Source organism: Streptomyces sp. S07_1.15, from assembly GCF_020739505.1.
Classification (GTDB): domain Bacteria; phylum Actinomycetota; class Actinomycetes; order Streptomycetales; family Streptomycetaceae; genus Streptomyces; species Streptomyces xinghaiensis.
The window spans coordinates 1195034-1252704 of sequence record NZ_JAJBZK010000001.1; the positions used below are offsets into that span (position 1 = coordinate 1195034).

The 57671-nt window shown below is 70.6% G+C and carries 48 protein-coding genes and 1 tRNA gene (2 of these 49 running past the window's edge); 26 read left to right on the forward strand and 23 right to left on the reverse strand.

Annotated features, from left to right (window positions below):
- Positions 1-193, forward strand: the 3' portion of a protein-coding gene (locus tag LIX60_RS05125) for a TetR/AcrR family transcriptional regulator (RefSeq protein WP_227957393.1). The gene continues 392 nt to the left of window position 1, outside the view; 193 of the gene's 585 nt are visible here — the last part of the coding sequence; the start codon falls outside the window, past its left edge; the stop codon is at positions 191-193.
- A gap of 116 nt (positions 194-309) precedes the next feature.
- Here the strand turns inward: LIX60_RS05125 and LIX60_RS05130 are convergent, their stop codons facing one another.
- Entirely contained in the window at positions 310-645 is a 336-nt protein-coding gene (locus LIX60_RS05130; RefSeq protein WP_227957394.1) for a beta/gamma crystallin domain-containing protein, read from the reverse strand.
- A 255-nt stretch (positions 646-900) separates the two neighbouring features.
- Between LIX60_RS05130 and LIX60_RS05135 the strand changes: the two genes are divergently transcribed.
- Entirely contained in the window at positions 901-1005 is a 105-nt protein-coding gene (locus LIX60_RS05135; RefSeq protein ID WP_227962627.1) for a DUF397 domain-containing protein, read from the forward strand.
- Positions 1006-1127: 122 nt separating this feature from the next.
- On the opposite strand, the gene LIX60_RS05140 is transcribed toward LIX60_RS05135, so the two are convergent.
- The 4 genes from LIX60_RS05140 to LIX60_RS05155 all read right to left on the reverse strand — a co-directional run bounded on the left by LIX60_RS05140 (position 1128) and on the right by LIX60_RS05155 (position 7057).
- Positions 1128-1991 (reverse strand): immunity 49 family protein, encoded by an 864-nt coding sequence (locus tag LIX60_RS05140; RefSeq protein ID WP_227957395.1) that lies wholly within the window; start codon positions 1989-1991, stop codon positions 1128-1130.
- A 147-nt stretch (positions 1992-2138) separates the two neighbouring features.
- Entirely contained in the window at positions 2139-2861 is a 723-nt protein-coding gene (locus LIX60_RS05145; protein WP_227957396.1) for an immunity 49 family protein, read from the reverse strand.
- Positions 2862-3014: 153 nt separating this feature from the next.
- Positions 3015-5846, reverse strand: a complete 2832-nt coding sequence (locus LIX60_RS31395; protein WP_308101094.1) for a hypothetical protein — start codon at positions 5844-5846, stop codon at positions 3015-3017.
- A 404-nt stretch (positions 5847-6250) separates the two neighbouring features.
- Positions 6251-7057: a MerR family transcriptional regulator gene (locus LIX60_RS05155; RefSeq protein ID WP_227957397.1), complete on the reverse strand. Its 807-nt coding sequence runs from the start codon at positions 7055-7057 to the stop codon at positions 6251-6253.
- Between the two features lie 229 nt (positions 7058-7286).
- Here LIX60_RS05155 and LIX60_RS05160 point away from each other — a divergent pair, with 229 nt between their 5' ends.
- Positions 7287-7484, forward strand: coding sequence for a hypothetical protein (locus tag LIX60_RS05160; protein WP_227957398.1), 198 nt, complete (start codon positions 7287-7289; stop codon positions 7482-7484).
- Between the two features lie 72 nt (positions 7485-7556).
- On the opposite strand, the gene LIX60_RS05165 is transcribed toward LIX60_RS05160, so the two are convergent.
- Positions 7557-7727 (reverse strand): hypothetical protein, encoded by a 171-nt coding sequence (locus LIX60_RS05165; RefSeq protein ID WP_227957399.1) that lies wholly within the window; start codon positions 7725-7727, stop codon positions 7557-7559.
- 132 nt (positions 7728-7859) lie between these two features.
- Between LIX60_RS05165 and LIX60_RS05170 the strand changes: the two genes are divergently transcribed.
- The gene (locus LIX60_RS05170) at positions 7860-8294 is read left to right on the forward strand and encodes a hypothetical protein (protein ID WP_227957400.1); all 435 of its coding nucleotides are present in this window, start codon (positions 7860-7862) and stop codon (positions 8292-8294) included.
- A 144-nt stretch (positions 8295-8438) separates the two neighbouring features.
- Here LIX60_RS05170 and LIX60_RS05175 read toward each other — a convergent pair whose 3' ends face one another.
- Together LIX60_RS05175 and LIX60_RS05180 are read right to left on the reverse strand one after the other, a co-directional pair.
- Entirely contained in the window at positions 8439-10562 is a 2124-nt protein-coding gene (locus tag LIX60_RS05175) for a DUF1996 domain-containing protein (RefSeq protein ID WP_227957401.1), read from the reverse strand.
- 234 nt (positions 10563-10796) lie between these two features.
- Entirely contained in the window at positions 10797-11396 is a 600-nt protein-coding gene (locus LIX60_RS05180) for a YdcF family protein (RefSeq protein WP_227957402.1), read from the reverse strand.
- A 476-nt stretch (positions 11397-11872) separates the two neighbouring features.
- Here LIX60_RS05180 and LIX60_RS05185 point away from each other — a divergent pair, with 476 nt between their 5' ends.
- The gene (locus LIX60_RS05185) at positions 11873-12289 is read left to right on the forward strand and encodes a hypothetical protein (RefSeq protein WP_227957403.1); all 417 of its coding nucleotides are present in this window, start codon (positions 11873-11875) and stop codon (positions 12287-12289) included.
- Positions 12290-12558: 269 nt separating this feature from the next.
- Here the strand turns inward: LIX60_RS05185 and LIX60_RS05190 are convergent, their stop codons facing one another.
- Complete coding sequence (locus LIX60_RS05190) at positions 12559-12987, reverse strand: hypothetical protein (RefSeq protein WP_227957404.1); 429 nt, start codon at positions 12985-12987, stop codon at positions 12559-12561.
- Positions 12988-13250: 263 nt separating this feature from the next.
- Here LIX60_RS05190 and LIX60_RS05195 point away from each other — a divergent pair, with 263 nt between their 5' ends.
- A complete protein-coding gene (locus LIX60_RS05195; RefSeq protein WP_227957405.1) occupies positions 13251-13679 on the forward strand; it encodes a DUF6069 family protein in 429 nt (142 codons plus the stop codon).
- A gap of 63 nt (positions 13680-13742) precedes the next feature.
- On the opposite strand, the gene LIX60_RS05200 is transcribed toward LIX60_RS05195, so the two are convergent.
- Positions 13743-14495 carry a VOC family protein gene (locus LIX60_RS05200; RefSeq protein ID WP_227957406.1) on the reverse strand — a complete coding sequence of 251 codons (753 nt, stop codon included), beginning with the start codon at positions 14493-14495 and terminating at the stop codon, positions 13743-13745.
- A gap of 176 nt (positions 14496-14671) precedes the next feature.
- Here LIX60_RS05200 and LIX60_RS05205 point away from each other — a divergent pair, with 176 nt between their 5' ends.
- From LIX60_RS05205 to LIX60_RS05220, 4 genes are all read left to right on the forward strand, one after another.
- Complete coding sequence (locus LIX60_RS05205; protein WP_227957407.1) at positions 14672-15523, forward strand: phosphotransferase enzyme family protein; 852 nt, start codon at positions 14672-14674, stop codon at positions 15521-15523.
- A 319-nt stretch (positions 15524-15842) separates the two neighbouring features.
- Positions 15843-18089, forward strand: a complete 2247-nt coding sequence (locus tag LIX60_RS05210) for an MMPL family transporter (protein ID WP_227957408.1) — start codon at positions 15843-15845, stop codon at positions 18087-18089.
- Positions 18090-18095: 6 nt separating this feature from the next.
- Entirely contained in the window at positions 18096-19445 is a 1350-nt protein-coding gene (locus tag LIX60_RS05215; RefSeq protein ID WP_227957409.1) for a sensor histidine kinase, read from the forward strand.
- On the forward strand, positions 19442-20134 hold the full coding sequence (locus LIX60_RS05220) for a response regulator transcription factor (RefSeq protein WP_227957410.1): 693 nt from the start codon (positions 19442-19444) through the stop codon (positions 20132-20134). Before LIX60_RS05215 ends, LIX60_RS05220 begins: the two co-directional genes overlap by 4 nt.
- Before the next feature lie 36 nt (positions 20135-20170).
- Here the strand turns inward: LIX60_RS05220 and LIX60_RS05225 are convergent, their stop codons facing one another.
- From LIX60_RS05225 to LIX60_RS05240, 4 genes are all read right to left on the reverse strand, one after another.
- On the reverse strand, positions 20171-21400 hold the full coding sequence (locus LIX60_RS05225; protein ID WP_227962628.1) for an FAD-dependent monooxygenase: 1230 nt from the start codon (positions 21398-21400) through the stop codon (positions 20171-20173).
- A gap of 5 nt (positions 21401-21405) precedes the next feature.
- Positions 21406-22815: an MFS transporter gene (locus LIX60_RS05230; protein WP_227957411.1), complete on the reverse strand. Its 1410-nt coding sequence runs from the start codon at positions 22813-22815 to the stop codon at positions 21406-21408.
- A 226-nt stretch (positions 22816-23041) separates the two neighbouring features.
- Complete coding sequence (locus tag LIX60_RS05235; protein ID WP_227957412.1) at positions 23042-23698, reverse strand: response regulator transcription factor; 657 nt, start codon at positions 23696-23698, stop codon at positions 23042-23044.
- Positions 23695-24846, reverse strand: coding sequence for a sensor histidine kinase (locus LIX60_RS05240; protein ID WP_227957413.1), 1152 nt, complete (start codon positions 24844-24846; stop codon positions 23695-23697). The genes LIX60_RS05235 and LIX60_RS05240 overlap by 4 nt, the downstream gene beginning before the upstream one ends.
- A gap of 437 nt (positions 24847-25283) precedes the next feature.
- On the opposite strand from LIX60_RS05240, the gene LIX60_RS05245 reads away from it, so the two are divergent.
- Positions 25284-25592 (forward strand): hypothetical protein, encoded by a 309-nt coding sequence (locus tag LIX60_RS05245; protein WP_227957414.1) that lies wholly within the window; start codon positions 25284-25286, stop codon positions 25590-25592.
- A gap of 318 nt (positions 25593-25910) precedes the next feature.
- Here LIX60_RS05245 and LIX60_RS05250 read toward each other — a convergent pair whose 3' ends face one another.
- The gene (locus LIX60_RS05250; RefSeq protein ID WP_227957415.1) at positions 25911-27137 is read right to left on the reverse strand and encodes a hypothetical protein; all 1227 of its coding nucleotides are present in this window, start codon (positions 27135-27137) and stop codon (positions 25911-25913) included.
- 219 nt (positions 27138-27356) lie between these two features.
- Here LIX60_RS05250 and LIX60_RS05255 point away from each other — a divergent pair, with 219 nt between their 5' ends.
- From LIX60_RS05255 to LIX60_RS05270, 4 genes are all read left to right on the forward strand, one after another.
- A complete protein-coding gene (locus LIX60_RS05255; protein ID WP_227957416.1) occupies positions 27357-29696 on the forward strand; it encodes an N-6 DNA methylase in 2340 nt (779 codons plus the stop codon).
- A 119-nt stretch (positions 29697-29815) separates the two neighbouring features.
- Positions 29816-31804, forward strand: a complete 1989-nt coding sequence (locus tag LIX60_RS05260) for a class I SAM-dependent DNA methyltransferase (protein ID WP_227957417.1) — start codon at positions 29816-29818, stop codon at positions 31802-31804.
- Positions 31801-32985 carry a restriction endonuclease subunit S gene (locus LIX60_RS05265; protein ID WP_227957418.1) on the forward strand — a complete coding sequence of 395 codons (1185 nt, stop codon included), beginning with the start codon at positions 31801-31803 and terminating at the stop codon, positions 32983-32985. Before LIX60_RS05260 ends, LIX60_RS05265 begins: the two co-directional genes overlap by 4 nt.
- Complete coding sequence (locus LIX60_RS05270; protein WP_227957419.1) at positions 32982-36164, forward strand: type I restriction endonuclease subunit R; 3183 nt, start codon at positions 32982-32984, stop codon at positions 36162-36164. The genes LIX60_RS05265 and LIX60_RS05270 overlap by 4 nt, the downstream gene beginning before the upstream one ends.
- Positions 36165-36393: 229 nt before the next feature.
- Here LIX60_RS05270 and LIX60_RS05275 read toward each other — a convergent pair whose 3' ends face one another.
- Together LIX60_RS05275 and LIX60_RS05280 are read right to left on the reverse strand one after the other, a co-directional pair.
- A complete protein-coding gene (locus LIX60_RS05275) occupies positions 36394-36753 on the reverse strand; it encodes a hypothetical protein (RefSeq protein ID WP_227957420.1) in 360 nt (119 codons plus the stop codon).
- On the reverse strand, positions 36750-36965 hold the full coding sequence (locus LIX60_RS05280) for a hypothetical protein (RefSeq protein WP_227957421.1): 216 nt from the start codon (positions 36963-36965) through the stop codon (positions 36750-36752). The genes LIX60_RS05275 and LIX60_RS05280 overlap by 4 nt, the downstream gene beginning before the upstream one ends.
- 155 nt (positions 36966-37120) lie before the next feature.
- Here LIX60_RS05280 and LIX60_RS05285 point away from each other — a divergent pair, with 155 nt between their 5' ends.
- The 5 genes from LIX60_RS05285 to LIX60_RS05305 all read left to right on the forward strand — a co-directional run bounded on the left by LIX60_RS05285 (position 37121) and on the right by LIX60_RS05305 (position 40385).
- Entirely contained in the window at positions 37121-37357 is a 237-nt protein-coding gene (locus tag LIX60_RS05285) for a GntR family transcriptional regulator (protein WP_227957422.1), read from the forward strand.
- A 269-nt stretch (positions 37358-37626) separates the two neighbouring features.
- Positions 37627-38154 carry an NUDIX hydrolase gene (locus LIX60_RS05290; RefSeq protein ID WP_227957423.1) on the forward strand — a complete coding sequence of 176 codons (528 nt, stop codon included), beginning with the start codon at positions 37627-37629 and terminating at the stop codon, positions 38152-38154.
- A gap of 246 nt (positions 38155-38400) precedes the next feature.
- On the forward strand, positions 38401-38643 hold the full coding sequence (locus LIX60_RS05295; protein WP_374117799.1) for a DUF6087 family protein: 243 nt from the start codon (positions 38401-38403) through the stop codon (positions 38641-38643).
- Between the two features lie 305 nt (positions 38644-38948).
- Positions 38949-40094, forward strand: a complete 1146-nt coding sequence (locus tag LIX60_RS05300; RefSeq protein WP_227957425.1) for a methyltransferase domain-containing protein — start codon at positions 38949-38951, stop codon at positions 40092-40094.
- 117 nt (positions 40095-40211) lie between these two features.
- A complete protein-coding gene (locus LIX60_RS05305; RefSeq protein ID WP_227957426.1) occupies positions 40212-40385 on the forward strand; it encodes a DUF397 domain-containing protein in 174 nt (57 codons plus the stop codon).
- A gap of 82 nt (positions 40386-40467) precedes the next feature.
- On the opposite strand, the gene LIX60_RS05310 is transcribed toward LIX60_RS05305, so the two are convergent.
- The gene (locus LIX60_RS05310; protein ID WP_227957427.1) at positions 40468-43299 is read right to left on the reverse strand and encodes a DUF4157 domain-containing protein; all 2832 of its coding nucleotides are present in this window, start codon (positions 43297-43299) and stop codon (positions 40468-40470) included.
- Between the two features lie 396 nt (positions 43300-43695).
- On the opposite strand from LIX60_RS05310, the gene LIX60_RS05315 reads away from it, so the two are divergent.
- From LIX60_RS05315 to LIX60_RS05335, 5 genes are all read left to right on the forward strand, one after another.
- Positions 43696-45345, forward strand: a complete 1650-nt coding sequence (locus LIX60_RS05315; RefSeq protein WP_227957428.1) for a serine/threonine-protein kinase — start codon at positions 43696-43698, stop codon at positions 45343-45345.
- Between the two features lie 93 nt (positions 45346-45438).
- Positions 45439-47598, forward strand: a complete 2160-nt coding sequence (locus tag LIX60_RS05320; protein ID WP_227957429.1) for a DEAD/DEAH box helicase — start codon at positions 45439-45441, stop codon at positions 47596-47598.
- A gap of 247 nt (positions 47599-47845) precedes the next feature.
- On the forward strand, positions 47846-48166 hold the full coding sequence (locus LIX60_RS05325) for a hypothetical protein (RefSeq protein WP_227957430.1): 321 nt from the start codon (positions 47846-47848) through the stop codon (positions 48164-48166).
- 143 nt (positions 48167-48309) lie between these two features.
- A complete protein-coding gene (locus LIX60_RS05330; protein ID WP_227957431.1) occupies positions 48310-50562 on the forward strand; it encodes an AAA family ATPase in 2253 nt (750 codons plus the stop codon).
- A complete protein-coding gene (locus LIX60_RS05335; protein ID WP_227957432.1) occupies positions 50555-51835 on the forward strand; it encodes an McrC family protein in 1281 nt (426 codons plus the stop codon). Before LIX60_RS05330 ends, LIX60_RS05335 begins: the two co-directional genes overlap by 8 nt.
- Before the next feature lie 239 nt (positions 51836-52074).
- On the opposite strand, the gene LIX60_RS05340 is transcribed toward LIX60_RS05335, so the two are convergent.
- Positions 52075-52159 (reverse strand) — tRNA-Leu (locus LIX60_RS05340).
- A 432-nt stretch (positions 52160-52591) separates the two neighbouring features.
- Between LIX60_RS05340 and LIX60_RS05345 the strand changes: the two genes are divergently transcribed.
- Entirely contained in the window at positions 52592-53719 is a 1128-nt protein-coding gene (locus LIX60_RS05345; protein ID WP_227957433.1) for an alpha/beta hydrolase family protein, read from the forward strand.
- 86 nt (positions 53720-53805) lie between these two features.
- Here LIX60_RS05345 and LIX60_RS05350 read toward each other — a convergent pair whose 3' ends face one another.
- From LIX60_RS05350 to LIX60_RS05365, 4 genes are all read right to left on the reverse strand, one after another.
- On the reverse strand, positions 53806-54852 hold the full coding sequence (locus tag LIX60_RS05350; protein ID WP_227957434.1) for a sugar phosphate isomerase/epimerase: 1047 nt from the start codon (positions 54850-54852) through the stop codon (positions 53806-53808).
- 79 nt (positions 54853-54931) lie between these two features.
- Positions 54932-56347 carry an alkaline phosphatase family protein gene (locus LIX60_RS05355; RefSeq protein ID WP_227962629.1) on the reverse strand — a complete coding sequence of 472 codons (1416 nt, stop codon included), beginning with the start codon at positions 56345-56347 and terminating at the stop codon, positions 54932-54934.
- A 32-nt stretch (positions 56348-56379) separates the two neighbouring features.
- Positions 56380-57633 (reverse strand): metabolite traffic protein EboE, encoded by a 1254-nt coding sequence (eboE, locus tag LIX60_RS05360; RefSeq protein WP_227957435.1) that lies wholly within the window; start codon positions 57631-57633, stop codon positions 56380-56382.
- A gap of 3 nt (positions 57634-57636) precedes the next feature.
- Positions 57637-57671, reverse strand: partial view of a TatD family hydrolase gene (locus LIX60_RS05365; protein WP_227957436.1) — the 3' portion only. It continues 823 nt past the right edge of the window; only the last 35 of its 858 coding nucleotides appear in the window; its start codon lies beyond the right edge, outside the window; it ends in the stop codon at positions 57637-57639.

A 57671-nucleotide genomic window follows, 5' to 3' on the forward strand; every position in this document is an offset into this window, starting at 1 on the left:
GCACACCGTCCTGAAGGACACCCTCAACCGGCTGCCCGACGCCACCGACGACGACAGCGACTTCACCGCACACGCCCTGCTGGCCGCCACCCGCGCCGACCTCGTCGAATACCTCATCGGCCGGCAGGGCATGCCACCCGAGCGCATCACGGCCCGGCTGACGGCTTTTGCCACCAAGGTGCTGGGCCCGTAGCCCGCACCGGCCGGCCCGTGCGGCCGTGTGCCGCAACGCGGCGGGGCAGGACCCGCGGAACTGATCGCGGACCCCGCCCCCCCCAACGGGCTGTCACTGCCGGAGCGGCAGCCGGATCAGAGGATCCGCAGCCGCGTGATCGTGTGCGGCGTACCGTCGACGATCCTCTTGGAGGCCCACTTCTCCATGCTGTGGGTCTCGCCGTTGGAGACGAACCGGAGGCGGTTGTTGCCCGACGTCACCCGGATCACGCCGCTGTAGTGGACGTTGACGGCACCCGCGTTGGCGAAGCAGACGCTCGAGGATCCGTTGTTGTAGGTGATCTTGACGAGATCCGTCCGGTCCCCGCAGCCCGTCTGATTGATCGCCATGGCGGTGCTCAGGGGAAGGGCCGCCGTCAGGGCTCCGGTCGCGGCGGCTGTCACCAGCACTCGCTTGAGCGAGCGATTCATGCGCTGTACCTCGTTCGGTGTCGTACGTCAGGTCGTTCTGCCGTTCGCCGGAGGCTGTCTGCCTGGCGTCCGGGACGGCCGGGGGTCGCCCCCCGCGCAACCGTCATGACGTGCGGCGCGACAGGCCAGGTTGACACCGGGCCCGTGGACTGCCCCTTCGTCCCTCGGGCGCGCACACCTGGACGCCGGGCGGGCAGTTCCGAGGCGTATACACGGGCCGCCCCGAGCGCGTAGGCCACCCCGGCCACCGTCCGCATACGGGATTCGAAGAACAGACAGGGCCCCGTACTCGGCGTCTCCACCGGGGCGTGGTCGGCGTTCGTGACATTCGCCGGCGGCCGTCCGCGGCCGGAGCTGTGAGATCCACCCGACATCGGACGTGCCCCGCCACCGCTCTTCCCGGTGCCGGGGCACGTCCGTCCGGGACCGGCCGCCCACCGGCCGGGCAACCCGTTGAACGGGCTCCTGGGCGCGCCGGGCGGTCAGGTGTCGAACTCTCCAACCCAGGTGCGCTCGATCAGATGCTTCGGGAGGTACTCCGACTCCACCTCGATGGGGAAACCGGCGTCATGGGCCAGGCAGGTGATGGCGAGCGGACCGAGAGCGACCGCGCCGGAGGTGTCCGACAGCCGTTCCTCATCCGCCGTCCAGTACTCCTTGTGCCACTCCAGCGCCTTGGCCAGCTCGGTGTTGAACGCTTCGTAGTCCTGCCGGAGATAGCGGTAGAAGAGGTTCAGCGGCGGATAGAGAATCTTGAGCATCAGCTCACGGTCGGCGACCCGAAGGCGTTCGGGATCCGTCCCGTTGATCGCCGCGACGAGCTTGTCGTCCATGCCGGGCCGCTGAAGCCACCCCGTCTGCAGCGTGTCCACCCAGTCATAGATGTACTCGTCGAACACCGCGCCGGAATCCCGGAGAACGGTGATCGGCACATGGCACAGCGCCGTCATCCGCTCCGTGTCACGGCCGATGACGGCCAGCCAATAGGCCGTGATCCAGGTACCGGCGTCTGTGAAGTACTGCGCACCCGTCGCCGGAATGGCGCGCACCTTGTGCACGATCCGGCATTCCACCACCGCATCGGGCTCGGCAGTGGCGGCCGCGAACAACGCGGAACCCACCTGCATGGCAGCGACCCAGGATTCCCAGGTCTCCAGCTTGGCCGCGCGCGGATCGAGAAGGCAATGCGCTTCGGCCGAGGTGACAGCAAGACTCATTGCCCGGTTGAATCCCCTCGGGTCTCCCTCCAGCCCGTCGATGCGCTCCTCGGTCCGCCGGCGCATCGCAGCGACACCCGCTTCGGCATGGGCCCCCGGAACGGTGTGACGGGACACGCTCGCGCCCACCTGTCTCACTCCCACGGGTCCGGTCCAGCGCGCTGCCGAGCAATGCTCGGAGCACGCCTGACCTGCTCACGGATTATTTCGTCACCGCCCCACAGCCATCAGATACTCGCCGGAACCAAGCACGGCACCTGGCCGTAGTGGCGGGGCTCAGGTGTCGAACTCTCCGACCCAGGTGCGCTCGATCAGATGCTTGGGGAGGTACTCCGACTCCACCTCGATGGGGAAACCGGCGTCATAGGCGAGGCAGGTGATGGCCAGCGGACCGACCGCCACGAACCCCTCGATGTTCGCCGACCGGTCCTCATCGGCCGTCCAGTACTCCTTGTGCCACTCCAGCGCCTTGGCCAGCTCGGCGTTGAACGCGTCGTAGTCCTGCCGCAGATAGCGGTAGAAGAGATTGATCGGCGGATACAGAATCTTGAGCGTCAACTCGCGGTCGCCCACGACCAAGTGCTCGGGGTCCGTCCCCTGCATCGCCGCGACGAGCTTCTCCTGCATTCCCGGACGCTGAAGCCAGCCCGTCTGCAGCGTGTCCACCCAGTGGTAGATGTACTCGTCGAACTGGACCTCCGGGCGCCGCAGAAGACCGAGCGGAACATTACAGAGCGCCGTCACCCGCTCCTGGTCCCGGCCGATGACCGCCAGCCAGTAAGCGGCGATCCAGTTCCCCGGATGCGTGTAGTACCGCGGACCCGTCGCGGGAATCGCACGCATCTTGTGCGCGATACGGCACTCCACCGAAGAACCCTCGGGAGCGACAGCGGCCGCGAACATCGCGGACCCCACCTGCATCGCCGCAGTCCACGCCTCCCACGTCTCCAACTTCGCGGCACGCGGATCGACGCCGCAACGCACCTGAGCGGTCGTCATTGCCGAACTCAGCGCATTGTTGAACTCCGACGGAGCTTCCTCCAGATCCGCGATCGCCTCCTCGGCGTCCTCGGTCAGCACCTCGACGGCACGGGCCAGGTTGGCGCTGGGAAAGTCATGGCGCGGCACAGTCACAGCCACCGGTCGTGCTCCTCAGGGTCGCAGATCGAAGTGCTTCATCTGATAGCCAGCATACGTACCGTCAACGACGTTGGCCTTGACCAGGACGTAATCAACCTTTCCTTGCTTCAAAGCCGCCCGGAGCTCCTTTCCGAGTGCCGCTTCCTCCGGGAATTTCGCAGAATTCTTCTTCATCTGGTCGAGGATGGTTTCGAAGTACCCTCGGGTGCCCTGCATGACCCGGCCACCACTGCTGCCCCAGCGGCTGCCGAGCTGAGCGGTCAGGCTGCCCTTGGCCTCCACCACGACGAAGCCGCCGTCGGGGCGCCGCCATATCTGGTCGAAGCGGTTGGCACCGCCCGGGCCGTCCAGCCCGCCGAACTCCAGCCTGGCGCCCTCGAAGTTCTCCGGGATGGCATGGTGCTGGGCAGCCGCCTCCCCCATGTCCTCCGCGGCTCTCAGCATGTCGCCGTGGAGCGGGCTGTGTGCGTCGTCCGCGGCCGTGACGGCCTGCTGGGTCTCCGGCGTGGAGTCTGCCGTGTCTGCGGCCTTCGCGTTCGCCAGTGCCTGTTCGGCGGTCTGGTCCCTTGCGACCGCCTCGTCCCGGGCGCGGGCCATGTCGTCGAGAGGACCGATGAGCTCCGGGCTGACAGTGCCCCGCCGGCCCGGGACCGGATCGCCCAGGTAGTTCGGAGGCATCGCCGGAGGGACGTTGTCGGCGGCGATCCACTTCGGGTTCGCCGGGTCGCTGGTGTCCCACCGGAGCTTCGGCACCGGCTGTCCGTCCACAAGACGCTCGACGTCCTTGCGGTGGCCGTTGGACTTGTAGTGGTCGTCGAAGAAGGTGTCGTTCGGGTCGTTGACCCGGTCGATGTGGTTCCGCATGACCTCTTCGGGCGTCCGCGGCGGCGTGCCGTCGCCGGGGGTGCCGCCACCGGGCGTGGCCGCGTTGTCCGGTACGGCGGTGCCGGGCGGTATCGCGTCGGCGGGGCCGGAACCCGGGGTGCCCTCGGGCAGGTTGGTGTCACCGAGTTGGGGACCGGCGCCCGGGCCCTCGGGCAGGTCGCGTCCGCCGGGAGGCAACGTGTCGGTGGCTCCGGCGGCGTTGTCGCCCAGCGACATGGAGGGGCCGTCGTACGGGCCTCCGGGCGTTCCGCCGCCCGGGGCGTCGCCGGCGCGGCCGGCCGCGCCGGGCAGGTTGTCGCCGAAGCCGCCGGGACCGCCTGGGAGGCCGGGCCCGGGACCGCCCGGGTTCGCCGTGCCGCCGGGGAGGTTGTCGCCGGTGCGGGCGGTGCCGCCCAGGGCGGTGTCGCCCGCGTTCGCGCCGACCTGGGCCGGGGTGCCGCCACCGACGGTGTTGTCGGCGACGGCGGAGGGGTTGCCCGCGTCCCCGACCTGGGCGACGGCGCCGGGCGGGTTGCTGCGGGCGCCGGCCCCGACCAGTTCCTGCTCCGGTACCCGCACGGCAGCCCGGTCCGGATTGGCCAGGTCCGCCTTGTGCGGCTCCACGGGGACATCCGCCGTGCTCGTGGAGCCGTCGGGAAGCTGGAGCTTGCCGTCGGGGTGCAGGACAGAGCCGTCCGGCATGAGGACCGCCCCACTGGGCAGTTCCGACGGCACCCTGGGCGCGGTGCCTTCCGGTACATGGACCGTGCCGTCCGCGAGCTGCAACGGGGTGTCGGGGACCCTGACCGTGCCGTCCGGCAGCTCCAGGCGCCCGTCCGGCAGCAGCGTCGCACCGTCCGGGATCGCCGGAATCTCGATCTTGCCGAGGTTGAGGTTCTTCAGCCCCGCCAGCACATCGCCGATCTTCATCGCCTGCCCGGCCTTGCCCACCACCGAGGAGATGTGCGTCATCGGGTCCAGGAACTTCCCCGCCTTACCCGCCACCGAGGCCACCTTGGCCACCGTGCCGCCCTTGGCGATGTTCCCCGCACCCGTGATCGACGTCAGCACATTGAACGTGACCGCACCCGCCGCGCGGGCCGGGTTCTCACTCCAGGTGTCCCACGCCAGCAGCGCCTTGCCCGTCTGCTTCGCGACCTCCTTGGAGTCCTTCATCCACTGCGGCAACGCCGAATCCGGGATCGCGTAGGCGAGCGGTGAGGTGTACAGGGCGGTGCCCACGACCAGCATGCCCAGACCCTTCCAGGCATCCTTCATCGCATCCCAGCCATCGAAGCCGACCAGGGTCCCGAGGCCCTTGATGGTGCCCCACACCCCGTCGACGATCAGGCCGTCCCACACAAAGCTCTTGATGTGCTGGTGAACCTCATACCAGTGGTACTTCTCGTTCTCCGCCGTCCCCCACGGAACCTCGGCGTCCTTCATGTCATCGGCCGAGAACCCGTACATGTTCTTGCCGTCCGAGCCGTCATTCGCCCGGTACTGGGTGCCCCCGACCAGCGCGGTGATCTTGTTCGCGGCCGTGCGCTCCGCCTCCCAGAACGCCGCGACGGTGGCCGTCACATCGGACTGGAGCGCGTTGTGCTCATCGATCTTGTCGCCGTCGTACTTCCACTCGTCATCGTCCTCCACACTGGCGACGAACGCGGCGGCATCGGCCTTGAGCTGCTTCAGCTTCGCCACCAGGGGACGCACCTCGGACGCGTACTCGTCCAACGCCGACTTGACCTTCTCCAGATCATCGGCGAACTCATCCGCCCGGTCCTGCACCGGCTTCGTCGACGCGAACAACGCCTCCGCCTCCGGCGCCGTATAGAACGCCGACAAACCCTGGAACTGGGTATGGACGCCCTTGCCCGTCTCCCGGATGTCGTCAGCGTCATTGCCCAGGCCGGTGGCGTCCTTCTCCAACTGCTCCAAATCACCGGTGAACTGGGGTATCGCCTCAGGCTTGATCACGTCTACTCTCCCCCGTCATGCCCTGGCCGACCCGCGTGCCGTCGTCCGCCTCAACGGCTCTGGCGGAAACCGCGGTTCGTCCCGCGCGGTGGCGCAGCAGCCGGCTTCCCGGCGGTCCTGCGCACGCACCGCCCGCACTCCCCCGCGCCTGACTCAGGTTCAGGTATACCAACACGCTGATGACATGCCAACGTCTACTCAGACGCCGCCCGGGCAAGCGCCGGTTCCCGGAGCCCAGGGGAGGAACGGCCCGCCCCCTGCTCTCGCTACTCGATCTCGCCCGCGCTCTTCGGCCATGACTGCCCGTCAAGGCCCGGCGGGGCGGTCGGGGCAGTCCACCAAGCGGACGGGCCACCGGTACCGGCCCGAACGCTCAGTGCGCCTGGACGGAGGCGGGCCGACGGTCAGACCGTGTGCCCCAGGTACCGCAGGTAGCCGTGCAGCGCTGCGGAGGCGGCGAGACGGCGAAGGCTGGTGCGGTGGAGGTCCCGCATCCGGTGGGTGAGCTCGCGCAGGACGCGGTCGGGGCTGCCGGTCTCGCGCAGTTCGTCCAGCACCGCGCCGATGGCCGGCAGCGGGTGACTCCCCCGCCGCAGAAGCGCGATGACGTGTGCCGTGCGCAGCTCCGAGCTGTCGTAGAGACGGTAGCCCGTGGAGGGTTCACGCTCGGGCCGCAGCAGGCCGTGGGCCTCCCAGAGACGCAGCACGGGCGGGCTCACGCCCACGGCGCGGGCCACCTCGCCGATGCGCAAACCGTGACGCGCGGCGTCCCGCCGGGCCGCGTGCGCCGTACCGCCTCCCGGGCACGCGTCACCGGATCGCTCAGCACGGCCCGGCGGGTTCACGCGGCCCGAGCGGCCCGAGCGTCCCGAGCGTCCCGTCAGGAGAGTCTCCAGAGCCTCGCGCACGGCGGCCAGTTCGCCGCGTTCCCGGTCGAGACGGGCATGGCTCGCGTCAACGGCGGCAAGTGCCGCGGCCAGGTCGCCGTCGTGGACCGCGCGCATGACGACGCGGGTGGTGGCCCAGCCGTGGCCGACGGCGAGCTCCCGCGCCACGGTGAGCGCTTCGGCATGGGCGCCGGTGAAGACCCGGTGGCCGCCGGCGGTGCGCTCCACCGCCGGGAGGACGCCCGTCTCCGCATAGGTGCGGATCTGCTGCACCGAGAGGCCCGCCGACCGTGCGAGGTCGCGGGCGCGCAGCCGGTCCCCCATCCGCCCTGCTCCCCTCCGCCGACCGCCGACCGCCGACCGCGCCCCGCGCAGCCGCTGCCGCTCACCTCACGGCCTCGGACCCGGTTGAGACTTTTCCGGCGAATCAACAAGCTCACCACCGGAGTTGAGGTCGGAAACCCTCATCCGGCTTCAATGAAACACTTGATACCGGGTCCGGCTCAAGCAGGGCACCGAAGTCAGGACAACCCCATGCCGGGAGGCGGCCACCATGAAGTTCCTTCTCGAAATCGACATCAGCAGCGACCGGCTCACCGAGAACACCGCGCCGGAGCTGGGCCGCATCCTGCGGTACTGGGCCGGGAACCTCCACCACTACGCCCTGAGGCCCGGCGACGGCTCGGCCGTCTACGACTCGGGGTACGAAGAGGTGGGCCGGTGGCGCATGGTCGCGCCGGCCGAGGAGTGAACCAGCCGGTCCGGCTCCGGCGCGGCTCCCGGCGCGGGTGCCCGAACCCGCCGGGAGCCGGGCCCGGCCCACTCAGCCAAGGCCGGCGAGCCCCGACCGAACCGCCGCCGCCGTCTCGTCGAGCAGGCGGCGTTCGCGCACCTGCCAGTCGGCCTCGATGCGGAACGGATCTCCCGTGAAGCGGGGGAAGACGTGCAGGTGGACCCCGTGATCGGCTCCGTCTCCGGCCGGTGGACCGGACACCGGCACTGCGCCCTTTCCAGTCTCATGCCGAACCGCTGGCCAGGGGCTTCACCATGTCGTCATCCCAGCCGGTGGGCTGAGGCAACAGGTGGGAGAAGGCTCACTGTCGGTGCCTGCTGCTATTGATGAGCCGTGATCGCATTCCGTGACGTCAACTTCAAGCTCCTTGTCGTCGAGCAGCTCATGTACGGGGACAAGACGCTCACCCCGGCCTTCGACATGAGGGAGCACATGCGGGCGCGCGGTGTCGAGGACCTGCACACCTACATCGAGCAGAACGCCTTGGAGCACACCGTCCTCGACGAGGCGCGCGCCTACTTCGAGGCGCTGGAGATCCCGGCGGGACTGCTCACCACCGTGGAGGAGCTCACTTTCGACGGCGGCCTCCAGGTCTTCATGGAGTGCGCTCCGATCTGGGACGGCGAGGACGATCTCTTCGACCTGCACAGCCTCGACGATCTCGATCTGCTGCCCAACCTCAAGCTCTTCAGCGGGGCAGAGATGCTGGAGCTCATGCTCCCCGACGGGCTGGAGATCCTGGCGGCGCGGGGTATCGCCGTGCGCTGAACGACGTCTCGAACGAGTTTGCCCCACGGAGATCGCCGGAGCGGCGGAGCCGTGAGCGAACTGCGACCGGGGTATCGCTACCGCGGTCGCAGTTCGCCATCACAGTTGATCCGTTCCGTCCGGTGTACTGCGGACGGGGACCTCTCAGTTCGTGGTCATGTTGCGGCGCCTGTTGTGGATCAGAAGGACCAGTCCTCCGAGAACGAGGACCCCTCCGGCCACAGCCGGCCACAGGTCCGCGCCGGTGCTGGCCAGGCTGCCCGTGCCCGCTTGCGGTTGGGGCTGCGTCTCCTCGGACTGAGCTTCCACGCCGGTGTCCGACGTCTCTGCGGGGCTGGTCGTCCGCGCCTTCGTTTCGCCGCCGCGGGCGTCGTCCGGGGCCCCGGCCTCCTGCGTGCGCGTGGCTGCGTCACTGGGGGCGGACGAGGCTTCCGAGGGGGCGTCGGGGGCCTCACCGGGCTTCTTCGCCCGGTCCTTGTCGGCGTCGGCGGACGAGGCCTCGGGCGCCGGCTCCGGCTCGTCCTGTGGCTCCTGCGGCGCCTGCGGCGCCGGCTTGTCCTTGGGCTCCTTCGGTTCCTGCGGCTGCTCCGGCTGCTCCGGTTCCTGCGGCTGCTCCGGCTGCTCCGGCTGCTTCGGCTCTTGCGGCTCCTCCGGCTGCTGCGGCTCCTGCGGCTCCTGCGGCTGCTGGGGCTCCTCCGGCTGCTTCGGCTCCTCCGGCTTCTGGGGCTCCTGCGGCTGCTCACCGGCGCCGGCTCCGCACTGCCGCCCGGCGTTGACACACTCGACGACCTCGTCCATCAGGTCCTCGTCCATGACGTTGATGAAGTCGTCGTGGTCGGTGATCGGCTTGTGCAGCTGCTCCGGGAAGCCGTCCACCGCGTACGGGTTCTTCACCTGGCCGTTCTCGATGACCGGCGCCGGAACGTCGTACACCAGGCGCATCGTCAGCTGGGGGATCGCCTTGAAGCCGTTGCCGCAATTGCCCTCGGCGTCGGCGAAGGCCACATGCGCGCGGTGGTTGGCGCTGTCGATGTTCTGACCGTCCCAGCAGCTCTGGAAGGCGAAGGACCGCACCACGCTGCTGCCCTGCGGGCAGATCGGGTACTTGTCCGCCAGCTGCACCTTGTCCTCGAAGCCGGTGCAGCTCCAGTTGGCATTGGCGTTCGCCGTGCCGTTGGTGAAGGCCTTGGCGTCACCGGTGATGATCCGCAGGAACTTCGGCATCGCCACAACCTTGCCGGCCGGGCTGCCGATGTACGTGATCTCGGCCTCCTTGGCCTGCAGGATCTTGCCGACGTTGCCCTCCAGGCCGCCGCCCTGCTGCTCGGCGTCGAACTCCTTGGTGCCGTCCTGCAGGCGCAGGACCGGCCAGTAGTACGAGGACTTGTCGCCCTGCTCCGAGCAACTGGTCTTGGCGTTCGCCAGATCGTCGTTGGAGGCGAAGGCGTCGACACCCTGGTTGCCCACGTAGTCGTGGGTGTGGTGAGCGCCGTTGTCCACGCCGGGCGCGACGATCAGGTTGTCGGTGTTGAACACCTTGTTCTCATTGACGCCGCACTGGACGCTGAACGTACCGGTCGAGGCGTCGCCGGTCCTGCGGGGCTCCGCCTTGACGTTCGGCTGAACCTTCGTGATGTCGACGAAGTCCGCGGCGAAGGGCCCGGCCGCACCGTTGCCGTTGCCGTCCTGCTGCTCACCGCCCTGGCCGCCGTCGTCCTGACCGGTGCCGGGGTTGGCGGTGTCGGCGTCGCCGTCCTGGTTGTCGCCGTCCCCGCCGCCGTCGTTCTTCTGGGCCTGGGCGGGGCTGATCTCGGTACAGGCGGCGAGACCGTCCAACGCCTCCGGGGCCGTGCCGCCCGCCCGCTTCACGTCGATCTTGATCTGTCCGATGACCTGGGTGCGCTTCTCGCTCAGCGGCCCGAGGATCGAGTCCCGGACGAAGTTCCCGTCCTGCGCCTGCTCCTGGCGTGTCGAGGTCAGCCGGTCGTACGCCTCGGTGATCTGCTGGTCGAGGTTGGCCAGCGCCTTGTCGACATCTGCGCGTGCCTCCCCCGGCACGTCGGTGAGTTGCTGCCCGACGTCCGGACAGGAGATCGTGGCCGCCTGGTCGCCACCGCTCTGATCCTGGACCCGGCCGCCCGAGTCGCCTTCTCCCGCGGAGGCGTAGGTGTTCGCGGCTACCAGTCCCCCTCCGCCCAATATCAGCGCGACCGCTGCAAAGGTCCGGCGCCGTGCGCCGGTGGGGCGTCTGCGCGTGTTGCGTCTCACGGAAGTACTCCTAGGCGTCGTGACAGGCCCGGCATGGTGCTGTTCCTCCTGTACGCGGCGGAGCCCGGCTGTGTTCAAACGCCGCACGGATTTACAGCGGGGCGCGTGCGAGCGGGCCCGTCGGACGCACCCACTGGGTACGGCTCGTAGCAGCCCGGGACTGGAACTCAAAGAGCGCGTCGGTGGGGTCGGGGATGTCGCGCACGGCGGCGCTGACGCGACGGCAGCTGCTGCCTACGACGAGGGCTTCCGTTCACCGGCCGTGAGACCTCGGAGTGTCCACAGTCCGTACAGAGCCAGCAGCGGTTTGACGACGATCCACTCACCTGGGCGGTAGTCGTCCGCGCGGACGAGCCTCTCCGCAAGATCCGGGCGCTGCCGCCGCAGGTACGCGCGGGCCTTGAGCGCGTGAGCCGGCTGGGAGGCGATCTTGATGCGGTCGACGTCCTCCAGCAGGGGGATCACGTTCGTGATGTTCTCCCATGTCGTCCCGCTCCGGTCCTCGAGGAGCACGGTGCCGTCGAACCCGAGCACCGACGTCGCGTAGTCGGCCATCACCTGGGCCTCCGCGGCGCCGCCGCTGGTCGCGCCGCCGCTGAAGATCAGGCGAGTGCCCCGCGCACGGCCGGCGGTGAGGGAGCGGATACCGGCCCGTACCCGCCAGCGGTTGATCACGTTCGCCCCCGCTTGGGGGTTCCGGTAACCCAGCACGACCACCGCTTCGGCACCGCCCCCTCCGTTGCCCACGAGCGCGCGAGACCAGCGCCAGTTCAACCACTCGCCCCAGGCCAGGGTCGCGGACCCGGCTATCGCCAGTCCCGTCCTCCGTCGCATGCGGTGACTCTAGGCCACCTCGGGACAGGACAGGACAGGGCAGGACGGGACAGGCACCAACCGCCCGGCAGACGACGCATGGTGTGAGGACCTCTGAGCCGGGCGGTTCCGGCGCGGGGCCGGAAGCATCCGGCAGTCCGCCCGGGTGCCGAACGACGGCGGTGCGCCGCTGTCGTTTCATCAGCTCTTTCCGGATCGCCGGTTTTGATTTGCTTTGCGACCTATTCTGATGCCGTGTCCGAGGACGCCGGATGGGCCAGGGAGAGGAATTACCGGGCTTGCAGGGGGCCGTTCAGGCCGGAGGCCCGCCGGGGTGCGGTGTTCTGCCCGTCGGCAAGTCGTGCCGGGCAGTGGCGGAATGAGAGCCGGCTGCGGAAGCGGCTCGCCGCGGTGCGGGACATGGCGCCGGAGGGCCGCGAACGCGAGGTGAAACGGGTCCTCGGCTGTGAAGCGCCGGGGCCGTGTCATCCAAGGGAATGGGAGACGTGATGAGAAAGACTCCGCGCACGCTGGTGGGGATGTGCATGGCGGTTGCGGCGGTCGTCATGACCGCGTCCCCGGCACACGCCAGCTACAGCAACGTGGTGTACGTGGCAACCGGTCTCGAACCTGCCCCCGGAAAGGGCACATTCAGCGCCGATCCGCATGGGAGGATTCCGGGCGACGCCATTCGGGCCTGTGACGTCACCAGGGATGGCTGGGGCGTCAAGGCGTGGCTGTATGTGAACCACAGAGTCATTCGCACGGCCAGCACCCTGGGACACCGTGCCATGTACTGCACGCGCTGGAAGACAGGAAACCTGAAGGAAGAGCAACTGGTGACCCTCAGGGTGTGCCTGGTCAAGAAGGGGCGCGAACCCTACAGGTGCGCCCACGGTCGGGCCAGAAGCTGAGGTTGCGCCTCGCCTGTCCGCGCTGCTCGCAGAATGCCGGCCGATCTGGCGGGCATCCAACGACGCGGCCTCACCGGCTGGGCCACCCCGAACCGGCGCGGTACCCGAGCCGGGACCACCTGCGAATCACCGGACCAAACGCTCAGCCGGAGTCCGCGGATTCCGCGTCCCGCCTAGGTGGCCGGGGGCCGCGTTCCGGTCCCGGCTCGGAGCCGTACCGCCGGCCGGCGGCCGCCTGCGCGGATGCCCGGAGACCCCACTCGGATTCGTTACTCTTTCTTTCGCGCCAGCTTTTCCAGATACTCCCAGTGCATCCTGAGATGCACGACGAGGACTGCGGCATATTGCTCGGGAAAGTACTGCGAGCCCTTTTTGTACGGAATGTGCTGATCGGGCGGAACCCTGGGGAGATTCAGGAGGATGGTCTCCTGCGCGGCCTTGAGATCGGCAACGATCTGGCCATTGGCGTACGGTTCATAATCAATCTGGGATTGCGAATTGATCACTTTCAGCGTCCGCTTCTCGACCCGAGGCTTGCGAAGTTCGGCCACATCGGTCACGACATCCGCGTAGTAGGGGTACCAGAAGCGCATGTGCTTCAAGTCGATCCGCCTCTCCTCCCCGGAAAGCTCGGGATCGAGAACCGCGTGCACATACCTGTCGAAACCACTTCTCAATGCGGACAGATCAAGAGCCACACACAAACCGTACACCCGGTGATCAAAAGACTGAGCGCTCACCGTCGGTGCCTGCTGCCGACAAGGAGCCGTGACCGCATTCCGTGACTTCACCTTCAACTGCCCCTGCCAGGCGGTCTCGGCGATCAGGCCCCTGCGGGCAGGCTTCTGGCGCGTTCGAACCCGCCGCATTGAACTTTCAAGTGACCTGCTGCAAGGCTGTGTTCGCCGATTGTCATACCGCCTCCGCGTCCGTCAGCGGCCTTGTCCTCCTTGGAGTCACCATGCCCGCAGTTCGCCGGACAGCCGCCACCCGACGGGGCCCGCTTCTGGTGGTGGGCGGCGTCCTGCTCGCCGCCGTACTGTCCTCCCTGGTCAACGCCGTGATCGCCTTACTGGCGCGCGCGGTTGGCGCCCCGGACGACTTCGAGCCACTCGACCCCGGCTCGTACATCTTCCTGACCACGGTCGGCGTGACAGCGGGCGCGATCGGCTGGGGGATCGTCCGCAAGGCGTCCCGGAACGCCGAGGGTGTGCTGCGGTGGCTCGTCCCGGCCGTCGTCGTGGTGTCGTTCGTGCCCGACTTCTTCCTCTTCGGCGCCGGTGGCGTGACCGGCGTCGCCGCCCTGCTCCTGATGCACGTCGCGGTCGCGGTGATCGCGGTGGCCACATTCCGCAAGGTCCTGCCGCTGAGCCAGTACGGCAACGGGTGACGGCCCCGCAGGGCCACGCGCGCGTGCCGGAGCGTCGTCAGGGCGCCGTGTGAGGACGGGGCGTCAGGAGGGGGCGAGGACGCAGAACTCGTGGCCCTCCGGGTCGGCCAGGCACGTCCACGGGACATCGCCCTGGCCCAGGTCGAGGTCGGTGGCACCGAGGGCCCGCAGCCGGGCCGCCTCCGCCGCTTTGTCGTCACCGGGGTACGGCAGCAGGTCGAGATGGACGCGGTCCGGCACGGTCTTCGCGCCGGGCGTGCGGAGGAACTCGAGATATGGGCCGGTCCCCTTGGCGGAGCGGAACACCGCTTGGTCGTCGGTCACCTCGTGCAGGGTCCAGTCCACCGCCTCACCCCAGAACCGGGCCATGGCCCGCGGATCCGCGCAGTCGACCACCACCGCGGCGATCGGCCCGGTGTCCCGGTAGATCTCCCGGGGCTCCAGCACGCAGAACTCGTTGCCCTCCGGGTCGGTGAGGACCGTCCACGGCACGTCGCCCTGGCCGATGTGGGCGGGCGTCGCCCCGAGCGCCTGGAGGCGTGCGACCAGATCGGCCTGATGGGCCGTGGAGGTGGTGGCGAGATCGAGGTGCAGGCGGTTCTTCGCCGTCGTCTTGGGTTCCGGGACGGGAACGATGTCGATGCCGAGGGTGACCGGGTCCGGCCAGACGAAGCCGTCGTCGGGTCCGCCGGCGGGTCCGACGTAGGTGGTCACGCCGGGGCTGTAGGCACTCCAGCCGAGCGCCTCGGCCCAGAACCGGCCGACCGCCGAGGCGTCAAGAGCCTTGATGTTCACCTGCACGGGTCGCAGTGCCATGCCGGCGATCCTATGCGCCCGCTCCGCGACGACGTCCGCAGCCGCCGGCGCAGGGCGCCGAGGCGGTCACGCCCGGCCCGTCGCGCTGCGGCGGCTCTGCGTCGGCACTCGGTAGGGTGCGCTGGTTGCACCATGGGGAACGTTGTGGCAGCGCTCAGGAGAGGGGCCGGGCGACGATGCAGGCGTCGGAGATCCCGCGTGCGGTGGCCGCGGCCATGTCGATCGCCTCGTCCCTCGGTCTGACGGCCGATGACGCGATCGTTCTCCATGACTCGAACAAGCTCACTCTGCGGCTGCTGCCCTGTGACGTCCTGGCCCGGGTGGCACCCGCAGCGCAGCAGGTCGCACAGTTCGAAGTGGAGCTGGCTCAGCGGCTCGCCGCGTCCGGATGCCCCGTGGCGGCTCTCGATCCACGAGTGGAGCCACGTGTTCATGAGCGTGAGGGCTTCGTGGTCACGCTGTGGACCTACTACGAACCCGTGTCACCTGGAGACGTCTCACCAGCCGATTACGCCGGGGCGCTCGCGCGGCTGCATGCCGGCATGCGCGGGCTGGATGTCCCGACGCCGCACTTCACGGACCGGGTCGGGCAGGCTCAGCGTCTCGTGGCGGACCGCGACCGGACTCCGGCGCTCGCCGACGCGGACCGGGAGCTGCTCGGCGACACGCTGCGGCGCCTGAGCCGCGTGATCGTCGAGCGCGGCACCGCCGAGCAGGTGCTGCACGGCGAGCCGCACCCGGGCAACGTCCTCGCCACGGAGAACGGCCTGCTGTTCATCGACCTGGAGACCTGCTGCCGTGGGCCCGTCGAATTCGACCTCGCCCATGCGCCCGAAGAAGTCGGCGAGCACTATCCGGGAGTCCGTCAGGACGTGCTGCGCGACTGCCGGATCCTCGTACTGGCGATGATCACGGCATGGCGCTGGGACCGGGACGACCAACTCCCGGACGGGCGCCGGCTGGGCACGGAGTGGCTCGGCCGGATCCGGGCAGCGCTCGATCGCGACGGCCGGGACACGCATGGCTGACCGCGGCCCGTCGGGGCTGTGGCCGGCCGGCTGACCGGCTGACCGGCTGACCGGCTGACCGGCTGACCGGCTGACTGGTCCCGGAGGCCCGGCACTCTCCCGTTGGTCCGCGCGTCGTGCTGCCGTTCCGGGCACGGCCCGTTGGGGTCCGGGCCGGCCCGTAGTGCACAGGCACCAGGACGCGTGCGTGGCTGGTCCCGGTGCACCAGGAGGAGACGGCGGCGGGGAACGATGCCCGGCCGGGCGCCGGAGGGAAGTGTGGGGAGCGCGCGGATCCCACGCGTTTCCCTGTGCCCGACGGTGTCTGGAGTGATCAACGGTGGCGACGTTTCTCTACCGGATAGGGCGGTGGGCCTTCCGCCGGCGCCGGTTCGTCAGTGGTGTGTGGCTGGCTGTCCTGGTGCTGGCCGGGGTCGCCGCCGCCATGGCGCCGGCCGGGGAGGAGGAGGACTTCTCCATGCCCGGCACCGAGTCGCAGAAGGCGTTCGACCTGCTGGACGAGCGCTTCCCGCAGGGCAACTCCCAGGGTGCCGAGGCCCGGCTGGTGTTCCGGGCCCCGGACGGGCAGCGGGTGACGGCCCGGGAGAACAGGGCGGCCGTCGAGGACGCGCTCGGCTCGCTGGACGGGGACGTGCAGGTCGCGTCGGCCACCGACCCCTATGAGACCGGCGCCGTCAGCCGGGACGGCACCATCGCCTACTCCACGATCACCTACAGCGCGGACGCCGTCGACCTGACCGAGGCGACGAAGACCGCCCTGGAGGACGCCGCGAGCCGGGCCCGGGACGCGGGGCTGACCGTGGAGACCGGCGGTTCGGCCCTGGACGTGGAGGAGGAACCGGGCGGCACGACGGAGCTCATCGGTGTCTCGGTGGCGGCGGTGGTGCTCGTCATCGCCCTGGGGTCGCTGGTCGCGGCCGGACTGTCACTGCTGACCGCCTTCCTGGGCGTGGCCGTCGCCTTCTGCCTGGTCTCCGCGCTGGCCGCTCCGCTCGGCCTGACATCCACCGTCGCCATCCTGGCGCTGATGCTGGGACTGGCGGTCGGCATCGACTACGCGCTCTTCATCGTCTCCCGCTTCCGCGACGAGCGGGCGCAGGGCAGCGAGCCGGAGGACGCCGCCGGCCGTTCGGTGGGCACGGCCGGATCCGCCGTCGTCTTCGCCGGCGCGACCGTCTTCATTGCCCTGGCCGGTCTCGGGGTCGTCGGCGTTCCGGAGCTCACCAAGATGGGCCTGGGCGGCGGGGGCGCCGTGGCGCTTGCCGTACTCGTCGCGCTGACCCTGGTCCCCGCGCTGCTCGGCTTCTCCGGCGGGCGGGTGCTGTCCCGCTCCGTCCGCAAGGCCACCGCGCCGGGAGGCGAGCGTCCGCACCGGGCGTCCACCGCGGCCGGCCGGCCGGGGCTCGGCTCCCGCTGGGCGCGGTTCGTCCTGCGCCGGCCGGCGGCCGTGCTGCTGACCGCCGGGCTCGGTCTCGGGGCCGTCGCCGTGCCGGCGCTGAGCCTCGAACTCGGGCTGCCCGGGGACGAGTCCAGGTCGGTGGAGACCACCCAGCGGCGTGCCTACGACCTGCTGTCGGAAGGCTTCGGGCCCGGCTTCAACGGCCCGTTGACCGTGGTGGTGGACCTGGCGGAGTCCCCGGACACCCCGGCCACCACGGACCTGGTCGTCAAGACCGTGCGGGACGTGGACGGGGTCGCGTCGGTCGGTGATCCGGTTCTCAGCCGGGCCGGGGACACGGCCGTCCTCACCGCCGTCCCGGAGACCGCGCCGAGCAGCGGCGAGACCAAGGACCTGGTGCACACGCTCCGGGACGCCGTATCCGCCATCGAGGCGGACACCGGCGCCGACGTCCTGGTGACCGGCAGGACCGCGCTGAACATCGACATCGCCGAAGCCATGTCCGGCGCCCTCGTCCCCTATCTGACCGTCGTCATCGGCCTGGCGGTCCTCCTGCTGACGGTGGTCTTCCGCTCGCTCCTGGTCCCGGTCAAGGCCGCGCTCGGCTTCCTGCTGTCGGTGGGTGCCGCCTTCGGGGTCCTCGTCGCCGTCTTCCAGTGGGGCTGGGCGGCGGACCTGCTCGGCATCGAGCAGACCGGACCGGTCATGGCGCTGATGCCGATCCTCATCATCGGCATCGTGTTCGGCCTCGCCATGGACTACGAGGTCTTCCTCCTCACCCGGATGCGGGAGGCGTACGTCCACGGCGCGTCCCCCGGCGAGGCGGTCGTCAGTGGTTTCCGGTACAGCGGACGGGTGGTGGCCGCGGCGGCGATCATCATGACCAGCGTGTTCGCCGGATTCATCGGGATGAGCAGCACGACCATCCAGACGATGGGTGTCGGCCTGGCCTCGGCCGTCGCCTTCGACGCCTTCGTGGTGCGGATGGCGATCGCACCCGCGGTCCTTGCGCTGCTCGGCCACCGGGCCTGGTGGCTGCCCCCTATCCTGGACCGCGTGCTGCCGCGGGTGGATATCGAGGGCGAGGCGCTGAGCGGGCGTGTCCCGGCCCCCGCGCCCGGGTCCGGCGAGACAGCGGTGCCGCGGCTCCCCGCCGGCCGGAGCTGAGCGGGCGTGACGACAGCGGGGGGCGGTGGCCCGCGGCCACGCGGCACGGGCCGGCGGGAGGGAGCGGTCACGGCGGCGGCGTTCGCGCTCTGCCTGCTCGGCGGTGTGGTGCGGGTCGACGACACACTGTCAGCGCCGCCCGCCGCCGCCTATGTCGTCGCCGTGGTGTCCTGCGCCGTGCTGCCGCTGCGGCACCGGGCGCCCCTGGCCGTCCTGGCGGCCACGACCGCGGTCGGCCTGCTGGTGCCGCCCCTGGGCCTCCTGCTCACCCCGCTGATCGTGGTCCCCGCCCTGATCAGCGCCTACTCGTACACGCTGGCCGCGCGCACCGAACTGCGCGCGGCCAGCGCGGTGTCGCTCACGTCCGTGGCGCTGGCCGCCTCCGTCCCGCTGTTCGGGGACTTCTCGTGGAAGGACGCGAGCAGGATGGTGGTGATGGCGGTGTTCCCGCTGCTGGCCGGTGTGCTCGGCCGCTCGGTACGGGACCGGCGGGCCTATCTGGCGGCCGTGGAGGAGCGGGCCCGGCGGGCCGAGGAGAGCCGGGATCGGGAGGCGCGCCGGAGGGTGGCCGAGGAACGGGTGCGCATCGCCCGGGAGTTGCACGACCTCGTGGCCCATCAGATCACCCTGGCCAACGCGCAGGCCACGGTCGCGGCCCATCTCTTCGACACCCGCCCGGAGCAGACCCGCAAGAGCCTCGGGGAGCTCGTCGAGACCACCGGTCACGCGCTCGACGAACTGCGGGCCACTGTCGGCCTGTTGCGGCAGTCCGGGGACACATCCGGGCCCGCCGAACCGGCGCCCGGGCTGTCCCGGCTTCCGGAGCTCCTCGCGTCCTTCCGCCGCGCGGGGCTGGAGGTGACGGTGCATCAGGACGGCACGGCCAGACCGCTGCCGCCGGGGGTGGACCTCACCGCCTACCGCATCGTCCAGGAAGCCCTGACCAACGTGGCCAAGCACGCCGGTACCGCCCGCGCCCGGGTGCACCTCGGCTGGGACCGCGAGCGCGTGACCGTCACCGTCACCGACGACGGACCGGTCCCCTCCACGGGACCGGGACCGGCCGGGTCCGCGGGGCCGAGGGCGTCCGCGGTGCGGGACCGTCCCCCGGGTTACGGTCTGATCGGGATGCGGGAACGGGCCACCGCCGTCGGGGGGCGCCTCTCCGCGGGCAGGCGCCCGGAGGGTGGCTTCCTCGTCTCCACCCAACTGCCCCTCCCGACCGTCAGGGACACGACGGGGACGACTGACGGAGCGACAACCACCCAGGAGGAGCGGATGGCCGGCGGGCCGACGAACGGCGGACGGACGGACGACGCGCGGACGGACGGCGGAGAGGCCGGGGACGCGCCGTGACGCTCCGGGTGCTGCTCGCCGACGATCAGGCGCTGCTGCGCGGTGCGTTCCGGCTGCTTCTCGACACCGCCGACGACATCACCGTGGTCGGCGAGGCCGGCGACGGCAGGGAGGCCGTGAGACTCACCCGGGAGCTGCGCCCGGACGTCGTGATCATGGACATCCGTATGCCCGGGGTGGACGGCCTCACCGCCACGTCGGAGATCTGCGCGGACCCGGAACTGGCCGGCACCCGCGTCCTGATCCTCACCACGTACGAGACCGACGAGTACGTCGCCCGGGCGCTGCGCGCGGGGGCCGGCGGTTTCATCGGCAAGGGCATCGGGGCCGAGGAGCTGGCGGACGCGGTGCGGACGATCGCCGGCGGGGACACTCTTCTGTCCCCCGCCGCGATCCGTTCCCTGGTCGCCCGTTTCCTGGCCACACCGGACACCGCCCCCTCGCGCCACTCGGAGCAACTCGCCGTGCTCACCCCGCGCGAACGGGAGATGGTGGCTCTGGTCGCGACCGGCCTGTCCAACCAGGAGATCGCCGAGCGGCTGTTCCTCAGCCCCTTCACCGTCCGCGCCCACGTGCAGCGCGCCATGACCAAGCTGGAGGCCCGCGACCGGGCCCAACTCGTGGTCATCGCCTACCGGACGGGCCTGGTACACGCCGGCCCCGACGGCGGCACCGACCGGTCGCCGTAGTCCGGTCCGCTGCCGGGGCCTTGCGGCATGGGGCCCTTACGGCATCGGCGCGAACTCGGGCAGCGTCAGGGCCGAGTGGGCCGGTGGCGCCGCCGGTGCGGAGGGCAGGGTGACGAGTTCGCGCAGCATGGTGTTGCGCTGCTCCAGGGCCCGCGCAGTGGTGGGGAAGAGCCTGGTCGCGCCCTTGCCGGCCAGGGCCTGGTTCATGGCGGCGAACTCGCGGAGACCGCGTTCGTAGGCGGCGAACGCCGCGGTGTGGTCCCGGTGCGTGGCCAGTGCGTGGGCGAGCATGTAGGCACCGGCCAGCGCGAGGCTCGTGCCCTGTCCGGTGAGGAACGAGGGCGCGTAGGCGGCGTCGCCGACCAGTACGACGCGCCCGCTGGACCAGCGGGGCATACGGATCTGGCCGGCCGTGTCGAAGAACAGGTCGTCCGCGTCGCGCATGGCCCCGACCATGCCGGGGACCTCCCATCCCGCGCCCGCGTAGACCGTGGCGACCAGGTCCCGTTGGGCGCCCGGGTCGCGGAGTGCTCCGGGCGGCGCTTCCGATTGGTGGAAGTTCAGGAAGGCGTGCAGTTCGCCGTCGTCGTCCCCGACGGCGTAGAGGGCCGCGGCCTTCCCGGGGGTGTTCCACATCACGAGTTCGCGGGAGAGCCCGAAGGTGTTCGGCATGGTGAAGACGGCGAAGCAGTAGCCGAGGTAGCGGTGGAATTGTTCTTCGGAGCCGAACAGGGAGTCCCGGGTCTGCGAGTGCATACCGTCGGCACCGACCACCAGGTCGAACGTGCGCTGCCGCCCGCTGCGGAACGTGACGTCGACCCCTTGTCCGTGCTGGTCGAGGGTGTCGGCGGAGTCGCCGAACAGGAACTCCACGTCGTCGCGCACCAAGGCGTGGAGGAGGGCGGCCAGATCCCCGCGGCGCACCTCCAAGTCCTGTCCCCCGGCACCGCCAGCGAGGGCGCGCGGGTCGACCAAGGCGACTTCACCGCCGTCGGCGTTGAGGAACGTGCAGCGGCGCGAGTCGATGTGCGCGTCCCGCAGGTGCGGCAGTATCCCCATCCGCCGGACCACCTCTGTCGCGGTGCCGCGGATGTCGATCGGATACCCGCCGTCGCGCGGCCCTCCCGCCTTCTCGACCACGGTGACGGCACATCCGGCTCGGTGCAGCCAGTACGCCAGCGCGGGTCCGGAGATACCGGCCCCGGAGATCAGGATCTTGCGCTTCGCGGTCGTACGCACGTCCGTCGACAGACCGGTGGGTGTCATGCCGTTCATGCCCGGACTCCCTTCTTGCTGACACGGACGACGAGCAGGGACAACGCGGCGACGAGACCGGCCGTGACGAACCCCGTGACGAAGGCCGGTTCGCCCGGCAGGCCCGTCACCGGGTCGGTCCCGGCGGCGAGGATCGCGCCGCTGATCTGGACGCCCAGGGCGAAGCCGATGACGCGGGTCACCACGAGCAGGCTGGTGACGATGCCGGTGTCCCCGGTCGCGACGGCGGTGGCGGTGCCGGCGAGCAGCGCCGTGGTGGCGACGCCCGCGGCGAACGCGGTCAGCACCTTCGCGAGGACGAGCTGCCATGCCGCGCTGTGCAGCGATGCCAGGGCGATCATCGTGCCCGTCGTGACGACGGTGCCCGCGACGACCACGGCACGCGGACCGAAACGCCGCGCCGCGATCCCGCCGACCGAATCGCTGACCGCCCCGGCGATGGCGCCGGGCAGCAGGAACAGGCCGATCTGGGTGGTGCCGGCTGCGAAGCCGTACCCGTCGGCCGGCGCCGCGAACAGCTGCGGGAGCAGAAAGAGCACCATCCCCGCGCTGGTGGTGATGACGAGGGTGAGCACGCAGGCGCTCCACATCGCGGGCTTCGCCAGCATCCGCAGATCGACCATCGGCGAGACCGCCCGGCGTTCGACGGCGACCCATCCGGTGGCGAGGGCGGCCACGGCCACCGCGATGGCACCGACCGCGAGTGGCGGCAGGCCGGCGCTCGTCACCGTCACCAGCCCGAGCATGAACGCGAGCAAGGTGCCGCTCAGCAGAACCACGCCGGCCCAGTCGATCCGCTCGTCCGACCGGACCGGCGGATCGTGCGGCATCAGCCGCGTGACGACCGCAGTCGACGCGATGATCGCGATCGTCGGCAGCAGGAACATCCCGTGCCAGGACAGTCCTTCAGCGATCGGCCCGGCGACCAGCGTGCCCACGATGCTGCCGCCCGTGAACAGCGCGATGACGATCCCGATCGCCGCCTGCGCCTCTCCTGCCGTGAGGTGCTTGCGGACCAGGATGAAGGAGAGGGGCAGCACGCCCACCATGACGCCCTGCAGCACCTGACCGAGCAGCAGCACCGGCAGGTTCGGCGCCAGTCCGGCCAGCAGGCCACCGGCGGACACCACGGCCATCAGCCGGACCAGAACCCGCCGTCCGCCGTAGCGGTCGCCGAGTTTGCCGGCGACGGGCGTGACGACCGCGCCGGTGACGAGTAACGCGTTGCCGACCAGGGCCCCTTCGGCGGGACTGACCCCCAGCTCGCGCTGGAGCAGCGGCAGCGCGGGCTCGACCACGGACTGCAGGGTGCCGAGGGCGAGCGCCAGGATGCCGAGGGCAGCGATCGCCGGCCTCCCGACGCGGACCCGGGAAGGGGAAGGGGATGGGGAAAGGGATAACGCCACTTGTCGATCACTCCAGACGCCGTTGGGCAGTGGGGAATGCGCGAGATCCGCGCGCCTCCCACACTTCCCTCCGGCGCCCCGCCGGGCATCGTCCTCCGCCGCCGTCGTCCCCTGGTGCGAGCGGACCAGCCACTCCCCCGCCCTGGTGCCGGCGCACTACGGGCCGTGCCGCCGCAGCGAAGTCAACGGAGCGGTGGGCCCAGGGGGGCGGCGGGCGCCCCGGCCGCTATCTGCCGGGGGCGACGAGCCCCGATTCGTACGCCGCCACTACGGCTTGTGCCCTGCTGTCCAGGTTGAGCTTGGTCATCGTGCGGTTGAGGTGGGTCTTGACGGTTGCCTCGCTGATGTAGAGGCGGTCGGCGATCTCCAGGTTGGACAGACCACCCGCGATCAGTCTCAGGACCTCCCGTTCGCGGGAGGTCAGTGCCTGCAGATCGGGCGGCTGTTCGCACGCGGTCCGGCGGGCGTACGCCTCGACCAGGCGGCGGGTGACGCTGGGCGCGAAGAGCGCGTCCCCACCGGCGACCACGGTCACCGCGGCGAGCAGCCGTTCGGGGCCGGAGTCCTTGAGCAGAAAACCGGAGGCTCCGGCGCGCAGCGCCCCGTACACGTATTCGTCGAGGTCGAAGGTGGTCAGGATCAGGATCCGGGGCACGGGGTCGGCGGCCCGGGCGAGGATGCGTTCGGTGGCCTCGATGCCGTTCATGCCGGGCATGCGGATGTCCATCAGGATCACCTCGGGGGCGGCCTCGGCAGCGAGCGCCACGGCCTCCTCGCCGCTGCTGGCCTCGCCGACCACGTCGATGCCGGGTGCGGCGTGCAGCAGGCCCACCAGGCCGGCCCGTATGAGGTACTGGTCGTCCACAACGAGCACGGTTGTCATGTGGTCGTGCCGTCCCCCCGCCTCGCGGCCCGCGCGGAGGTCGGCAGGGTCAGCCGCACGGCGAAACCCCCTTGCTCCTGCGGGCCGATGCTGATCTGCCCACCGTAGAGCTTGGCCCGCTCGCGCATGCCCAGCAAGCCGTGCCCGCCGCCGCTCCGGACTCTGTCCGGAATCACCCCCTCTCCGTCGTCCGCCACCGAAACGGTCACCTGGTGCGGCTCGTAGGTGAGCCGTACCTCCGCACGCGCGCCCGGGGCGTGTTTCACCACATTGGTGAGCGCCTCCTGCACCACCCGGTAGGCGCACAGCTCCAGACCCGGGGCGAGCGGGCGCGGAGTGCCCTCGACGGTCACGGTGACGGGCACCCCGCCGGCGCGGATGCGTTCGGCCATCTCTTCGAGGCGGGCCAGGCCCGGCATCGGGGCGGAGGGGGCGCCGTCGTCAGCGGCGCGCAGCACCATGAGCATGCGGCGCAGCTCGTCGAGAGCCTCCTTGCCGGTGGCGTCGATGGTGTCGAGTGCGGCACGGGCGGTCCGCCGGTCGGTGTCGAAGACGAACCGGGCGAGACCGGTCTGCACGGAGATCACGGACATGTGGTGGGCGACCACATCGTGCAGTTCGCGGGCGATCCGGCCGCGTTCCTCGGCCACTTCTCGACGGGCCCGCTCGGCCTGTTCCCGGCGCAGCTGCCGGGTCAGCTCGGCCGAGCGGCGGGCGACGACGCCGAACCGCCACAGCACCGCCGGATAGACCAGGGCCTGCCCGACGACGGACGGCCAGGAGTCGGTGTGGCTGACGGCGCCCGCGTAGATCCAGACCCCGCCCAGCAGCGTCGCGCAGGGGAGGGAGAAGTACACCGCTCGCAGGGAGGCGACGGTGTAGACGGCGAGCAGGGGGCCGAAGCTGCACACCACGGCCCAGTAGCCGGCGGTGATGTACACCAGCCAGGTCGCGTGCACGAGGCCGCAGACCACGACCGGGGCCCGCCCGCGCAGCACCAGCGGCAAATGGACGAGGACCACCAGGGCGTAGGCGGTCGCGTCGAGCGGCTTCTGCCCCTGGCGCGCGGCCTCCTGTCCCAGCAGCAGGGCCACGCCGGCCAGCGCCGCCGCGATCAGCGCGTCGACGGCGAGGGAGCGGATCCGCATCGCAGCAGCGTAAGGCCGGTATCGGCGATGGGCGTCAAACCAGCGCGGTACAGCGCCGGTTGGAGATGGCCGAACGGCTACCGCACTGGTCCGCCCGGGAGTTCAACCGTGCGCGGGACGCGGCCCGCGCGCGGCGGACCGTACGTTCACATCACCGGCCGGCGGGGCTCGTGCCCCGGCACGGGGGCGCCATGGGGGTATCGCCCCGCCGGCCGGCGGCCCCTGGCATGCGCCGGGCCGGGCCGGGGCCGTTCCGCACATGCACGCAAGCAGGCACACACATCAGCAGTCAGCAACCAAAGGGGAAAATCATGCGTATCCCGCGTACCCGCACACGCCCTGCGGCACTGGGCGTCGCCCTTGCCGCGACGGCAACACTGTTCGCCGGCGGCACGGTTCAGGCCGCCCCCGCTCCGGCCCCTCGGTCGGACGTGTCCGTGCAGGGATACATTCCCGGCAAGGACGTGGTGGTCGGGCAGTGCAAGGGGTGGCTGAACAAGAGGGCCTCGGACGGATACGTCCAGGCCCTCGGCCAGTCCTGGAACAACCACGAGTGCGTCTTCGTGCTGCAGCGCAAGCGGGTGGGATCCGGCGGCTACAACTGGACGGCCGTCTCGAACGGCTACTGGATCCTGAACGGCAAGAAGTCGACCGGATACCACTGGAACGGCAAGAACGCGGGCTCTCGCGTCTGCCTGTGGAACTACACGACCGGCGTTTCACGCTGCGGCGAGGGCGCCTGGTAGAAGCGGGGCACGGACGACAACCCGCCTGCGGCCGTACCCCGGGCCCTTGAGAGGTCGGATCCGGGGCCTGTATGAGCATGGGGTACATCCCGCACCGCGCAGTCGGCGAGGGGTCTCACAGCCGGGCCCCACCGGCTGCGCCACCCCTCGTTGCCGTTCTCCGGCGCCAGGCGCGGGTGGGCGCGGCGGGCACTGCACTCCGTCGGGGGCCCCGGACCGGCCGCACCCGGTGCGGGCCCCCTCCCAGGTCGGCCGCGCGGCGCGTCCGCCCCCTTTCGGCCCACTGGGACCTGCGGAGGAGGGGTGTGGCGCGGCTTCTCAGAGTCCGCGGATCCTCCGCCCGGCCTCCGTGGCCGGGTAGAGGATCGCGTCGGCGACGCGGCCGCCGGAGTCCTTGACGCCGCCGCTGAAGTTGAGGCGGCCGGAGGCGCCGGTCTTGGCGGCGACGCCGTCCCAGTACGCCGCCTCCCGCTCCCAGCGGATGCCACCGAGCAGGCGGTCCAGGTCTTCGGGGCCGATGCGGGAGGCCGCCTCGCTCCACGGCGTGGTGTGGTGGGCGGCGATCCCCACCCCGGCGAGAACGGCCGGAGCGGTGAGCGCGCTGCGGCTCGCGAAGTCGGGGAAGCGCTCGGAGATCAGCCGTGCCAGCAGCGGCACGACGAAGCCCTCGACCTCCTCGGGCCGGGTACCGGCGGGCAGTTCGTCCTCGTGCACCGACTCGGCGGAGCGCGTGAGGCCGCTCCGCCCGTAGATGGCGGTGACGACGAGGGCGCGCAGCGCGGACAGCGTGACGACCTCGCGGTCAGCGGCCGAGGTCTGCCGCTTGCCGGCATTGACCAGCCGCCCGAAGGGCACCGGCTGCCCGTCGATGTCGACCTTGACCGAGTCGGCGACCCGGTGCGCGAGCCGGGTGCCGAAGTCCCGCTGGTCCATCGACATGGCCAGGTTCTTGGCGACAACCACGCCCCGCACGTTGCGGTCGTAGAAGATCTGCCGCGCGTCGGCCGGGGCAAGACCCACGTACAGCTCGAACGGGAGGCGCACGCGGGCGAGTTCGGGGTACGTCAGGCCGTAGGGCTCGGGGTCGTCGTAGAGGTCGTGCCAGGCGGCGGTCTGGGTCTCGCCGTCGATGGCGACGACCATGGTGCCCGGCGCGATGGTGAGAGTGCGCAGGCCGCTGCCCGGCACGAGTTCGTCGCTGATGGCGGCGAGCGGCCCGGCGTGCCAGAGGGTGATGGGCGGGGTGGACCAGGCGGCGCCGAGCTCGCCCTTGAGCCCGGCGGCGATGTACTCGGCGTACGGCCGGACGTTCTTGCCCTTCTGGGACGACTTCAGCGTTCGCTGCACGGTCGCCCGCAGTTCGGCGTGGCGGCGCACCAGGCCGGAGGCGGTCTTCAGCTTCCTCGGGTCCTCCTCGGCGCGCGGTGACGGCACGAGCTGGACGAGCGCGGGCACGGACAGCGTCCCGACGACGGCGTCGTCACGGAACGGCATGACGGTGAGCTGGGTTCCCTCGACGACGCCGGTCGGCATGGTGAGAAGCATGGTGAATCCCCCGGAGTGTGTGGTGCGCGGGCCCGGGCCGGGCCCCGCGGTGATGCCCCCGCGCGCCTTTCGGCGCGGGACGGCGACTGCTTCCACCCCTTCCCGGCGGAAGCACTCACAGGTAAGCATGGCACTGAAAGCACCGTCAAACGGCTTGACAGGCATGGGCAGCGCTATAGGGTGTTGACGTTCCCTCCCGAGAGGCTCAGGACTCCGCCCATGCCGCCGCCCACACCGTCATCCGCGCAGGTGACCGCCGCCGAGATCTCCCGTATCGCGGGCGTCACGCGCGCCACGGTCAGCAACTGGCGCCGCCGACACGGGGACTTCCCGGCGCCGGCCGGGGGTACGGACAGCAGCCCGCTGTACGACCTGGAGTCCGTGCGCGCCTGGCTCGCCTCGCGCGGCCACGCCTCGGCGGCGAGCCCGCCGGAAGAACTGCGGACAGCGCTTCGTCTGCGCCCGTCCGCCACCGGCGGCGGCACACCGGACCTGCTGCTGCTCGTCCTCGCCGCGGCGCGCCGCTCACCGGACGAGCTGACGGCCGCCCTCCGACTGCCGGACGCGGACCTCGCCGCCCGCGCGCAGCACGACGCGGCTTCCGCGGCCGACGACTCCGTGCCGACTGCCGCCGACTCCGGCGCCGGCTCCGACTCCGGCCCCGTCCGCTTCGCGCCGGGCGACGCCGCGGTGCTGCGCGCCCTGTACACCTGCGTACGCGACGAGGGCGGCCAGGCCGCCCTGGAGGTGCTCGCCGAGCGGGAGTTGGAGGACAGCGCCGCCTCCGGCGCCTACCGCACCCCCGAACCACTCGCCGACCTGCTGGCCCGCCTGCTCCCCGGCGCCTCGGCCCGCGTCCTCGACCCGGCCTGCGGCAGCGGCACCCTCCTCGCCGCCGCCGCCCGCCAAGGCGCCCGCGAGCTGTACGGCCAGGACACGCTGCCCGTGCAGGCCTGGCGCAGCGCCGTGAGCCTCCGGCTGACGGCACCGGAGGCCGAGGTCACCGTGCGCGCCGAGGACAGCCTCCGCGCGGACGCCTTCCCCGGCCTCACCGCCGACACGGTGCTGTGCAACCCGCCCTACGGCGACCGGGACTGGGGCCACGACGAGCTCGCGTACGACCCGCGCTGGGCGTACGGCGTGCCGCCCCGCGCCGAACCGGAGCTGGCCTGGGTGCAGCACGCACTTGCCCACCTGGCGCCCGGCGGCCACGCCGCCCTGCTCCTGCCGCCCGCCGTGGCCGGCCGCGCCTCGGGCCGCCGCGTGCGGGCCGAGCTGGTGCGCGGCGGGGCGCTGCGCGCGGTGATCGCGCTGCCGCCCGGGGCGTCGGTGCCGCTGCACGTCGGCCTGCACATCTGGGTGCTGCAACGGCCCGAACCGGGCGGCCCGGAGCGCAAGTCGGTGCTGTTCGTGGACACGGCGTCCGGCGCTGCGACGGGCACAGGCACAGGCACGGCGACGGGTACGACCACCGGCACGGCACCCGGCACCGCCACGGCGGCCGGACGCGGTGGAGCGGCGCCGGCCTCACGCACGCGGGGCGGGAGCCGCTCCGCCACCGTGGACTGGGCCCGGATCACGGAGCGGGCCCTCGGCGCCTGGCGGGCGTTCACGGAGAGCCCGGACACCTTCGAGGGCGAACCCGGCGTCGCGCACTCAGCCGGTGTGGTGGACCTGCTGGACGACGTGGTCGACCTGACCCCGGCCCGGCTCGTCCGGGCGTCACGGTCCGAGGCCGATCCGGCGGCGCTGTCGGCGGAGACCGACGCCGCCCGCCGCGACCTCGTCAAGGCCGCCAAGTCCCTTGCACGGACGGCCGGCCGGGAGGACTGGAGCACCGCGGGCGCCACGGCCCGCGAGTGGCGGACGGCGACGGCCTCCGACCTCGCGCGCGGCGGGGCGCTCACCCTCCTCCGCACCGCCCCGGACGCCGCGCGGGGCCGCGCGGACACCGGAACCGACAGCAGCGGCGGCAGCAGCGGCGAGCCGGAAGCCCGCCCGGTCCTCACCGGCGCGGACATCGCGACCGGCTCCGGCCCCACCGGCGACCCGGCGGAGCTGCGCGGCAGCGGCACGGCCCCCGTGATCGCCGCCGGGGACGTCCTCGTACGAGCCGTCGCGGGCGGGGGCGGCCCGATGGCCCGGGTCGCGGGCGAGGAGGACGCCGGAGCGCTGCTCGGCCCCCACGTCCACCTCTTCCGCCCGGACCCGGCCCGCCTGGACGCCTGGTTCCTCGCCGGGTTCCTCGGCGCGGAGGAGAACATCGCGGGCGCCTCGACGGGCAGCACCGTCCTGACGGTCAGCCCGGGCCGGCTGCGCGTGCCCCTGCTGCCGCTGGAGGAGCAGCGGCAGTACGGGGAGGCGTTCCGGCACGCACACGAACTCCGGGCGGAGGCACGGCGGGCGAACCAACTCGCGGAGGAGACGGCACGGCTGCTGTCGGGCGGCCTGACCGGAGGGCAACTGCTCCCGGGCGGGGGCCCGAGCCGGGGCCGGGACAGCACGGCGGGCGACAACCCGCACGAGGCGCGCTCACGGGGCGGCCAATCCCCCCGTTAGCCATACGGACCTTCGTCCGCATAGACCACACTTGTCAGCATCCGCGCCGGCCGCCCACCCGGCGGCGCGGTGGGGCGGGACAGCGGGACAGAACATTCGGGAAGGAACTCGGGATCCAGGTGAACAGCAGTAAGCACACGGAGATGGCGAACCACGCGTGGTCCGTCGCCGACCTCCTGCGGGGGGACTACAAGCAGTCCGACTACGGCAAGGTCATCCTGCCGTTCACGGTGCTGCGGCGCCTGGAGTGCGTGCTGGAGCCCACACGCGAGAAGGTCGCGGAGCTGGCGGAGCAGTACAAGGACACCGACATCGACCCGGACCGCTTCCTGCGCCGGGCCGCGGGCCACTCCTTCTACAACCGGTCCGGCCTCACCCTGAAGAAGATCGCGGCCGACCCGCAGAACGCGGCGAAGAACCTCCAGGTGTACGTGGCGGAGTACTCCGACAACGCGCGGGGCGTGCTGGAGCGCTTCGAGTTCGCCCAGCAGATCAAGCGCCTGGACAGCGCGGGACTCCTCTACCAGGTCATCGGCAAGTTCACGGACCTGGACCTGCGCCCGGAGATCGTGCCCAACCACAACATGGGCTACATCTTCGAGGAGCTGATCCGCCGCTTCGCCGAGCAGTCGAACGAGACGGCCGGTGAGCACTTCACCCCGCGCGAGGTCATCCAGCTCATGGTGCGGCTGCTCGTCGCCCCGGACGGCGACGGCCTCCAACTCCCCGGCGCCGTCCGCACGGTGCTCGACCCGGCCTGCGGCACGGGCGGCATGCTGTCCGCGATGGACGACCTCATCAAGGAGCTCAACCCGGACGCCACGGTGGAGGTGTACGGGCAGGAGCTCAACCCCGAGTCGTGGGCGATCTGCCGGTCCGACCTCATGATCAAGGGCCAGGACCCGGAGAACATCGCCTTCGGCAACTCCTTCTCCGACGACGGCCACGCCCGCCGGACCTTCGACTACATGCTGGCCAACCCGCCGTTCGGCGTGGAGTGGAAGAAGGTCAAGGAGGAGGTCGAGGCCGAGCACAAGTCGCTCGGCGAGGCCGGCCGCTTCGGCGCGGGACTCCCGCGCATCAACGACGGCTCGCTGCTGTTTCTCCAGCACATGATCTCCAAGATGAAGCCGGTGGACATGAACGGCGGGGGCGGCTCGCGCCTGGCGATCGTCTTCAATGGCTCGCCGCTGTTCACGGGCGCGGCGGGCTCGGGCGAGTCGGAGATCCGCCGCTGGATCCTGGAGAACGACTGGCTGGAGGGCATCGTCGCTCTGCCGGACCAGCTCTTCTACAACACCGGCATCTCCACGTACTTCTGGATCCTGACCAACCGCAAGAGCCCGGACCACAAGGGCAAGGTCGTGCTGCTGGACGCCCGCGACCAGTGGCAGAAGATGCGCAAGTCGCTCGGCGACAAGCGCAAGCAACTGGGCAAGGACCACATCGCGACGGTGGTCAAGCTGTACGGCGAGGCCCTGGCCGTACGGGACGACCCGGAACACCCGCTGCACGGCAAGGTGAAGGTCTTCGCGAACGAGGACTTCGGCTACCAGCGGATCACGGTGGAACGCCCGCTGAAGCTGCGGTTCGAGGTGACGGAGGAGACGCTGGCGGCGCTGGTGGCGTCCAAGCCGATCCAGAAACTGCCGCAGGCGGCGGCCCTGGCGGACGCCTTCAAGTCCCTGATGGGCACGGGCTGGAGCACGAAGCAGGAGGCTTGGCTCGCGCTGAAGGACGCGGTGGTCCAGGCCGGCGGGACGTGGCCCACGGGCGCACCGTTCAACAAGGCACTGCGGGAGGTCATCGGCGTCCGGGACCCGGAGGGCGAGGTCCAGCTCGTCAAGGGCCAGCCGGAACCGGACGCGGAGCTTCGGGACTACGAGAACGTGCCTCTGGGCGAGGACGTCGAAGGGTACCTGAAGGAGGTCCACCGGCACGTGCCGGACGCGTGGATCGACCGCAGCAAGACGAAGATCGGGTACGAGATTCCGTTCACCCGGTATTTCTATGTGTACAAGCCGCCGCGGCCGTTGGCGGAGATCGATGCGGAGTTGAAGGCGCTGGAGGCTGAGATTCAGTCGCTACTTGGGGAGGTTTCTCAGTGACTGGAAAGGCGCAGCAGGAGGTTGCACTCAAATGGGTACTGAACCTCCGCAGCGGAACCTCCTGTGAGAATCGGGTAGATGAAGGACCGATTCCCGTCATGGGCGCCGCCGGGCGGATCGGCTGGACGGTGAGGCCGAATACTACGGCGGGCTCGGTAATCATCGGCCGAGTCGGCACGGTGGGTGCAGTCAACCTCGCACAATCAGAATGCTGGGCATCCGACAACACCATCGTGGCGACTCCCGGGCCATCTCTCCACCCGTTGTACATGTACTACCTGCTTTTGAGTGCACGTCTGCCCGAATTGGCGTCCAAAACTGCGCAACCGCTACTGACCGCGACGGCGATCGGCAACCACCATTCTCGACTCCCCGACCTGGCGGAGCAGCGCCGCATCGCCGACTTTCTCGACAGCGAGACTTCCCGGATCGACCAGCTGACTTACCTTTACGGACGGCGTAGCAAGCTAACTATCGAGCGGTCCCAGAAAGTGCTGGACGAGGCGATCGGACAGTGCAAGGAATTTGTACCGCTGCGTTACATCGTTCGCTTCCGCGAGGGCCCGGGCATCATGGCTGCGGATTTCCACCCCGACGGGGTCCCACTCATCCGCATCGCTGGCCTGAAGCGGGGTGAAGTGACGCTCAGCGGCTGCAACTTCCTGGACCCAGGCAAAGTAGCTCGACAGTGGTCACACTTCCGCCTCCGCATGGGCGACCGATTGATCAGCGGGAGCGCAACGATGGGCGGGGTATCTATGGTCAGAGACCCCGCCGTCGTCGGGGCTGTCCCATATACCGGATTGATCATTTTGCGTCCAGCGCAGGCGAACATCGAGATGGAATATGTGGAGGCGTTCCTACGGTCTTCCCTGTTCTCCCGGCAGATTGATCTGCTGAAGACAGGTGCCACCATGCAGCACTTCGGCCCCACCCACCTCTCACAAGTGACGGCGCCTTTGCCTTCACTTGACCAACAGCGTCACACCTCCGCGACCGCCCGTGAGGCATTGGACCACGCCGAGCGCTTTGATGACCTGACGGCCCGCCAGGTCGGTCTTCTCCACGAACGCCGCCAAGCCCTCATCACCGCTGCCGTAACCGGCCAGTTCGACGTCTCCACCGCCAGCGGCCGCAACGTGACCGACAACCTGCCCGAACCCGAAGGGGTGACCCCATGAGCCCCGTGCACGACGAGTCCTCCTTCGGCTCCGCCATCGTCGCCGCCCTCCGCGAGCGCGGCTGGCGCGAGGCGAACGCCGAGGACTACCGGCCCGACCTCGGGTTCGACACCAACGAGCTGTTCACCTTCATCGGCGCAACGCAGCCCGACGAGTGGAACGAACTGCTCACCGTCTACGGCGGCAACCCCAACGAGGCCCAGCGCGGCTTCGCCCAGCGCCTTGACCGGGCCATCGCCGACGACGGGCTCCTCCACGTCCTCCGGAACGGCGTCAAGGACCGGGGCGTCCGGCTCCGCGTCGCCTACTTCAAGCCCAACCTCATCTCCGCCGACTCCGTGCTCGACGGCTACCGGGCCAACCGCCTCACCGTCGTCCGCGAACTCCCTTACGCCACCAAGCAGGCCGACTGGGGCCACCGCCTCGACCTGACCCTCTTCCTCAACGGAATCCCGGTCGCCACCGCCGAGTTGAAGAACCCGCTCACCGGCCAGGGTGTCGAGCAGGCCAAGGAGCAGTACCGGACCGACCGCGACCCGACCGAGCTGATCTTCACCCGGCGCGTGATCGCGAACTTCGCCGTCGACCCGGACCTGGTGTTCGCCACCACCCAACTGCGCGGCAAGAGCACCCGGTTCTTGCCCTTCAACACCGGCTCCAACGGCCCCGGCCTCCCCGGCGGGGCCGGGAACCCGGCGCCCACCGCTCACGGCACGTACGCCACGTTCTACCTCTGGGAGCAGGTCTGGCAGCGGGACAACTGGCTCGACCTCCTCCAGCGCTTCGTCCACCAGCAGAAGCACAAGACACCGGGCGGCTCCACCACCAAGTCGACGATCTTCCCCCGCTTCCACCAGTGGGACGTGGTCCGCAAGCTCACCGCCCACGCGGCCACCCACGGCGCCGGGGAGAACTACCTGGTCATGGCCTCCGCCGGCTCCGGCAAGTCGAACACCATCGGCTGGCTGGCCCACCGTCTCAGCGATCTCCACGCCGACAACGACCCGACCGCCCTCGACGCCGAGGCCGTCGCCGCCCACCGCATCAAGGCGGGTGAGCCGGTCTTCGACAAGGTCATCGTCATCACCGACCGCCGCAACCTGGACGCCCAGCTCCGCGAAACGGTCGGCGGCTTCTCGCAGACGGACGGCCTGGTCGTCAAGGTCGACGAGAAGCACGGCGCCAAGAGCGAGCAGCTCGCCCGCGCCCTCTCCCGGGACACCGGGAAGATCGTCACCGTCACCCTGCACTCGTTCCCGGCGCTGCTGGACTACATCAAGCGCAACCCCACCGAGATCAAGGGCACCCGCTTCGCGGTCATCGTGGACGAGGCGCACTCCTCCCAGTCCGGTGACGCCGCCACCGCCGTGAAGTCCGCCCTGCGCGACCTCGGCCTGGACTCCGACTCGGACGACCAGGGCGCGACTACCGTCACCGTGGACGAGAAGCTGAAGTCGAAGGCCGTGGCGCGCTCCCGCGCCGCCAATCTCTCCTACTTCGCCTTCACCGCCACCCCCAAGGCGAAGACCCTCGAACTTTTCGGCACGGGGGGCGTGGAGAACGGCAAGACCGTCTACCGGCCCTTCCACACCTACTCGATGCGCCAGGCCATCGAGGAGGGCTTCATCCTCGACCCGCTGCGCAACTACGTCACGTACAACACCTACTGGAAGCTGGCGAACCTCAACCGCGACGAGAAGGAGGTCGATCCCTCCAAGGCGAACAGCCTGCTCGCCCGGTTCGCGCTGATGCACGAGCACACGGTGTCGCAGCACGCCCAGGTGATCGTCGAGCACTTCGTCGCCCACACCCGCGGCCGGCTCGGGGGGCGGGCCAAGGCGATGGTGGTCACGGCCTCCCGGCAGTCCGCCGTGGAGATGGCCCGCGCCATCCGCAGCTACATCCGGGACCGCGACTACGACACCAAGTACCCGGACCTGGGCGTCCTGACGGCCTTCTCCGGCTCCCTCACCATCGACGGCGAGGAGACCACCGAGAGCAAGGAGAACGGCGGCCTGTCGGAGAGCGCGCTGCCGAAGGCGTTCGCCTACACCCGCCCCGACGACAAGGCCGCGAAGGCCGGCGGCAAGGGGCAGCAGGAGTACCGCATCCTCGTCGTCGCCGAGAAGTTCCAGACCGGCTTCGACCAGCCGCTCCTCACCACGATGTACGTCAACAAGACGCTGACCGGCATCGCCGCCGTGCAGACCCTCTCCCGCCTCAACCGCACCCACGACCGCAAGTCGCAGGCCGACCTCGCCGTCCTGGACTTCGTCAACGAGGCCGAGGACATCCAGGACGCCTTCCGCCCGTACTTCGAGGAGGCGCACACCCTGCCCTCCGACCCGAACCTCCTCTACTCGGCGCAGAGCCGGGTCATGTCCGCCCCGGTCATCTCCGAGCAGGACATGGACGCGTTCGTGGCCGCGTACTTCGCGGCGCAGGAGAAGGCGGCCGGCTCCCAGGCGAAGTGGGAGAAGCTGCACGCCGAGCTGTACCGACTCCTCTCCCCCGCCGTCACCCGCTTCACGCAGCTCCTGGAGAGCGACGAGGAGGACGACACCGAGACGGCCGAGGACTTCCGCGCCAACCTCAACGACTACGTCCGGAAGTACGGCTTCCTCGCGCAGATCGTCCCGTACCAGGACGCCGAGCTGGAGCGCCTGTACCTCTACGGGCGCTACCTCCTCAACCGCCTCCCCCGCCTCGCGGACGGCGGCGTCGACATAGGCGAGGTGGACCTGAGCCACCTGCGGGTGGAGAAGACCGGCGAGCACGACGTGTCCCTCAACCCCGAGGGCGCGGCCGAACTCATGGGCTTTGGCGACGGGGTGGGCGGCTCCAAGGACGCCGAGAAGTCACTGCTGTCCGAGCTGATCGACAGGTTCAACGCCAAGTTCGGCACGGAGTTCACCAAGGAGGACGTCCTCCCGGCCTTCAACGCCACCAAGGAGGACCCGAAGGTCCGGGCCGCAGCCCTCGTCAACGACGAGCAGAACTTCGGCATCGTCTTCGACAAGAAGTTCGAGGAGAACATGATGGACCACGTCTCCACCATCGACACCCTCGGCAAGCGCTACTTCGGCACCGACCGCGACTTCAAGTCCACCCTCGACCGCAGCGCCCGCCGCGCGGCCTGGCGCATGATCCGCCGCGAGGAGGGCCTGGACGAAATCTGACGGGCGGCGCCGGGCGCCCGGCTCGGGGTATGAGGCGCCGGGCGCCCCGCCCGCGGCCCGGCCCGGCAGCGTTTGCCCTGTGGCCGGCGGCCCGAGCGCAGGCGCCGGATTGATTCGCCCATCTCGCGCGGAAGCACGCGCCGCTCATCGCCTGTACACACGACGAACGGCCCCAGAGCCCGGGAGTGATCCCGAGCTGTCTGGGGCCGTTCCGTGCGTTCGGTGGTCCTTATTCAGCGGTATAGCGCAGTGCGTCCCCGACTCGCTGTCGCAGCGAACCGGTCAACGGCCCATCGAGAGGCAGTGGGTTGCTCGGCAACCGCTCACCGCGCGACTTGGCGACCCGCAGAACGTCCGTCAAGCACTCGGCGAGCCGCCGCGCCACATAGGCCAGTTCGTCGCTGCCGAGCTTCCCGCTGTCCAGCACGCCCAGCGCGAGCCCGAGCACAGTGTCGGCCGCGTCGACTTGCTGAGCTTCGATGAAGTCGGCGAGTCGGGACAACGGCCCATCCGGGTTGCCGTCCGGGACCATGGCGGGCTTGCCTTCCGGCCCGTCCCACGGAAGCCGCCGCAGCCGTTCGCCGCTCACGCCTCCACCTCCGCGTAGTCGGCTCCGGCCGTGGCGCGGAAACAAGCCAGCGCGTAGGGGCAGACCAGTTCGATCTCTTCCCCGTCCAGTGGTTCCGGCGCGGGCAGCGGCACCACCGGCCGCGTCCTCGGTCGCTGCTGCGCTTGCCGCGCCCGTCGCTTGCCGCGCGGGGGCAGGAAGATCGCCACTAGCCATTCGAGTATCGTTCGCAATGTCGTTCGCTCCATTCCAGCGTTCGGCCACGCCCCGGGACAGTTCGCCGCTGCCGCCGGGGTCCTTCTCGGCGATACCACGGTACGCCATGGATAGCCACGGTGCACCACGGTCTGCCGATGCGAACCCGGGTGTACCGCGCGAAGGTGTTCGTATGGCTGAGTACGAGTGGCAGCGGGTGGCGCGGGAGATCAGCGCGGATATCGATTCTGGGCGCATCCCGCCGGGCGGAGCGTTGCCCAGCATCGTGCGTCTCGCTGAGCAATACGGGGTTGCCGATCACACGATCCGGCGCGCACTGAGGGAGCTGCGGGAACGCGGGTTGATCGAGACACTGCCGCACAAGGGCTCGTACGTGCTTGGCGACGAATCCCCAGGTCAAGACATGTAGTCCTTCGCCGGCCGGTCCATGAGGTCCTTCGGGGTGCCGGCCCGGCTGTTCGACCCGCCGTAAGAGCCCGGTCACGACCTGCTCAACACCGGACCCACTCCCGGTTCCATCTGCGTCCTGCGCGAACTCGACGGCCTCCGGCGCCTTCTGGAGCGCCACAAGGCGTACGGGCCGGTGCGTGAGTACCTGGTGCGCTTCGACGACGCCCGACGCGCCAGAATGCTTCTGCTGGCCGACATCATTCCGTCGTCACCGGGAGGCACTTCCGTATGACGCCCGCCGCAGACACTCCCACGCCTGCCGACCCGGAAGCCTGGAACGCCTATCTTGCGGAAGGCAACGCCAAGCAGGCCCGCAAGCGGGTCGCCGCGGACATCCTGCTGCGGGACCCCTCTGGGCACGTCCTTCTGGTGAACCCCACCTACAAACCGGACTGGGACCTGCCCGGAGGGATGGCGGAGGACAACGAGCCACCGGAGCGGACCGTTGAGCGGGAGCTGGTGGAAGAGCTCGGCCTGCGGGTGACCGTGCGCGGACTGCTGGTGGTCGACTGGGTTGCGCCGCACGGGCCTTGGGACGACCAGCTCGCGTTCGTCTTCGACGGCGGCACGATCGGCCGGGACCAGGCCGGCCGGCTGAGACCACAGGACGGAGAGCTCTCGGAGATCGCCTTCGTCCCGCCGGCTCAGACCCCGCGGCTGCTGGGAGCCCGCACGGGCCGCCGCCTCACCGCCGCGCTGGACGCCCTCGCTGCCGGCCGAGCACGGTACCTGCGGGACGGGATACCGGTGGGGTAGCGTCCGGCCCCGCTGCGGCCCACCAAGCGCTCGACGACGCAGCCCGCGTCGACTCCACCCTCGTCGTGTCCCGGCTCAACACGCTGCTGGACGCGGCCCGCCCCTACGAGACCGCCGCGATCGACGACGTACGGACCCGGGCAAAGGAACTGGCCGCTGCCCGGCCGACCACGATCGCGGCCTGAGAGCATCGAGCGCATGGGCAAGCACCGCCGACCCGGACCGTCGAACCAACCGTCGCGCGCTGTGCCGCGCGTGGACGCCGACGACCCACTCGCCGCCTACAACAAACGGCGCCGCCCTCCGATGGACCTCTACCGCCGTCACCGGCCCGTGCACGGCGGCGCCGGCCACCTCCGGCCCGACGAGCCGCGCGTCCTGGAGGAGTGGACCGGGTTCATGTATGAGGTGGTCGGCACTGCTCCCAGCCTCGCGGCCGCCCAGGAATGGGGGAACGAACTCCAGATCGGCGGCGACAGCGCAACTTGATGCCCCGTGACGAGAAGCATCCCGGCCCACGGCCGGTGCGATGGCCTATTGAACGCAGCCACCGCAGCCTCGACCGGACACCCGCCGGACATGTCCGGCACGCGAAGCGCCTGGTCAAGCCAGCTTGTCGCGAGAGGCGGTCGGAAAACTGGAGATCACCGGTCAGTGTCAGCTCACGTATCCCGTAGGCCGCGAGTGTGCCCCCGCTGCGTGCCACTGCGTGCCCGCCCGACGATTCGGGCGACTGTGACCCCGCCAACACGGAAGCCTGTGACCCCGCGTACTGACCTGAAAGGCTCGCCACCATGGATTGGGAGAGCAAGGCAAGCATCCTCGCGGACCAGGTGACCGACCCGGATTCACGGTGGCTCGCCCCTGTGGCACGTGTCGCCCGTCATGAGTTGGTGCCCCGCTGGTGGGACGTGGACGACTCGGGCCGGTGGGTACTGCGCGACGGACCGAGCGACCCGGAAGCGTGGATGGACGCCGCGTATGCGGACCGGTCCCTGATCACCAGGGTTGGCACGCTGCACGCCGACCACGCTGAACCCGGAGACCAGCCCGAGGGACTGCCGACATCATCCGCGACCATGCCGAGCCTGGTGGTGCGGATGCTGCAACACGGGCGACTCGGGGACGGGCTGTCCCTGCTGGACTTGGGCACCGGAGCCGGCGGGCTCACCGCCTACGCCTGTCACCGACTCGGGGACAACCACGTGACGAGTCTGGACGTGGACCCGTACCTGGTCAGTGCAGCCCGGGACCGGCTCGCCGACATGGAGTACCGCCCGAAGATGATCTCGTCGGACGCCACCAAGAACGTGCCCGGCTCGTATGACCGCATCGTGTGCACGGTCGCCCTAGCGCCCGGTCCGGGACTCCGCGCGGTGCTCGCCGCGCTGGAACCCGGCGGACGCATTGCGACGACCCTGGCGCGCACGTCCCTGATCATCACCGGGTGGAAAGACCGGAACGGGGACGTGGTGGGCACGGTCGCGCGGGACATGGCGGGCTTCATGCTCACCCGGTCCGGCGACGACTACCCGCCCGCCCTGGCCGAGCTGTTCGCCCTCGCCCGTGAGGCAGACGGGGATGAGACCAGCACGGGTCGCTATCCCGTAGTGGACGTGGCGAACGCATGGGAACTCCGGTCCATGCTGGAAATCACGGCACCGGGTACGGAACTCGGATACGAGACCAGCGGGCGGACGCGAACCGCCTATCTGGTGCACCCGGACGGATCATGGGCACGCGCGTCCGCAGAGTGGACCGACCCGCCGACCGTGCACGAGGGCGGACCGCAGCAGCTCTGGTCCGCGCTCGAACGCATCCGCAACCGGCTGAACGCGGAGGGCTCGTTGCCGTTGCTCGGTGCGCGCGTGCGCATCACGCCCGATGGGGTGTGCCACCTGTCCCGGGGGCGGTGGCGCGCATCCATGGGGGCGCGATAGCCCCCGGGACCGCGAGCCCTCCTGACAGTCCACGTGCCGGTCCCCGGCACCTGATCCGACTCCGCCACCCCCGAAGCGGTGAGGGCGCCACCCCGGCCCCGTCCATGTGCCGCCCCTGTGGCGCATGGGCGGGGCTCGGACGGCGGTGAGTGCGTCGAGGTCGCTGACGGCTTGGTCGCCGCCGTTCCCGTACGCGACAGCAAGAACCCGCACGGCCCGGTGATCACGTTCCCGGCGGAGGGCTGGGACACGTTCATAGCGGCCGTGAGGCGCGGCGACCTGGGCGCCTGATCCGGGCACGGCAGGCGCCGAAACGCGGCCGGCGCCCCCTCGCCCGCCGACCGGGCGGGCGAGGGGCCGTCGTCGTGCTCGGTCAGGAGTTGCTCCAGTCCATGGCGTAGTCGCCGACCGGTTCCCTGATGATGACCAGGCGCTGGGCGTCCGGGTCCCAGATGCCCACGGCGCCCGTCTGGTTGTCCACGTACGTCACCTGCCCGATGCGGTCCATCTGGCGTGTGTAACCGGGGACTTCGGGGTACTGCGCCTGTCCCGTGGAGGACCCCACGTCCGGCATGGTGTATCCGTAACCACTGCCCGCGGGGACCGGGGCCATGGGGTAGGTGTACTGCGATGCTTCGTATGCGTCCTCGTATTCCGTTCCGCCCATCGGGGCGTCTTCCATTCCGCCCATCGCTTCGTCGCTTTCGTAGCCCGGCTCCGCCACCTCGCCGCCCGGCACATGGGCCGCTTCCACCTCACTGGTGAGGCGCCTGAGCGACCTCTCAGCCATGTGCAGCATGCGGGCCATCGACGACACGGTGTACTCCGCGCTGAGCGCGGCCACGGTCTGAGCCAGGGCGGCGGACATGCTGCTGGGCTCGACGTGGGACGTCGTCTTGCCCTTCTCCCGGCGGCGCCACTCGGAGTGGAAGTGGTCGTCGGCCTCCATCTGCGCCTTGATCGTGGCCCAGCCGCTGGATTTGTCGTTCATGGATTTGCGCTTCGGCTTGGACTCCTTCTTCTTCTTGCCCGACTCCGACTTCTTCTCGGCGTATTTGCCCTTGTCCGGCCTGCGGGTGACGGGCTCACCGGCTTGGCGGCCGTCGCGGGCCTCGTGACCGGTCTTGTCCTTCACGTAGCGGTAGATGGCGGACTTGATGCCCTCCATGGTCCGATTGCCGTCCACCTCGCTGATGATCTCGGCGAGCTCGGGGCGGCTCGCCCTCCCGACCTCCTCCCAGTATTTGAAGAGGTCCCTTTTCTCGTCCGACGTTCCGTTGAGCCAGGTCTCCTGGATCTGCCGCCGGTGTTCGGGATCGGTGATGATCCGGTCGGCGCGGAGTCTGGACTTGATCTGGTCCGACCCCTTACCGACGCGGGCGGACCCCGCCTGCGTGGCCCCGATGTCCTGCTTGCGGTCGTACGAGGAGAACACCGGATTGCCGCTGTCGTCGTAGTCCATCTCGATGTCACTCAGGGACGGGGTGCGGTAGTTCCGCCGTGCGGCGAGCCCGGCCTCCACGATGCTCTCGGGGCCGTTGTTCTCGTACGCGTCGGCGGGCGGCTCCATGCGTGACAGGGCGGGAGTGGCCGGCAGTTGCGAGGCCAACTCCATCATGTAGTCCTTGAAATCCGGGTCGTTGACGACGTGAGCCTGGTGCCTGTAGAGGTTCTCGAGCGATTCCCAGTAGTAGAAGCCCGGGTTCGGGTCGTAGTCGAGGGCGCTGAATCCCGCCTTGCTCCGGTAGTACTCCAGGGCCGCGGTGCAGCAGAGACACCCCCGGTACCTGCCCATGATGGCGTGCTGCCCCCGGACCTCCTTGGGTTTGATCCCGGATCTGTGCAGGGCCAGGAGCAGCTTCTGTTCCGCGTGCAGCAGCCCCTTCTCCTCCTTGAAGGTGATCAGGAAGATCGAGCCCTCATACTTCTCATCGGTCAGCAGCTTGTGCAGTTGCGGATGACTGATGTCCACGAGGGCCACCGGCTTGCCGTGGCGCTCCCGCAGCGCCTCGGCTGTCGCGTCGTCCTCGTCACCGCGCTGACCTGCCATGACGGCCTGGGTCTTGACGTCGGCCCGGTTCACGCGGTCGGAGTACTCCCTCGCGTCCGGCCCTGCCATCCCCCGCTCCCGGCCCGCCTGGCTCTGGTGGGTCGACACCAGCGCCGCGTATCCGTCCTCGCTGCCGTCGGTCGTGTATGCCTGGAGCGCGTCCATCGACTCATTGAAGTTCGAGGCGAAGAGCAGCCGGTTGTTGATCAGCATGCCCTGGACCTCGCGCTCGCGGTTGTCCCTGGCCCCCTGGGCCTCCTGAACGGCCGCTATGGCGTCGTAGACCAGGAAGCCCTGGTGCGACAGGGTCTGGGAGGTGGCGTCATCCTCCATGGAACGCGCGTACCGCCTCCGGACCTCGTCGGGGCCCTGACCGTGCCGTCCGCCTCCGTAAGCCTTCGTCCACTTCTCCTTGACGCCCGCTTCGATCTCCTTCGCGTTCTGCCGGGCCGACTTCGGCTTCTCCTTCTTCTTGTCGTCCCTGCCGCCCATGCGCTGGACGGGAGCCGGACCGGGGGCGAGGAGCCGGGCGACGGCGCTGTTGCCGGCCGAGCCCTGCAGGGAGCGCATCCGCGCGGCGACCGCGTCACCGACCGACCGCTGCACGGCCGGGGCCGGGGCCGACGCCGTTCCGTCGTGCCGGCCGCCGACGGAGGGCGCTGTTTCGGCCCCCGCCGCGAACGCGGCGCCATCGGCCGCCGCCGTCCGTTCGGAGTCCTGGTGCGGGTTGGTCACGCTGACCCCGGCGCCGTTGTCGCTCCCCGTCTCGCGCACGCCTCTGAGGTTCTTGTCGACGTGCCCGAGCTCGTGGCCGATGACCTCCGTGTTGCCGGTCGCCCCCGGGCCCAGGAAGACATGGGCCCCCACCGTCATCGCCTGGGCGCCCAGTGCCTCCGTCGCGCGCTGCGCCACCTGGTTGTCGTGGATGCGGGCGCCGGAGAAGTCGTTCCGGTAGAAGGCGTCCGCCTCGGCGCGCAGGGCCCCGGGAAGCGGCCGGCCCGATGAGGCCATGGCGGACTGCAACAGCGCGCTCTGCGTGGCCGGATCGGCGCCGCCGCCTCCGCCGCCGTCGTGGCCGCAGCCGGCGCCGTGGACGTGCTGGTCCTCGTCCGGAGTGCGGGCGACGATCCCGGGACCGGCCAGGCGCTGGATCAACGTGATCTCCGCGGAGGTCAGCGGACCGTGCGCAGACGTGCCGGGGCCGGAGGCCGCATGCCGCGGACTCTGTCCGCCGCCGGCATCCCTGTCCGACTGTTCCGACCGCGAGCGCATGCGTGCCACCTTCGTTCACCGGATGAGGTTGCTGCATCCTTCATCGTGCACACGTGGTGACGCGACACCAGAGGCCACCGCGTGCGCACACGGGCAGATCCGACTGCCCCGAAGGGCGATGCGGTGCGTCGGGCCGCTTTTCGGAAACGGCCACCGCGCCTGCTCCGTCACCCGGTACGGGTCCCGGCTGGACGCCCCGGCCCCGCACCGGCGAAACTGATGGCCCATCACATACGGAGACGACTGCGGACGCCCGGCGGGGCGAAGGGCGGGAGCCAGGTGCCGGAGCCACAGCCACAGCCACAGCCACAGCCACAGCCACAGCCACAGCGGATCGCGGGGCGCTACGAGCTGCTGGAGCAGTTCGGGCACGGCGGCATGGGGGACGTGTGGCGGGGCTATGACGCCGTCCTCGACCGGCCCGTCGCCGTGAAGCTCATCCGGCCGCAGGCCGTGGCCTCGCCCTCGGTGGCGGAGGAGTTCGAGAAGCGGTTCCGGCGCGAGGCGCGGATCACCGCGCGGATCCAGCACCCGGGCGTGCCGCAGGTGTACGACGCGGTGCTCGACGAGTCGTACGAGCAGCTGTTCCTGGTGATGGAGCTGGTCGACGGCGTGCCGCTCACCGCGTACGTGCACCCGCACCGGCCGCTCCCCGTGAGCTGGGCGGTGGCCGTGGCGGCGCAGGTGGCGACCGTGCTGTCGTACGCCCACGACGTTCCCGTGGTGCACCGCGACCTCAAGCCCGGCAACATCCTCGTCGCCCGCGACGGCACGGTGAAGGTGCTGGACTTCGGCATCGCGGCGATCCTGCGGACGGACGTCACCAAGCTGACCGCGACCGGCAGCCCCGTCGGGACGCACCAGTACATGGCGCCGGAGCAGGTGCGCGGCGCCCGGGTCACACCGCGCACCGACCTGTACGCGCTGGGCTGCGTGCTGCACGAACTGCTGTGCGGCTGGCCGCTGTTCACCGGGGAGAGCGAGTGGCAGCTGATGACGCAGCACGCCACCGCGGCACCGATCCCCCTCCGCGAGCTGCGGGAGGACGTACCGGAGGCCCTGGAGGAGCTGGTCCTGCACCTGCTCCGCAAGGCCCCCGAGGCGCGCCCCGCGGATGTGCAGGAGGTGTACGAGCGGCTGCGGCCGTTCCTGCCGCCGCCCGGGGAGGAGTCCGCGCCGGAGGAGGCGGGGCCCGCCGGGACGCCCGACCCGACCGGGATCTTCCGCCGCCCCTACTCGCCCCGCGCCCGTACAGGCACCGGTGCGGGCGGTGCCCGGCCGACCGAGCCCGCCGCCGGCCCGGACGTGCCGCCCGCGCTGCCCGCGGCCGAGCGGGAGGCGCTGCGGGAGCGTATCCGCGAGGTCCACGCGCACTACGTCGCCCTGATGGAAGAGGAGCGGTACGCGCAGGCCACCGAGGTGGTCGGCGAGATGGTCGAGCCGGCCGGGCGCGCCCTGGGCGCGGAGAGCAAGGCGGTCCTGGGGCTGCGGATGCGCCGGGCGGTCAGCCGTCAGCTCGCGGGCGACCACCGGGCCGCGCTGCCCGAGTTCGAAGCGCTCGCCGAGGCGTACGCGCGCGTGAGCGGGCCCGGCAGCGCGGAGGTGCTGGACAGCCGGGCGCAGGCGGCGCGCTGCCGCGGCGAACTCGGCCAGGTGACGGAGGCGCTGGCCGGGCTGCGCGGTGTCCTCGACGCCGTCCGCTCCGTCGACGGCGACGTGAGCGAGACCGCCGTGGAACTGCGCCGCGACATCGGCATGCTGCTCCTCGCGCAAGGGCGGGCGGCGGACGCCTTCGCCGTCCTGGAGCCGCTGCACGCGGACCTGTGCGTGGTGTTCGGCCCGGACGACGAACTCGCCGCCGAGGTGGACGGGACCCTGGCCGTGATCCGGCTGGATCTCGACGGGGACGCCCCCGGCTCGCCTTCCTGACCTGCCGGCGGGCCCGTCCCGGCCCGCCGGTTCCCCGTCCCGAACCGCCGGTTCCACCTGCCTCGCGGCCCGCCCGGCCCCTAGGATCCCGTCATGCCGCAGCTCGCGTTCGACATCGGCTTCTTCGCCGAACTCCCCAAGCTCCAGCCGCCCGTGCGGAAGGGCGTCCTCGACGCCTGGGAGAAGTTCGGCCGGCTCACCCTCGACCAGCTCTTCAGGGATCCGGGGCTGAAGCTGGAGAGCCTGACGCACGCGAAGGACCAGCAGATCCGGACGATCCGCATCGACCAGTTCTGGCGCGGTGTCGTCCTCGCCCCGCCCTCCGGGGACACCTTCGTGCTGCTGCGGGTCATGCAGCACGACAAGGCCATCGCGTGGGCGAAGAAGCAGAAATCCAGCATCAACGAGGTGACCCGGGCCGTCGAGATCCGGGACGCGGCCACCCTGGACGAGATCACCCCGGCCTACGAGCGGGTGGCGGAGTCCTCGCCGAAGCAGCGGCTGTTCGCCAAGTTCTCCGACGGCGACCTGACCGCGCTGGGCATCGACGCCGAGACGCTGCGGCAGGCCCGGACGCTCGTCGACAAGGAGCAGCTGGAGGTCTTCGCGCCGCTGCTGCCGCAGGACCAGCGGGAGGTACTGCAGTACCTCGCGGCGGGCTGCACGGTCGAGGAGGTGTGGCAGGACATCGTGGCGCCCGCGCTGCAGGCGCAGGCGTCGGAGCAGCCGGTGGACGCCGGGGACTACGAGACCGCGATCCGGCACAGCGGGGCCCGTATCGCGCTGGTCACGGCCTCCGAGGAGCTGCGGGACATCCTCGACAAGCCCTTCGCGGCCTGGCGGGTGTTTCTGCATCCCTCGCAGCGGAAGGTGGCGTACCGGGCCTCGTACTCGGGGCCCGCCCAGGTCAGCGGCGGGCCGGGGACCGGCAAGACCGTCGTGGCGCTGCACCGGGTCAAGCACCTGCTCGGGTATCTGCGCGACGGCGAGCGCATCCTGCTCACGACGTACACCAACGCGCTGGTCAACGCGCTCCGTTCGGGCCTGGAGTCCCTTGTGGAGGACCCGGAGCTGCGCGGGCGCGTGGACATCTCGACGGTGGACGGCTTCGCCAGCCGTGTCGTCGCCGAGGAAACGGGCGCGGTCGCGCTGCGGCCGCTGACGCACCAGGAGGAGGAGAGCCGCTGGGGCGACGCCGCCGAGGCGACGGGCTTCACCGGCAGCGCGCAGTTCCTCGCCCAGGAGTACCGGCACGTCGTCCTGGCCCAGGACATCAGAACCCCGGCCGCGTACGAGGCGGCGGACCGGCGCGGCCGGGGCAGCCGGCTGACGGCGGCCGAGCGGCCCCTGGTGTGGGAGACCGTAGAGCGGTTCACGGCCGGCCTGGCCGCGGACGGGGCCCGCACCTGGCTGCAGACGTGCGCGGAGGCGGCGCGGCTGCTGAAGGAGAAGGGGCCGCGGTACCGGCATGTGGTGGTGGACGAGGCGCAGGACCTGCACCCGGCGCAGTGGCGTCTGCTGCGCGCGGCCGTCCCCGCCCGTCCGGACGACCTGTTCATCGCCGGTGACCCGCATCAGCGCATCTACGACGCGAAGGTGTCCCTGAAGTCGCTCGGCATCAAGGTGACCGGGCGGTCGGTGAAGCTGCGCAAGAACTACCGCAGCACGCAGGAGATCCTGCGCTGGTCCACGGCGCTGCTCGTCGGCCGCCCGATCGCCGAGCTGGAGGACGAGAACCGCCCCGACACGCTGCTCGGCTACCGCTCCGCCCTGCACGGCGACGGACCCGGCCTGCACGCGGCAGCGGACGAAGAGGCCGAACTGGACGCGCTGGCGGCCCGGGTGCGGGCGTGGCTGGAGGCGGGCGTCGGCGCCGGGGAGATCGGGGTGAGCACGCGCTTCAACAAGACGTGCGCGAAGGCTGTGGCACACCTGAAGGCCGCCGGCATCCCCGCCGCACCGCTGCGGGCCGCCGACGCCTCGGGGGAGGCGGCGGCCGTCCGCGTCGGAACGATGCACTCGTTCAAGGGACTCGAGTTCCGCTGCGTCGCGGTCATCGGCGTGAACGAGGGCGCTCTGCCCTTCCCCCGGGCCGTCACACCGCCCGAAGTGGACGCCAAGCAGCACGACACGGACCTGATGGCGGAGCGCTGCCTGCTGTTCGTCGCCTGCACCAGGGCGCGGGACAGCCTGTACGTCTCCTGGTCGGGCGAGCCGAGCCCGTTCCTGGTGGAGGCCGGGGGTGTGAAGTGAGGGGGACGAGGCCGCACGCACAGCTACGGATGCCGCTCTACGTCATCTCCGAGGAGCACAACCGCATCGTCCGCGACTCCTGACACCGTGATCACAGCTTCCGCCCCCTGGCAAGGGCACGACTTCACCGTGCTGTTCCCCCTACTGATCAGTGGAGCGGCGACCCTGGTGGCCAACACGGTGTACCTGTGCTCACAGCTCACACGGCAGGCCCGCCTGCGGTTCACGCCGTCCCGCACTTGCCGGGATGTGTCCCTGGCGGCCGTCGCCAGGAATCGCCCTTTATCTGTGGGGATGCCTCCATCTTCTGTTCCTGGAAGACCAGGAACAGGCCGAGGAATGTGAGCGCCGGCGCCCCGAAGGAGCGCCGACCCTGGTCGGGCACAGAGGAGATTTTATCCCGCTGCGTCTGATCTGCGAGTCCTCGAACGGCCGTGATTACTCCGTCATCATCCCCGACTACGTCAATCCGTCCATCGCCGTCCTGATGCTGCTGGCACTGCTCAGCGCCGCTGCCTCCGGCATCTTCCGGCGCAGGCGGCGCACGTCACAACGGGCGAAGGGCTGATCTGTTGAGCCCCACCGGCATCACCCGAAGAACGCTCTCATCGCTGCGGCCGGCTCCACCGCCGTGATCCCCGCCTCCACCGGCTTCCTCTCCTCCCCTGCCGCGGCAGCACGCGCCGCCTCAAGAACGACAAGCTGAAGAGGGTGCTGCGACGGGCCGAAGCCCTGGCCACCGCCGCGCCTGAACCACAGGATGAGAAGCGTTCGCTGAACACTGGTGAAGTACACGATCAGGCCACCAGCCGAGCCGTGATGGGGAATCATGGCGGCATGGACAGGGGAGCCGACGTGGCGGAGAAAGCCAAAGCCTTTGGCCGAGAAGCTCTGGCCAACGCAGTCGCAAGAGCCGGCGAGGACCGTCAGCGGGCGCTCACCGAGTTCCCTCGCGAGGACTGGCCCACCCTCCCGGTGGAACGATACGCACTCGGCGCGCAACAATACGGTGAAACCACCCGCTCGTTCTGCTGGCTCATGGAGTACGGAACCGAGGCGTTCGGCAGCATCCGGGGCGGGAGCGCCGCCAAGCACATCATCTATCGCCATCGCAGCGGCGAATGGCGGCTCCCGGCTCCACTGCGCAAGCTCGATCACCTGGAGGCGTGGAACACGGTCCGCCAGGAATTCGTCGAAGCCTTCAACGCCGTGGAGAGCGGCGACTTCAACCGCATCAACGACCTGAGCACACTGGTGTACGGGCAAGCACTAGTGACCAAAACACTGGCGCTCTACTTCCCCGACGAGTTCCTGCCGATTTTCTCCGCTGCCCACGTACGGCACTTCAGCGAACTCCTCGGCGGCAAGCCCTACCAAACCTACGGAGGCGTCCGCACCTGGCAGGCCAACCGGAACCTGCTCGCCCTCGTCCGGGACCGGACGACGTTCGACGGGTGGCATCCGCAGGAAGTGATGCGCTTCCTGTATCAGCATTACGACCCGCGTCCGCGCCAGCGCGCGGTGTGGAAGATCGCACCGGGCGAGCGTGGCCGGCTGTGGGATGAATGCCGCGAGGGGCAGTACATCTGCGTCGGGTGGGACGAGATCGGAGACCTCGGCCAGTACGAAAGCGACACGGAACTCAAAAGCGCCCTGGACGCCGAGTGGCCGCAGTCGACTGGCGGCAACCTGCGCTTGGCCCGGCATCTGTTGGCCTTCCGCGATCTGGAGGACGGTGACCTGGTCGTCGCCAACCGTGGCACGACCGAAGTGCTCGCGCTGGGAAGTGTCACCGGAGGCTATGCCTTCGATGAGAAGCGCACGGAGTACCGGCACACGGTCCGAGTGCGGTGGGATGAGTCCTACGCGCAGACCTTCGATGCGCCGGAGAATGCCTGGCGGCAGACGTTCGCCAAGGTTCCCGAGAAACTCATGCGGCGCATCGGGGAAGGGCGTAGGACAGCACCGCCCACCGGCACCGCGCTCGATCCGGCTCTGACCGAGCTTCCGGCCTCCATCAAATACGCTATGGACGTCCTCGAGCGCAAGGGGCAGATCATCGTCCACGGCCCACCTGGCACGGGAAAGACCCGGCTGGCGCTCAGCGTGGCCCTGGCGATGGCTGACCGGGCTGACGCGATCGAAGCGCCGGCCGTGGATCGCTCGGCGGCGGTAACCGACCTGCTCGGCAATTCCCGCGGCAGCGACATGCCGACAGTCACCATGGTGACCTTTCATCCCTCCTACGGCTACGAGGACTTCGTGGAGGGTTTCAAACCCGCCCCTGCGGAGAACGGCCCGGGGCTGAACCTCCAGTTGCAGGACGGGCTCTTCCTGCAAATCTGCAAGGCGGCCGCGGAGGCGCCGGACCGGAGATTCCTCCTCATCATCGACGAGATCAACCGTGGTGACCTGGCGCGTGTCCTCGGTGAACTCGTCACCTTGCTTGAGATGGACAAGCGGGGTATCCCGGTCAGGCTGCCGACGAGCGGGAGATGGGCCGTGGTCCCGCATAACGTCCGAGTCGTCGGCACCATGAACACGGCGGACCGGAGCATCGGGCATCTTGATGTGGCGATCCGCCGCCGCTTCGGGTTCATTGAGGTCCCCCCGGAACCCGACGCACTCGACGGATCGATCGGACCACTCGACCTCGGTGTCTTCCTCTCCGTGCTGAACGACCGCCTGGTCGCCGAATTCGGCCCGGATCACCGCATCGGTCATGCGTGTCTACTGCGGAATGACCGGCCGCTGACCACCGAAGAGGAACTCGCAACGGTCTTCTGCCACGAGATCGTCCCCCAGATCGAGGACTATGCCCTTGGCCGGCCCGAGCCGCTGCGAGCGGTGCTCGGCGAACTGGTCGATCCAGCCTCTGGACGGGTTGCCAGAATGGGTGCCCAGGATCTCGCCGCCAAACTGGCCAATGAGTTCGCAGAGACCGACGATGCCCTCGATGACTGACCACCAGACCAAGCGAACCACCCGGACTCCGCTCGTCGTCCAAGAGCACCGGTCCCTCCGACTGCACCGCGACCAGCTCACCGAGGCCGACCTTCACACGCTGACCCTCCTCCGGGACAACAGAAAAATCGGCCTGCGAGAGACCCGCGAAGGCTGGACCCTGACGGCTCGCTCCACAGTCGGCGTACTGGCACTCGACCGGGTACGGCTAGCCCTCAGCCCAAAGCTCGACATACCGGGAAACCAACTGATCACATGGCTCTGCTATGCCCAGAGCACCCCTGTACCCCACGAGCCGACCGTTCGCAGATGGCTGATCGGTGAATCCGGCTATGCCGACATTGCGCTGTCCGCTCTCCTGGCCGAGTGCTTACACCTTCTGCACCACGGGCTGCGACGCGACTACCAGCGAACCGACCGGGTCGAGCCGGTGTTGCGAGGACGGCTCGATGTACGCGCCCAGGCGACCCGCCGCTACGGCGCCGTCGACCAACTTCACGTCCAGACCTTCGAACGTGATGTACACATCTGGGAGAACCTGGTCTGCGGGGCCGCGCTGTCCGCAGCGGCGGACCTGGCCTCCGACCCCGCACTCGCCCGCGCTCTGAAGGACACAGCAGCGCGCTTTCCTCGCCCCACCCACCCCGGCGACGCGCCCCGCATGCTCGCACGAGCCCGATACACGCGGCTGAACGAGCACTACGGGCTCGCCCATACCTGGGCCCGTCTCGTTCTCGTCACAGATCGAGGAGGGGTCACCGACCTCCTGACCGAACGAGGCCTGCGGGCCGACAGCATGCTCCTCAACATGGACGTGTTGTGGGAGCGGGTCGTCCGCCAAATGGCTCACAATATCGCCACCGAGTTCGGCGGCCGTCATGTGAGCAGCGTCGGCAAACTCGGCATCAGGACGGCCGGCGATATGAGCAAGACTGAAAAGTCTTTCACCCCCGACGTGTTGCTGTGTTTTCCCGCATCGCAGCCCCGCTTCCTGCCCATTGATGCCAAGTACAAGACGTACGCCAAGAAGACCGTGAGCTCCGAGGACCGGCACCAGCTCCTCACGTACATCGCCGGCTACGCCATGCCTGGTGCCCCCCTTGCGGCCATCGTCCACCCCGGCCCTCAGGGTGCGACCCGCCGCACCCTGACCATCACCGGTCCGCGGGGAACCCTTGGCGTGATCAAAGTTCTGGGCCTGGACACCCGCCTACCACCCCACCAAGCGGCTGAACCGTTACGAGAACTCATGGAGGCCTTCTCAGCTAAATGATCTACGCGAAGCCGGGCGGGCCTTCGTTGCCGGGGCGGTACCGGACAGCCCTGCCCCGGTAGCGGGCAGACGTAAAGCCCCTGGCAGGACGGTTCTCTCCACAAGATCGTCCGCTGCGTCACCAGAGGCGAAGAACCGCCTGTACCGCGAGCTCGGGCTGCGCATGTCCTACGAGCCCGGAAAACGCAGAGTGCGGGTCGAGATTGCTCCCGACCCGCACTCCGTTGATGCATGCTCTGTGTCCGAGGGGGGACTTGAACCCCCACGCCCGATAAAGGGCACTAGCACCTCAAGCTAGCGCGTCTGCCATTCCGCCACCCGGACAAGGTGAGCGCCTCGGTTTCCCGCGGCGACGACACCAACGATACCAGGGGTTCCGGGTGTGTTTCACCTTCGTATGCCGAGCGGGCGGAGGGCCGGCAGAGGGCCCTCGCGCTGGCCGTGACCTGCCGCTATGACGGTGAGTGGCCAGTCCCGGACCTGCGGTCCGCAGAGCCGGTCGACCGGCCCTTGGCGTACCGCGTCCGTCACTCCGCGTGATGACGGGATGTCCTGGTGTGCCGCCCGCGGGTCCCGGGACGGTCGGCGGAAGCACGGCCTCGGGCGGCCAGGGGCCGGCCCCACAGCCCAGGGCTCCCCGAGGGAGCCGACGGGGGCATCCCGGGGTGGATGTCCGGGGTGTCCCGGTGCCGGTGGGGCGGTGGCTTGCCGAGCATGGGGACCGACCATCTCCCCCAGCTCCGAACGGAGACGCCCGTGTCCTCATCACCGCCCCGCCGCCGTATCCTCCGCACGGCCGCCGCGGCCGCCGTGTCCGGACTGACGGCACCGCCGCTGCTCGGCGCCGCCGGGCCCGCACGGGTCGACGCCCGGCCGGCCGCCCGTCCGGATCTCGCTCCCGGCTCTGCCCCGGGATCCGCTTCCTCAGCCGTCGGCGGACGGTCCGGTCCGGCTACCGGCGGCGGCGCGCGGGTCGTCCGGGAGCGGCGGGCCGGGGAGCGGATCGTCGATCTGACCGTCCGCTCCCCAGCCCTGGGCGGCACCGCCGAGGTGCGGCTGCTCGTCCCCGACGGGTGGGACGAGCGCCGCCCCCGGGACCACTGGCCCGTGCTGTGGCTGCTGCCCGGCGGCAACGCGGAGCATCTGTCCTTCACCGACGACTACGGCCTCCAGCACGAGCCCTCCGTGCGGAAGGTGCTTGTCGTGATGCCGTCGATGCCCTTCTACGGCTTCTACACCGACTGGTGGAACGGCGGCACCGGCGGCCCCCCGGCCGTGGAGACCTTCCATCTGCGGGAGCTGCGGCCGTTGCTGGAACGGGACTACGGGGCCGGCGGGCGCCGTGCCGTGGCCGGGGAGTCGCAGGGCGGGTACGGGGCGGTGAAGTACGCGGCGCGCCACCCGGGGATGTTCCGCGCCGCGGCCAGCTGGAGCGGGTTTCTGCATCCGCTGATGTATCCGGACGCGGTCGTGCGCGGGGCGGAGTACCTGGGTGTCGAGTGGCGGCGGATCTGGGGCGACCCGGTGCGGCAGCGGCACATCTGGGAGGCCAACGACCCGTACCACCTGGCGCGGCGGCTCAGGGGTGTCCGGGTCCACATCGCCGCCGGTGACGGGACTCCGGGCCGTCTCGACCCGCCGGACGTCGAACCGGACGAGGACATCCCGGGGTTCGAGGAGCTGGCGCGGCTCTTTCCCCGGGAGGTGATCTCCCTGTCCGAGTCGATCATGGGCGACGAGTCCCGGGCGGTGGCGTACCGGCTTCAGCAGGAAGGGGTGCGGATCAGCACGCACTTCTTCCGCGGTACGCACGCCCCGGCCTACTGGGAGCGGGAGTTGTACGCCACCCTGCCGATGCTGCTCGGGGCGTTGCGGGACCGGTGACCACGGCGTGCCCGTCGCCGCCCCGCCCGGCGGACCGCCCGGACCGGCGGGGCGGCGGGCGAGGCGGCGGGCAGGACAGCCGGGCCTCAGCAGTCCCGTTTCGCGCGCAGGGAGTGCAGATGGTCCGCCGAGCGGCGGGCGAAGGAGAGGGAGTCGGCCGGGTTGTCGTGTTCGGCGATCCAGTGGTGCGAGCGGTGGCGGGAGAGGCGTTCGACGCCGCCGATGAAGCGCTGGTAGTCGATGTCGCCGTCGCCGACGTCCGTCATGCGGTAGCCGTCGCGGGTGGACGGGTCGTGTTCGCCGTCCTTGACGTGGAAGAGCGGATAGCGGTGCGGCTGCTTCAGGACGTAGTCGATCGGGTCGAACGGCGCGGGGGTGCCGTCCGGGCGGACGCTGAAGCGGAACTGGGCGCAGTAGGCCCAGTAGATGTCCATTTCGAGGGAGACCAGGTGGGGGTCGGTCTCGGCGAGCAGCACGTCGTAGAGGCGGACGTCGGGGCGGTCGCTCGCGAAGGAGAACTCCTCGGCGTGGTTGTGCTGGTAGAAGGTGATGCCGCGCTCCCTGGCGGCGGCGCCGTAGGTGTTGAAGTCCTCGGCGGCGCGCTTCCAGGCGTCGACCGTGTCGCCGTACCGGAAGGGCCCGCTGGCCGTGCCGATGTGCTTGAGGCCCAGCTCGGCGGCGTCGTCCAGGACCCGGTCGAGGCTGGTGGCGAAGGTGTACGCGGCGGGGTCGTCGGAGTAGTAGCCGACGTGGCTGCCGACGGCCCGGAGGCCGTTGTCGCGGACCAGGCGGCGGAGTTGGGGGAGGGTGATCGGGCCCGCCGTGCCCTGGGTGTAGCCGGCGAACTCGATCTCGTCGTAGCCGTACTCCTTCAGTTCCGCGAAGACGCGGGCGAAGCCGGCCGTGGAGACCTGGTCGCGGAGGCTGTAGAGCTGCACGCCGAGCCGGCCGGGCGGCAGCAGCGGCCTGCCCCGTCCGCCGCGGGCGGAGGCCCCGGCGGGGGTGCCGGCCTCCGCGGCGCGGGCCGTTCCGGCGCCCGCCGTGCCGAGGAGGGCGGCGGCGGTGGTGCCGGCGGCGACGCCGAGGAATCCGCGGCGGCGGAGGCGCTGGGCGAGTGCGGAGTCGTTCTTCACGGTGACGCTCCTGTCGGGAAGAGGGTGGGGCGAGGGGCGCGGTGCCGGGTCGGGGCGCCGTCGCGCGGGGCGGTGCCGGTCAGGTCAGGCCGGCCAGGCGGAGGAGGAGGGGTTTGACGGCGGTGGCCTCGACGGGACCGCCGTCGGCGCGGAGCGCGCCCGGGCGGGAGCAGATCAGCACCGGGCCGTCCTCCTCCCGGTCCGGCAGGCGGCCGTGGCTGCCGCGCACCGGTGACGGGTCCAGGGGGACGACGGCCATGCGGTACCGCATCCCCAGCTTCTTGCGGGCCAGCGCGGCCCCGGCGCGCAGCCGCACGTAGGGGTCCTCCGGGTCCATGAACAGCTCGGCCGGGTCGTAGCCGGGTTTGCGGTGGATCTCGACGAGGCGGGCGAAGTCGGGGGCGCGGGCGTCGTCCAGCCAGTAGTAGTACGTGAACCAGGCGTCGGGTTCGGCGACGGCGACCAGTTCGCCGGAGCGCGGGTGGTCCAGGCCGTGGGCCTTCTTGCCCTCGTCGTCGAGGAGTTCGGCGATGCCGGGGAGGCCGGCGAGGACTTCGCGGACGGCGGCCGTCTCCCCCGGGTCGCCGGGGCGGCGGATGTAGACGTGCGCCAGTTGGTGGTCGGCCACGGCGAAGGCGCGGGAGGTCCAGGGGTCGAGGTACTCCATGCCGTCCTGGGTGTACACCTCCAGCAGGCCGGCGCGGCGCAGGGCGCGGTTGATGTCGACGGTGCGGCTGACGCGGGTGATGCCGTACTCGGAGAGCGCGACGATCGTCGCCCCGGCGGCCCGGGCCTCGTCGAGGAGCGGGACGAGGGCGGTGTCGAGGGCGGTGGCGGCCGCGTGGGAGCGGGGGTCGTCGGGGCCGTACCGCTGCAGGTCGTAGTCGAGGTGCGGGAGGTAGCAGAGGGTGAGGTCGGTGGGGCGGGTGCGCATGAGGTGGCGGGTGGCGTCGATGATCCACCGGCTGGAGCTGAGACCGGCGCCGGGGCCCCAGAAGTGGAAGAGCGGGAACGTCCCGAATTCCCCGGTGAGTTCGTCGCGGAGGTCGGTGGGGCGTGTGTAGCAGTCCGGCTCCTTGCGTCCGTCGGCGTAGTAGACGGGGCGCGGGGTGACGGTGATGTCGGTGTCGGCGCCCATCGCGTACCACCAGCAGACGTTGGTGACGGTGTAGCCGGGATGCACGCGGCGGGCCGCGTCCCAGAGCTTGTCGCCGCCGACGAGACCGTTGTGCTGCCGCCACAGCAGCACCTCGCCCTGCTCGCGGAAGTACCAGCCGTTGCCGACGATGCCGTGCTCGGCGGGCAGGGCGCCGGTCAGGAACGTCGACTGGGCGGCGCAGGTGACCGCCGGGAGGACGGTCCTCAGGGGGGCGCGGTCGCCGGTCTCGGCCAGCTCGCGGAGGTTGGGCATATGGGCGAGCAGCCGGGGGGTGAGGCCGACGACGTCGAGGACGAGCAGGCGGCGGGGGGCGAGGCGGCCCGTGTCGTCGGGGATGCCGTGGGCGGAGCCCGGGGTACCGGCGGGGGTCACGGCAGCTCCTTGAGGCCGAGGTCGGTCAGCAGGTCGCGGACGAGGCAGAGTTCGGCGGCGATGCCCTCGGCGAGCCGGGCCCGGGAGCGGGGGCGCAGCTCGGGCGGCAGGGCCTGCCAGGTGTAGGTCTCCACCTCCAGATGGCGGGTGAGGGGCGCCGGGCCGCCGACGAGCCGGGTGAGGGTGTCGCGGAGGACGGGGAGGGTCGAGGTCAGCGGGGGCAGCGGTGCGGCGTGCAGGGGGACGTGGAGGTGGACCCGCCAGGGGCCGGTGGTGGGGAGAGCCGGGGTGGGGACCGGGGTGGGGAGGGCCGGGGCGGGGCTGCCGGCTCCCTCGCTCCGGGCGGGCGGTTCGGCGGGCAGTCCCAGGGCCTCGTCCAGGTCGTCGGTGCCGGTGACCTCCCCCGCCCGGGTGCGGGTGCGGGTCTGGTGGAGGAAGCGCGGTTCGGCGAAGGCCGCCAGGGCGGCCCGTACGTCCTCCCGTCCGGGGTTCTCGGCGTGCAGCGCCGCCGACAGCTGGGCCTTGACGACGGGGATGCCCGCCCCCGTGAGCGCGTCCAGGGCCGGGCCCGGTTCCTCGAACTCGGTGGCGAGGTGGCAGGTGTCCAGGCAGACGCCGATGCGGTGGGACGGCGGGCGTCCCCGGCCGCCGAGCGCGGTCACCGCGTCGGCGGTGGTGGCGACGGTGCAGCCGGGTTCCGGTTCGAGGCCGATGCGGATGGAGGTGCCGGTGAGGTCCTGGAGGGCGTCGAGCCGCTGGGCGAGCAGGGTGAGGGCCCGGCGGGCGGTGCGCTCCGAGGCGGCGTTGTAGGGGGTGCGCCAGGCGAGGGGCAGGGTGGAGATGGTGCCCTCGGGCTCGTCGTCGGGGAGCAGTCCGGCGAGGAGGCGGGCGAGGTCGGTGGTGTGGCCGAGGCGTTCCGGTTCGGTCCAGTCGGGGCGGTACACGCGGTACTTGACCCGTTCGGCGCCGAAGCCCGCGTACGGGAAGCCGTTGAGGGTGACGACCTCCAGGCCCCGGCGGTCGAGCTCGGAGCGGAGGGTGCGCAGCGCGGCCGGGTCGGCGACGAGCGCGCGGGCGGCGTCGCGGGCCAGCCAGAGGCCGATGCCGAGCCGGTCCCGGCCGAGGCGGCGGCGTACGGGTTCGCAGTGCTCGCGGAGCTGGCGGAGCACGCCGTCGAGGGTCTCCGCCGGGTGGACGTTGGTGCAGTACGCGAGGTGGACGGTCGAGCCGTCGGGATGCCGGAAGCGCACGGGTCAGGAGCCTCCCCGGAGTATGGAGTTGCCCTCGT

Coding starts and splice junctions, on each gene's coding strand:
- LIX60_RS05130 (WP_227957394.1), bottom strand. CDS start 645: ATGAATCGCTCGCTCAAGCGAGTGCTGGTGACAGCCGCCGCGACCGGA.
- LIX60_RS05145 (WP_227957396.1), bottom strand. CDS start 2,861: ATGACGACCGCTCAGGTGCGTTGCGGCGTCGATCCGCGTGCCGCGAAG.
- LIX60_RS05155 (WP_227957397.1), bottom strand. CDS start 7,057: ATGGGGGACCGGCTGCGCGCCCGCGACCTCGCACGGTCGGCGGGCCTC.
- LIX60_RS05160 (WP_227957398.1), top strand. CDS start 7,287: ATGAAGTTCCTTCTCGAAATCGACATCAGCAGCGACCGGCTCACCGAG.
- LIX60_RS05180 (WP_227957402.1), bottom strand. CDS start 11,396: ATGCGACGGAGGACGGGACTGGCGATAGCCGGGTCCGCGACCCTGGCC.
- LIX60_RS05185 (WP_227957403.1), top strand. CDS start 11,873: ATGGGAGACGTGATGAGAAAGACTCCGCGCACGCTGGTGGGGATGTGC.
- LIX60_RS05195 (WP_227957405.1), top strand. CDS start 13,251: ATGCCCGCAGTTCGCCGGACAGCCGCCACCCGACGGGGCCCGCTTCTG.
- LIX60_RS05200 (WP_227957406.1), bottom strand. CDS start 14,495: ATGGCACTGCGACCCGTGCAGGTGAACATCAAGGCTCTTGACGCCTCG.
- LIX60_RS05205 (WP_227957407.1), top strand. CDS start 14,672: ATGCAGGCGTCGGAGATCCCGCGTGCGGTGGCCGCGGCCATGTCGATC.
- LIX60_RS05225 (WP_227962628.1), bottom strand. CDS start 21,400: ATGACACCCACCGGTCTGTCGACGGACGTGCGTACGACCGCGAAGCGC.
- LIX60_RS05235 (WP_227957412.1), bottom strand. CDS start 23,698: ATGACAACCGTGCTCGTTGTGGACGACCAGTACCTCATACGGGCCGGC.
- LIX60_RS05240 (WP_227957413.1), bottom strand. CDS start 24,846: ATGCGGATCCGCTCCCTCGCCGTCGACGCGCTGATCGCGGCGGCGCTG.
- LIX60_RS05250 (WP_227957415.1), bottom strand. CDS start 27,137: ATGCTTCTCACCATGCCGACCGGCGTCGTCGAGGGAACCCAGCTCACC.
- LIX60_RS05255 (WP_227957416.1), top strand. CDS start 27,357: ATGCCGCCGCCCACACCGTCATCCGCGCAGGTGACCGCCGCCGAGATC.
- LIX60_RS05270 (WP_227957419.1), top strand. CDS start 32,982: ATGAGCCCCGTGCACGACGAGTCCTCCTTCGGCTCCGCCATCGTCGCC.
- LIX60_RS05285 (WP_227957422.1), top strand. CDS start 37,121: ATGGCTGAGTACGAGTGGCAGCGGGTGGCGCGGGAGATCAGCGCGGAT.
- LIX60_RS05290 (WP_227957423.1), top strand. CDS start 37,627: ATGACGCCCGCCGCAGACACTCCCACGCCTGCCGACCCGGAAGCCTGG.
- LIX60_RS05300 (WP_227957425.1), top strand. CDS start 38,949: ATGGATTGGGAGAGCAAGGCAAGCATCCTCGCGGACCAGGTGACCGAC.
- LIX60_RS05320 (WP_227957429.1), top strand. CDS start 45,439: ATGCCGCAGCTCGCGTTCGACATCGGCTTCTTCGCCGAACTCCCCAAG.
- LIX60_RS05325 (WP_227957430.1), top strand. CDS start 47,846: ATGTGTCCCTGGCGGCCGTCGCCAGGAATCGCCCTTTATCTGTGGGGA.
- LIX60_RS05335 (WP_227957432.1), top strand. CDS start 50,555: ATGACTGACCACCAGACCAAGCGAACCACCCGGACTCCGCTCGTCGTC.